Source organism: Paenibacillus sp. URB8-2, from assembly GCF_013393385.1.
GTDB lineage: Bacteria > Bacillota > Bacilli > Paenibacillales > Paenibacillaceae > Paenibacillus_AQ.
Window position 1 is genome coordinate 3112068 of record NZ_AP023239.1, and the last position, 57671, is coordinate 3169738.

61 protein-coding genes, 1 pseudogene and 2 riboswitches (1 of these 64 only partly in view) are annotated in these 57671 nt (G+C 49.8%); of the genes and pseudogenes, 16 read left to right on the forward strand and 46 right to left on the reverse strand.

Annotated elements, in window-relative coordinates:
• The 3 genes from PUR_RS14220 to PUR_RS14230 all read right to left on the reverse strand — a co-directional run.
• A protein-coding gene (locus PUR_RS14220; RefSeq protein ID WP_179035812.1) for a M15 family metallopeptidase crosses the window boundary here: on the reverse strand, window positions 1–720 show its 5' portion. The gene continues 15 nt to the left of window position 1, outside the view; 720 of the gene's 735 nt are visible here — the first part of the coding sequence; the start codon lies at window positions 718–720; the stop codon falls past the left edge of the window.
• Entirely contained in the window at window positions 713–1693 is a 981-nt protein-coding gene (locus PUR_RS14225) for a hypothetical protein (RefSeq protein WP_179035813.1), read from the reverse strand. Before PUR_RS14225 ends, PUR_RS14220 begins: the two co-directional genes overlap by 8 nt.
• 170 nt (window positions 1694–1863) lie before the next feature.
• A complete protein-coding gene (locus PUR_RS14230) occupies window positions 1864–3276 on the reverse strand; it encodes a DHA2 family efflux MFS transporter permease subunit (protein WP_179035814.1) in 1413 nt (470 codons plus the stop codon).
• Window positions 3277–3483: 207 nt separating this feature from the next.
• Between PUR_RS14230 and PUR_RS14235 the strand changes: the two genes are divergently transcribed.
• Entirely contained in the window at window positions 3484–3918 is a 435-nt protein-coding gene (locus tag PUR_RS14235) for a DUF4395 domain-containing protein (RefSeq protein WP_179035815.1), read from the forward strand.
• 69 nt (window positions 3919–3987) lie between these two features.
• Here PUR_RS14235 and PUR_RS14240 read toward each other — a convergent pair whose 3' ends face one another.
• From PUR_RS14240 to PUR_RS14270, 7 genes are all read right to left on the reverse strand, one after another.
• Entirely contained in the window at window positions 3988–4518 is a 531-nt protein-coding gene (locus PUR_RS14240; protein ID WP_179035816.1) for a hypothetical protein, read from the reverse strand.
• Between the two features lie 99 nt (window positions 4519–4617).
• Window positions 4618–5976, reverse strand: coding sequence for an FtsW/RodA/SpoVE family cell cycle protein (locus PUR_RS14245; RefSeq protein ID WP_179035817.1), 1359 nt, complete (start codon window positions 5974–5976; stop codon window positions 4618–4620).
• Window positions 5977–6309 carry a PadR family transcriptional regulator gene (locus PUR_RS14250; protein WP_179035818.1) on the reverse strand — a complete coding sequence of 111 codons (333 nt, stop codon included), beginning with the start codon at window positions 6307–6309 and terminating at the stop codon, window positions 5977–5979. It lies immediately after the preceding gene.
• Between the two features lie 255 nt (window positions 6310–6564).
• Window positions 6565–7350: an ABC transporter permease gene (locus tag PUR_RS14255; RefSeq protein ID WP_179035819.1), complete on the reverse strand. Its 786-nt coding sequence runs from the start codon at window positions 7348–7350 to the stop codon at window positions 6565–6567.
• Between the two features lie 7 nt (window positions 7351–7357).
• Window positions 7358–8152, reverse strand: coding sequence for an ABC transporter permease (locus tag PUR_RS14260; protein WP_179037919.1), 795 nt, complete (start codon window positions 8150–8152; stop codon window positions 7358–7360).
• An 88-nt stretch (window positions 8153–8240) separates the two neighbouring features.
• Window positions 8241–9293, reverse strand: a complete 1053-nt coding sequence (locus PUR_RS14265; RefSeq protein ID WP_179035820.1) for an ABC transporter ATP-binding protein — start codon at window positions 9291–9293, stop codon at window positions 8241–8243.
• Between the two features lie 87 nt (window positions 9294–9380).
• Window positions 9381–10160, reverse strand: a complete 780-nt coding sequence (locus PUR_RS14270; protein WP_179035821.1) for a GTP cyclohydrolase II — start codon at window positions 10158–10160, stop codon at window positions 9381–9383.
• 191 nt (window positions 10161–10351) lie between these two features.
• Between PUR_RS14270 and PUR_RS14275 the strand changes: the two genes are divergently transcribed.
• Together PUR_RS14275 and PUR_RS14280 are read left to right on the forward strand one after the other, a co-directional pair.
• On the forward strand, window positions 10352–10684 hold the full coding sequence (locus tag PUR_RS14275; RefSeq protein ID WP_179035822.1) for a winged helix-turn-helix transcriptional regulator: 333 nt from the start codon (window positions 10352–10354) through the stop codon (window positions 10682–10684).
• 227 nt (window positions 10685–10911) lie between these two features.
• Entirely contained in the window at window positions 10912–11127 is a 216-nt protein-coding gene (locus tag PUR_RS14280; protein ID WP_179035823.1) for a hypothetical protein, read from the forward strand.
• A gap of 80 nt (window positions 11128–11207) precedes the next feature.
• Here the strand turns inward: PUR_RS14280 and PUR_RS14285 are convergent, their stop codons facing one another.
• From PUR_RS14285 to queF, 12 genes are all read right to left on the reverse strand, one after another.
• Window positions 11208–11528 carry a hypothetical protein gene (locus PUR_RS14285; RefSeq protein ID WP_179035824.1) on the reverse strand — a complete coding sequence of 107 codons (321 nt, stop codon included), beginning with the start codon at window positions 11526–11528 and terminating at the stop codon, window positions 11208–11210.
• A gap of 127 nt (window positions 11529–11655) precedes the next feature.
• Window positions 11656–12684 (reverse strand): sensor histidine kinase, encoded by a 1029-nt coding sequence (locus PUR_RS14290; protein WP_197970090.1) that lies wholly within the window; start codon window positions 12682–12684, stop codon window positions 11656–11658.
• A gap of 20 nt (window positions 12685–12704) precedes the next feature.
• The gene (locus PUR_RS14295; protein WP_179035826.1) at window positions 12705–13391 is read right to left on the reverse strand and encodes a response regulator transcription factor; all 687 of its coding nucleotides are present in this window, start codon (window positions 13389–13391) and stop codon (window positions 12705–12707) included.
• Between the two features lie 78 nt (window positions 13392–13469).
• On the reverse strand, window positions 13470–15944 hold the full coding sequence (locus PUR_RS14300) for an ABC transporter permease (RefSeq protein WP_179035827.1): 2475 nt from the start codon (window positions 15942–15944) through the stop codon (window positions 13470–13472).
• Window positions 15925–16620 carry an ABC transporter ATP-binding protein gene (locus PUR_RS14305; RefSeq protein WP_179035828.1) on the reverse strand — a complete coding sequence of 232 codons (696 nt, stop codon included), beginning with the start codon at window positions 16618–16620 and terminating at the stop codon, window positions 15925–15927. The genes PUR_RS14300 and PUR_RS14305 overlap by 20 nt, the downstream gene beginning before the upstream one ends.
• A gap of 213 nt (window positions 16621–16833) precedes the next feature.
• Window positions 16834–17907: an ABC transporter substrate-binding protein gene (locus tag PUR_RS14310; protein WP_179035829.1), complete on the reverse strand. Its 1074-nt coding sequence runs from the start codon at window positions 17905–17907 to the stop codon at window positions 16834–16836.
• Between the two features lie 42 nt (window positions 17908–17949).
• The gene (locus PUR_RS14315) at window positions 17950–18726 is read right to left on the reverse strand and encodes an ABC transporter permease (protein WP_179035830.1); all 777 of its coding nucleotides are present in this window, start codon (window positions 18724–18726) and stop codon (window positions 17950–17952) included.
• 38 nt (window positions 18727–18764) lie between these two features.
• Window positions 18765–19550, reverse strand: a complete 786-nt coding sequence (locus PUR_RS14320) for an ABC transporter permease (protein WP_179035831.1) — start codon at window positions 19548–19550, stop codon at window positions 18765–18767.
• A gap of 466 nt (window positions 19551–20016) precedes the next feature.
• On the reverse strand, window positions 20017–20742 hold the full coding sequence (queE, locus tag PUR_RS14325; RefSeq protein WP_179035832.1) for a 7-carboxy-7-deazaguanine synthase QueE: 726 nt from the start codon (window positions 20740–20742) through the stop codon (window positions 20017–20019).
• A complete protein-coding gene (gene queD / locus PUR_RS14330; RefSeq protein WP_179035833.1) occupies window positions 20739–21218 on the reverse strand; it encodes a 6-carboxytetrahydropterin synthase QueD in 480 nt (159 codons plus the stop codon). Before queD ends, queE begins: the two co-directional genes overlap by 4 nt.
• Window positions 21218–21880, reverse strand: coding sequence for a 7-cyano-7-deazaguanine synthase QueC (queC, locus tag PUR_RS14335; RefSeq protein ID WP_179035834.1), 663 nt, complete (start codon window positions 21878–21880; stop codon window positions 21218–21220). Before queC ends, queD begins: the two co-directional genes overlap by 1 nt.
• A 13-nt stretch (window positions 21881–21893) precedes the next feature.
• Window positions 21894–22394: a preQ(1) synthase gene (queF, locus tag PUR_RS14340; protein WP_179035835.1), complete on the reverse strand. Its 501-nt coding sequence runs from the start codon at window positions 22392–22394 to the stop codon at window positions 21894–21896.
• Window positions 22395–22526: 132 nt separating this feature from the next.
• A riboswitch (PreQ1 riboswitch) is annotated at window positions 22527–22565 on the reverse strand.
• 201 nt (window positions 22566–22766) lie between these two features.
• Here queF and PUR_RS14345 point away from each other — a divergent pair.
• The 3 genes from PUR_RS14345 to PUR_RS14355 all read left to right on the forward strand — a co-directional run bounded on the left by PUR_RS14345 (window position 22767) and on the right by PUR_RS14355 (window position 24685).
• Window positions 22767–23060, forward strand: coding sequence for an ArsR/SmtB family transcription factor (locus PUR_RS14345; RefSeq protein WP_179035836.1), 294 nt, complete (start codon window positions 22767–22769; stop codon window positions 23058–23060).
• 61 nt (window positions 23061–23121) lie between these two features.
• Window positions 23122–24276, forward strand: coding sequence for an MFS transporter (locus PUR_RS14350; RefSeq protein WP_232101507.1), 1155 nt, complete (start codon window positions 23122–23124; stop codon window positions 24274–24276).
• A gap of 73 nt (window positions 24277–24349) precedes the next feature.
• A complete protein-coding gene (locus PUR_RS14355) occupies window positions 24350–24685 on the forward strand; it encodes a protein YmzB (RefSeq protein WP_179035837.1) in 336 nt (111 codons plus the stop codon).
• Window positions 24686–24789: 104 nt separating this feature from the next.
• Here the strand turns inward: PUR_RS14355 and murB are convergent, their stop codons facing one another.
• From murB to PUR_RS14420, 13 genes and pseudogenes are all read right to left on the reverse strand, one after another.
• On the reverse strand, window positions 24790–25704 hold the full coding sequence (murB, locus tag PUR_RS14360) for a UDP-N-acetylmuramate dehydrogenase (protein ID WP_179035838.1): 915 nt from the start codon (window positions 25702–25704) through the stop codon (window positions 24790–24792).
• A gap of 126 nt (window positions 25705–25830) precedes the next feature.
• Entirely contained in the window at window positions 25831–26628 is a 798-nt protein-coding gene (locus PUR_RS14365) for an ABC transporter ATP-binding protein (RefSeq protein ID WP_179037921.1), read from the reverse strand.
• 306 nt (window positions 26629–26934) lie between these two features.
• Complete coding sequence (locus PUR_RS14370) at window positions 26935–28752, reverse strand: APC family permease (protein ID WP_179035839.1); 1818 nt, start codon at window positions 28750–28752, stop codon at window positions 26935–26937.
• Window positions 28753–28875: 123 nt separating this feature from the next.
• A riboswitch (cyclic di-AMP (ydaO/yuaA leader) is annotated at window positions 28876–29034 on the reverse strand.
• A 182-nt stretch (window positions 29035–29216) separates the two neighbouring features.
• Window positions 29217–29681, reverse strand: a complete 465-nt coding sequence (locus PUR_RS14375; RefSeq protein ID WP_179035840.1) for a disulfide oxidoreductase — start codon at window positions 29679–29681, stop codon at window positions 29217–29219.
• On the reverse strand, window positions 29678–30430 hold the full coding sequence (locus PUR_RS14380; RefSeq protein ID WP_179035841.1) for a DsbA family protein: 753 nt from the start codon (window positions 30428–30430) through the stop codon (window positions 29678–29680). The genes PUR_RS14375 and PUR_RS14380 overlap by 4 nt, the downstream gene beginning before the upstream one ends.
• Before the next feature lie 288 nt (window positions 30431–30718).
• Window positions 30719–32035 carry a hemolysin family protein gene (locus tag PUR_RS14385; protein ID WP_179035842.1) on the reverse strand — a complete coding sequence of 439 codons (1317 nt, stop codon included), beginning with the start codon at window positions 32033–32035 and terminating at the stop codon, window positions 30719–30721.
• A gap of 294 nt (window positions 32036–32329) precedes the next feature.
• A complete protein-coding gene (gerQ, locus tag PUR_RS14390) occupies window positions 32330–32725 on the reverse strand; it encodes a spore coat protein GerQ (RefSeq protein WP_232101877.1) in 396 nt (131 codons plus the stop codon).
• Window positions 32726–32802: 77 nt separating this feature from the next.
• Window positions 32803–33225, reverse strand: a complete 423-nt coding sequence (locus tag PUR_RS14395) for a cell wall hydrolase (RefSeq protein WP_232101508.1) — start codon at window positions 33223–33225, stop codon at window positions 32803–32805.
• Window positions 33226–33344: 119 nt separating this feature from the next.
• Window positions 33345–34100 carry an SDR family NAD(P)-dependent oxidoreductase gene (locus PUR_RS14400; protein WP_179035844.1) on the reverse strand — a complete coding sequence of 252 codons (756 nt, stop codon included), beginning with the start codon at window positions 34098–34100 and terminating at the stop codon, window positions 33345–33347.
• Window positions 34101–34314: 214 nt separating this feature from the next.
• Window positions 34315–34710, reverse strand: a complete 396-nt coding sequence (locus PUR_RS14405; RefSeq protein ID WP_179037923.1) for a DUF2500 domain-containing protein — start codon at window positions 34708–34710, stop codon at window positions 34315–34317.
• A gap of 223 nt (window positions 34711–34933) precedes the next feature.
• Window positions 34934–35110, reverse strand: a complete 177-nt coding sequence (locus tag PUR_RS14410) for a hypothetical protein (RefSeq protein WP_179035845.1) — start codon at window positions 35108–35110, stop codon at window positions 34934–34936.
• Between the two features lie 247 nt (window positions 35111–35357).
• Window positions 35358–36641, reverse strand: coding sequence for a VPS10 domain-containing protein (locus PUR_RS14415; RefSeq protein WP_179035846.1), 1284 nt, complete (start codon window positions 36639–36641; stop codon window positions 35358–35360).
• A 121-nt stretch (window positions 36642–36762) separates the two neighbouring features.
• Window positions 36763–37316 (reverse strand): annotated as a pseudogene (locus PUR_RS14420) (amino acid permease); the annotation flags it as partial.
• 267 nt (window positions 37317–37583) lie between these two features.
• Here PUR_RS14420 and PUR_RS14425 point away from each other — a divergent pair.
• Window positions 37584–38513 (forward strand): L-lactate dehydrogenase, encoded by a 930-nt coding sequence (locus PUR_RS14425; RefSeq protein ID WP_179035847.1) that lies wholly within the window; start codon window positions 37584–37586, stop codon window positions 38511–38513.
• Between the two features lie 96 nt (window positions 38514–38609).
• Here PUR_RS14425 and PUR_RS14430 read toward each other — a convergent pair whose 3' ends face one another.
• The 3 genes from PUR_RS14430 to PUR_RS14440 form a co-directional block, all read right to left on the reverse strand.
• The gene (locus PUR_RS14430) at window positions 38610–39707 is read right to left on the reverse strand and encodes a DUF3900 domain-containing protein (protein ID WP_179035848.1); all 1098 of its coding nucleotides are present in this window, start codon (window positions 39705–39707) and stop codon (window positions 38610–38612) included.
• Window positions 39708–39792: 85 nt separating this feature from the next.
• Window positions 39793–40701, reverse strand: a complete 909-nt coding sequence (locus PUR_RS14435; protein ID WP_179035849.1) for a tyrosine-type recombinase/integrase — start codon at window positions 40699–40701, stop codon at window positions 39793–39795.
• Window positions 40702–40751: 50 nt separating this feature from the next.
• Complete coding sequence (locus PUR_RS14440) at window positions 40752–41663, reverse strand: LysR family transcriptional regulator (protein ID WP_179035850.1); 912 nt, start codon at window positions 41661–41663, stop codon at window positions 40752–40754.
• A 125-nt stretch (window positions 41664–41788) separates the two neighbouring features.
• On the opposite strand from PUR_RS14440, the gene PUR_RS14445 reads away from it, so the two are divergent.
• Entirely contained in the window at window positions 41789–43102 is a 1314-nt protein-coding gene (locus PUR_RS14445; protein ID WP_179035851.1) for an APC family permease, read from the forward strand.
• A 93-nt stretch (window positions 43103–43195) separates the two neighbouring features.
• On the opposite strand, the gene PUR_RS14450 is transcribed toward PUR_RS14445, so the two are convergent.
• Window positions 43196–43555, reverse strand: a complete 360-nt coding sequence (locus PUR_RS14450; protein ID WP_179035852.1) for a hypothetical protein — start codon at window positions 43553–43555, stop codon at window positions 43196–43198.
• 233 nt (window positions 43556–43788) lie between these two features.
• Between PUR_RS14450 and PUR_RS14455 the strand changes: the two genes are divergently transcribed.
• Both PUR_RS14455 and PUR_RS14460 read left to right on the forward strand, forming a co-directional pair.
• A complete protein-coding gene (locus tag PUR_RS14455; protein ID WP_179035853.1) occupies window positions 43789–45108 on the forward strand; it encodes an outer membrane protein assembly factor BamB family protein in 1320 nt (439 codons plus the stop codon).
• Between the two features lie 275 nt (window positions 45109–45383).
• Window positions 45384–46091, forward strand: coding sequence for a gamma-glutamyl-gamma-aminobutyrate hydrolase family protein (locus PUR_RS14460; RefSeq protein WP_179035854.1), 708 nt, complete (start codon window positions 45384–45386; stop codon window positions 46089–46091).
• 118 nt (window positions 46092–46209) lie between these two features.
• On the opposite strand, the gene PUR_RS14465 is transcribed toward PUR_RS14460, so the two are convergent.
• Window positions 46210–47226 (reverse strand): ketoacyl-ACP synthase III, encoded by a 1017-nt coding sequence (locus PUR_RS14465; protein WP_179035855.1) that lies wholly within the window; start codon window positions 47224–47226, stop codon window positions 46210–46212.
• Window positions 47227–47407: 181 nt separating this feature from the next.
• On the opposite strand from PUR_RS14465, the gene PUR_RS14470 reads away from it, so the two are divergent.
• Entirely contained in the window at window positions 47408–47575 is a 168-nt protein-coding gene (locus PUR_RS14470) for a hypothetical protein (protein WP_165093326.1), read from the forward strand.
• Between the two features lie 129 nt (window positions 47576–47704).
• Here the strand turns inward: PUR_RS14470 and PUR_RS14475 are convergent, their stop codons facing one another.
• A complete protein-coding gene (locus tag PUR_RS14475; RefSeq protein WP_179035856.1) occupies window positions 47705–48043 on the reverse strand; it encodes a winged helix-turn-helix transcriptional regulator in 339 nt (112 codons plus the stop codon).
• 162 nt (window positions 48044–48205) lie between these two features.
• Between PUR_RS14475 and PUR_RS14480 the strand changes: the two genes are divergently transcribed.
• Window positions 48206–48757, forward strand: a complete 552-nt coding sequence (locus PUR_RS14480) for an NAD(P)H-dependent oxidoreductase (RefSeq protein ID WP_179035857.1) — start codon at window positions 48206–48208, stop codon at window positions 48755–48757.
• A 58-nt stretch (window positions 48758–48815) separates the two neighbouring features.
• Window positions 48816–49529 (forward strand): SDR family oxidoreductase, encoded by a 714-nt coding sequence (locus tag PUR_RS14485; RefSeq protein ID WP_179035858.1) that lies wholly within the window; start codon window positions 48816–48818, stop codon window positions 49527–49529.
• 70 nt (window positions 49530–49599) lie between these two features.
• On the opposite strand, the gene PUR_RS14490 is transcribed toward PUR_RS14485, so the two are convergent.
• Entirely contained in the window at window positions 49600–50559 is a 960-nt protein-coding gene (locus tag PUR_RS14490; RefSeq protein WP_179035859.1) for a helix-turn-helix transcriptional regulator, read from the reverse strand.
• A 116-nt stretch (window positions 50560–50675) separates the two neighbouring features.
• Here PUR_RS14490 and PUR_RS14495 point away from each other — a divergent pair, with 116 nt between their 5' ends.
• Window positions 50676–51614, forward strand: coding sequence for a Gfo/Idh/MocA family protein (locus PUR_RS14495; protein WP_179035860.1), 939 nt, complete (start codon window positions 50676–50678; stop codon window positions 51612–51614).
• Between the two features lie 239 nt (window positions 51615–51853).
• Window positions 51854–53596 carry a phosphomethylpyrimidine synthase ThiC gene (gene thiC, locus PUR_RS14500; protein ID WP_179035861.1) on the forward strand — a complete coding sequence of 581 codons (1743 nt, stop codon included), beginning with the start codon at window positions 51854–51856 and terminating at the stop codon, window positions 53594–53596.
• Between the two features lie 459 nt (window positions 53597–54055).
• Here thiC and PUR_RS14505 read toward each other — a convergent pair whose 3' ends face one another.
• The 3 genes from PUR_RS14505 to PUR_RS14515 all read right to left on the reverse strand — a co-directional run bounded on the left by PUR_RS14505 (window position 54056) and on the right by PUR_RS14515 (window position 56292).
• Entirely contained in the window at window positions 54056–54772 is a 717-nt protein-coding gene (locus PUR_RS14505) for a class I SAM-dependent methyltransferase (RefSeq protein ID WP_179035862.1), read from the reverse strand.
• 250 nt (window positions 54773–55022) lie between these two features.
• Window positions 55023–55460, reverse strand: a complete 438-nt coding sequence (locus PUR_RS14510) for an NUDIX hydrolase (RefSeq protein ID WP_179035863.1) — start codon at window positions 55458–55460, stop codon at window positions 55023–55025.
• Window positions 55461–55608: 148 nt separating this feature from the next.
• Window positions 55609–56292, reverse strand: a complete 684-nt coding sequence (locus PUR_RS14515) for an HAD family hydrolase (RefSeq protein WP_179035864.1) — start codon at window positions 56290–56292, stop codon at window positions 55609–55611.
• 317 nt (window positions 56293–56609) lie between these two features.
• Between PUR_RS14515 and PUR_RS26310 the strand changes: the two genes are divergently transcribed.
• Window positions 56610–56693, forward strand: coding sequence for a putative holin-like toxin (locus PUR_RS26310; protein ID WP_220687457.1), 84 nt, complete (start codon window positions 56610–56612; stop codon window positions 56691–56693).
• Between the two features lie 634 nt (window positions 56694–57327).
• On the opposite strand, the gene PUR_RS14520 is transcribed toward PUR_RS26310, so the two are convergent.
• Complete coding sequence (locus tag PUR_RS14520; RefSeq protein WP_232101509.1) at window positions 57328–57636, reverse strand: hypothetical protein; 309 nt, start codon at window positions 57634–57636, stop codon at window positions 57328–57330.
• Between the last annotated feature and the right edge of the window lie 35 nt (window positions 57637–57671).

Consider the following 57671-nt stretch of genomic DNA (forward strand, 5'->3'; position numbering starts at 1 on the left):
ATCGAAATACCGGTCAGGAAAAGGCTCTTTAATTAGCGTAAAGTGCCACCATTCCTTGCTGTATCCTTTGAATCCATGCTTGTTCATGACTTCCTTCAGAAGCCTCCGGTTGGCCTGCTGCGCCTTGGTGATCTGCGGTGAATAATAATACGAAAGACTGCCGAAGAAATCATGCGGCCCTCCCATATCGACGAGCTTGCCGGTATTAATGCTTACAAGCGTCAAATCGACGGTGCTTCCGCGGCTGTGCCCGGATTTGGTCGCGAGAAAACCGAGCTTGAAGAGGTTCTCTTTATCCAACCGGGGGTAGTATTGCTGCTTCATCTTCTTATCTCCGGCATCTTTAGACCATTTGATAAAATCGTTGACCGCCTTCTGCGGACGGTAGGCATCATAAATTTTGATCGCATAGCCTTTGGGTTCCAGTTCATCGCTAACCGCTTTTAATGCTCTGGCCGCTTGCTTCGTCAAAATCGCATAAGGCGCTTTGTACCCGGCAATCCGCCGTCCCGCAAAATTGCTCTCGCCGTAATAGCGGATGTCGAACCGGGCTTTCGGTATCACCTCGTCCACATACACGAAACCTGCGGGAAAAGGATATTGCTTTATGGCTGCACTCCCCGACGCATTTACCGGAGAAGCCGTATTCTCGCCACCCGGCAGCGGCACATCCGCAAATATCAGAACCATCGCCAGCGCCAGAATCAACCGCTTAATCATTTTGTATGAAATCCCTCAAAAATTTCTCGATGTTTCCGTTCCATTTATCGCCGCTCGCATCCAGCATTCCCAGCACACTCTGGATCGTCTTCAAAACTCTGCTGTCCCCCGCCCCGCTCTGCAACGCTTTTTCATATGCTTGTTTCAGTTCGGGATCAATCGTTGTCAGCTCGCCTTTGGCTAAGTATTCATAGGCGGGAGTATTGTTCGAGCCATAAAACACGAACGTTTCCATCAGCTTCAGCTTATCCTTCACCGCCCCAGTACGATTTGATTTCGGATACTCCTTTACATAGGATTCCAGGGCAAGCGTCCGGTTAATCAGTTCATCCCATGAAATGACGATGGCGGCGTCGTTCAGGGCAGGCTTGTTGGTATCGGCGGCCATCAAGTCAATATAGGCGGCAATGTCTTTTCCGATATAAGGCTTGAAGAATTTGAAGCCCTCGTAATGCATGACAGGGTAATACATGCCTTCACTGGTCTCCAGCTTATAGCCGTAACCGTAGGACTCGGTCAATAAGGCGCGGACGCTGTCATCCGTAATGTACTTCAGCAAGCTGCTGTAAGTGAGTCCTGTCTGCTGCCCGCCTTTACGGTAAGCGGCGTCAATCGCTTTCTGAACCTTCTCCGGGAAGAGCTTTTCGGAAAAAACGTTCAGTCTCGCCTTCTGCGCATTTTCAAGCTGGAGCACCATGACGGTGGCCCGCCAGGAATCGGCTCGTTTGATATGGTTGAGCAGATAATTACGCGCCTGGATCAGGCTGTACGGCGTCTTCGCGGAATTTTTCAAGTATTTCTGGAATTGATTATACACGCCTAATGATTGTTCGGAGGTTACAACGGCCGCTGCCGGAGCGGCCGAAGCCGACTGTGCGATTGCCGCTGTCCCGGCGCCCGCTCCCACAACGATTGCCAGACCGAGCAGGGCATTTCTTTTTATTTTTATAGATAATTTAGGTGGATTTTTCATAAATACCCTTCTTTCCAAGCTGATTTAGTAAAGTCTATATACCCTTTCGACGGGCGTATGCCGCAATATGTTGCAAAAGACCTGAAAAGGCTGCGCCTTTCTTCCAGAATAGCGCCACTCCTGACGAAAAAGCCCCCCGGCATTGGCCGAAGGGCTTCAAAACGTTCTGATTAGTGCATAGCGCCTTCATGCGGATGGCGGACGGCAACACGCTTCAGGAAGAAGGCAAGGATCAAGCCGGCGATGGTCAGCGACATGGCGAAAATAAACGCGTGCTGGACCCCCTGCGTAAAGGCAGCCAGCTGCACGGCCGGGTCTTGCGGATTCTCCACGCTCTTCAGATAGCTGTTCGTTCCGGCCGTCATGATGCTGATCGCGAGCGCGGTGCCTATGGCACCGGCCACCTGCTGGAGTGTGTTCATAATGGCTGTGCCGTGCGGATACAGCTCAAGCGGAAGCTGGTTGATTCCATTCGTCTGGGCCGGCATAAACACCATCGATATCCCGATCATCAGCGCGCTGTGCAGCACGATAGTGAACGCCACGGTAGAAGCCGCATTAATGTCCGAGAACAGCCACAGCGTGGCGGCGACAATGGCTAATCCCGGAATGACCAGCCATTTTGGGCCGAATTTGTCGAACAGCCTGCCCATAAGCGGCGAAAACAAGCCGTTAATAAGTCCGCCCGGCAGGAGTAATAGCCCGGCCTTGAACGCGCTGTATCCCTGTCCGTTAATCAAATATAGCGGCAGAATCAGCATTGCGGCCAAAATGACGATCATACAGATAAAGATCAACAGCAGGCCTACGACGAACATCGGATACTTGAACACCTTAAGATCCATCAGCGGCTGCTTCATCGTAAGCTGGCGCCATACGAACAGAATCAGCGAGATCGCCCCGACCGCAATGGCAATCCATACTTTAAGGCTGTTCCAGCCGTCCTCTTCTCCGGCGCTGCTGAAGCCGTACACGACGCCCCCGAAGCCAACGGAAGACAGCAGAATCGACAGCCAGTCGATGGCGGGCTTGGTCACTTTCGTTATATTTTGCATGAAGACCATCCCAAAGATCAGCGCAATCACGAGAAACGGCAGCGACATCCAGAAAATCCAGTGCCAGCTCAGTCTCTCGATAAGGAGACCAGCGATCGTCGGACCGGTGGCCGGGGCTACCATGATGACCAGCCCAATCATCCCCATTGCCGCTCCTCTTTCTTCAGGCGGAATCAGCACCAGAATCGTATTGAACATGAGCGGCAGCAGGAGCGCCGTTCCCATAGCCTGCACGACCCGGGCGATCAGCAAAAATTCAAAATTCGGTGAAGAGGCGGCCAGAGCCGTTCCGATAATCGAAAAAGCCAGGGACGCGATAAATAATTGCCTCGTCGTGAACCGCTGAATCAACAACCCCGAGAGGGGGACCAGAATCCCCAGCGTCAATAAATATGCGGTAGTCAGCCACTGCGCCGTAGTCGGCGTAATATTCAGTGCTTTCATCAAGTCGCTAAGCGCGACATTAAGCGCCGTTTCACTGAACATGCCGATAAAGCCGCTGAGCAGCAGCGAAACCAGGATCGGCATCTTCCTTATCCTCTCCTTGTTAATATCTGTTGATTGTATCGTATCTCCCACTCCGATTCCTCCTATATTTCTGTCTCTTCAACTATATTATAACAATCGGTCTCCATAACAAAACCATAAATTTAAACTAAAAGTCAAATACTTTTACTATCAAAATAGGCTGGCTGAGATTATAATTTAATTATTCCAATAAGTGAGGTGGGTTTAATGCCCGATACGTCAAGGGGGATTCCCAGACCGCTGGTCCGGGCCAACCAATCGGTTATCGTTCTGTCCGTGTTGTTAACCTGGTTTACCGGTTTTTACTGGTTTCTGGCTATACCGCTGGCAGCAGGGCTGCTCGGTCTATTGTTTCGGTACAATCCGGTTATCAGCCTCTCTGCCCGGTTTCTGCGGAAAGACCGCTCCGCGTATGTTCTCGAAGACCCGGAGCAGCAGCAGTTCAATCAAAGCATAGCCGTCATCTGTCTCGCTGCCGGACTTGTCAGTCATCTTGCCGGTTGGTTAACCGCGGCGTATATCTTCACCGCTATTGTAGGTACCGCCGCCTTAGTAGCCATACTCGGCTTCTGCATCGGCTGCTTCATCCACTACCAATGGAAAATGTACTTGTACAAACGCCGGCAGGGCAGTTCGCATTAATATTATTAGCCGTGCATGAAAAAACAGCCCGCACAAACGCCAGAACCGGCGAATGAACGGGCTGTTTTTTTACACTTCTTCGGCTACAACCGACCAGCGGTGGCTGTATTTTTCCAGACGGGGATGTAGGATTCCCGGTTTCTCCGGCAACAGCAAACGCAGATTCTTGATCCATTCTTCGAAAGAGGAGAACGAAGCGAACAGATTGGCCGTCTCCGGCGTGACATACAGAAAATGCGGCCCCGGATAACGCTCGGTCAAATGGCGCAGCGCGGAGTCGATGGGCGTATATTTTTTCCGCTTGCCCTCCCAATTCTCCACCGTTATGGACGAAGTGCCCTGCTCTCTTTTCCACTCATGCAGGCGGTCTTCACGCTTATAGTAAGAGCTTACGGGTTCCTTGGACATTCTGCGCACCGTTTCCTCATGCAGCGGATAGAGCACCAGCTTGCCGAAGTTTTTGTCCAGTGCGGCCTGCGCCGCGGCCCTCAGTTCTTCATCGGTTGTATGCTCGAAGGAATCGTAATAGATTAACGTCCCTCTGCGCTTCTCCGCTGGCGGCTCGTAGCCGTAGGGCACATGCTGTACTTCCCTCTTCATCTCTTGCCTCCCAAATTAATATAATCAACATCCCTTGTATTAGTATCTTACCGTTAGCGGATAAAAAAACAAAATCGACCTGTAATTCCCGCTGCAAGGTCATTTGGGTTGATTAGCATATTCCCTTCCGATTGATGAATAATCCTCACCGCGAGGCAATGTATCTTTCCTGCGGTAAATACTTAGCAGTAAACCGAGTGCCCCAAACTCAGCCAGCAGATGACTGCCTCCGTAGCTTAAAAAGGGCAACGGCAAACCGAGGATAAGAACATGACCGGTCAACAAAAGCAAACCGTATACAAAAGGAAGGATCAGAAGCAGCGACATGCCCGTAAAAAGTATCTTGCCGAAAGGATCGCGGACAGTCCTCCAGGCCAGCACCGCTTGCGCAATGAACCATACTATTACTCCTGCAAGTGCAAGACCCGCCAAGTAACCGAATGTGTAAATCAAATAGGGGAAAAACATGTCGGAATACACGTATGGAAGTTGTTCCCTGAGTGCGCCAAACCCGTGTCCCCACCACCCTGCCGAAGCCATTGTTTCCCGAAGATTGATAATCATGTAGCTGGCACGCTTAGGAACACTGCGCGGATCAAAAGCAGCCATCATACCGAGCCTGTAAGCAGGTTCTTGCCACGCATATAATAATACAGCGGTCACCAGCCCTGAGATAGTAATAATTGAACGGCGCCATCCGCCATTTGACCTGGCATAAACCATCAACGAAACTGCCGTGAATATGACTAATTCCGTCAATGCGTCTCCGACAGCGTAGATCAAACAAGGAAATAGAATCATTAAAGGTCCATAGCGTTTTTTTAAGCGATAAGCCCAGGGAGACGAACTCCGGTCAGAAGTCCACATTCCGGCCAGAGCGACCAGAAGAGTATATGGACTCCAGCCAAAAACATCGATGGCAAAGCCCGAGACTTTGATCCAGCCCTTGGCACCGTTCATAGATACATCAGAAAAAAACACGGCCATCATACCGATTAAAGTCACGACGTACAAAGCCCAGGAATAACGCCGGAGCTTGCGATAGTCGAAGAAAGCCAGCCCAAGCATTAATACGGTACCCATAACCAGATAATGAATGTGATTAGAGGCCAGCCTTCCATAAAACTCGTCGGTTACGGAGTTCACTTGAGTGGCGGCAAGGGATAGCATGCCCGACAATCCGATTGCCGCAAACATTAGAACCACGGCAAGTAATCTCCAATTCATTCGCGGCTTATGTACTCGGTGCAAATTCCTTCCAACAGTTTCTGGGTCACCCATCTGCTCCAGCGCCCACTTGGCAGCGTCTTCTTTCTCGAAACCCATAACTTCCCGTTCCCCCGCCAGTTCTTCCAGATGGTTTGCCAACTCCATTCGCAGCTCACCGTGAAGCTCACGAGCACCGACCTGTGCGCAGACTCTATCCAGATATACCTCAAATGCATCCGATCTACTCACTCAAATCCCTCCATTCCCCAATACGGAATCGACGGCATTGCGGAATAACGCCCATTCGCGTTTCTTTTCTTCCAAAATCCGCTTGCCTTTGTCCGTGATTTGGTAGTATTTCCGTTTACGCCCTTCGACGGTTTCCCAATAAGCCTTAACCCAATCCTCACCTTCCATGGCATGCAAGATGGGGTAAAGTGTTCCTTCCTTCAGCGCGAATGTCCCTTCCGATTTTCTTTCCAGTTCTTTAATCAGCTCATAGCCATACAGCGGTCTGCCGTTTAGCAGCATGAGCAACATCGTAGCGGTGCTGCCTTTCATAAGTTCCCTGTTCATTGCCATGCTCCTCCTATTCCAATCATGGACCGTTCAACTCGTAACGGTCATAATTATACATAGTCATTCTATGCATTGCAATCCTATGTATTGCAGATAACAGGAGAAATAAGATTTTTTCTCGGTAGAATTATTCCAGTACGCAAAAAAACCGCTCCCCTATTGGAAAGCGGCTCTGGTAAAATCAAATGATTAATATCATTAAAGATAATCATTAATGTGCTGAATTATCGTTGCTTGGAAGTCCGATTTGCATTTTCATCAGGACCCCGCGCCCTTATATTTCCGCACTCCCCGGCTCCAGACAAACAAGCCGATACTGACAAAGATTGCGCCCATGACCGGAGTCAGCAGCGCCATCCGCGTCATCTCTTCCCGCTGAAGGAACAGCCCCGCCGGATAGACGCCCACAAAGGCGAACGGCAGAATCCAGGTGAGCAGCACCTGAATCGCCCGGTTGTAAATCGTCACCGGATAGCGGCCGTAAGACTGGATGTTGTACATCAGCGGAATGATGCCGGTGGGAGCGTCCGAGAAGAAAGACAGCGCCGTCAGAGTTGTATAGATTCCCATATAAATGGCCGAAGCGCTGATCGTCAGCAGAATTAACGCCGGAATGGTCCACCACTCGAACGGCAGTCCTAAATTCAAGCCGCTGACCGCCATAATAAACAGTCCGACCAACGAGCCGATTAGCGAGGGCGGGTCCACATTTTCCAGAAATATCTGAAACAGATTGTGTGCGGGACGCGTTAAAATACGATCCATTTCCCCTTTGACGATATAGCGCTCGCTGAAATTCCACATATTCACGAAACAGGCGAACACCCCCCAAGGCAACATGAAAAAGCCGTAAACGAAGACCACCTCGTTCTGGCTCCACCCTGCAAGGCTGTTCGTATGCATAAAAATGACAAAGATAAAAATCAGATTCGTCGCCTGAAATAATAGATCCGAAAGCACCTCAACCCAAAAATCCGCACGGTAGGTCAGCCGGGTCTTCATGTAATTTTTCAAATATTCCGACAGCAGTCCTAAGTGGTACATCTCTTCCTCAACCTCCCTGCACGAACAGGCGCTGCCGCGCCGCGCGGTATAACCAGAACAGCGGAATCAGCAGAACCGCAAACCAGATGATCTGAATGCCGAATACGTTCCAAATCCCCACACCCTGCACCCGCCCGGTAAAGACAGAGCCCGGCAGATAGGTAATCGCCTGGAACGGCAGCAGTTTGAGTATGGAAGACAGCCAGCCCGGGAACAGACTGATCGGAATGATCAGACCGGAGAACAGATCGACAACGACGCGTTTCATGCGCATCAGCCCTTCGTTATTCTCCACGAAAAAAGCCAGCAGCCCGGTAATAATGTTAATCTGCGAATTGATCAAAAAGCTGAAAAACAGCATGACCAAGAAGCCTGCCCACGCCGCCGGGTCATGCGGAAGACGCACCGGAAACAGCAGCATGGCAAGCGCCATGCCCGGGATCATAAACAGCATAAAGCGGAACATTCCCTCTCCGAGACCCTGCATCATTTTGGCAAGAACATAATTGTAGGGCCTGATAAACTGGATGGCAATGCTTCCGTCGCGTATGTCCGTTGAAATTTCTCTGTCGAGATTATTGAAATAGAACGCTCTCGCCATCCACGATACGGCAACATAAGTTGTCATCTGCGCCGCGGTGAAGCCGCCCAGTGACTCTCCCTGTCCGTAAATGGCTTTCCAGGTGAAATAATTGACGCCGATGTTGAGGGAATAGATCAGGATTCCTGTGTAATAATTCAGCCGGTAGGCCAGCATGGTCAGAAAGCGGATGCGGATAAAATCGAAGTACGCCTCAAGCAGCAATCTTCGCTCGGACCTCTTGCCGCCCCCCTGGCCTTCCTCGCCAGTATCCCTGCTCCCTCGGGGTGAACCTGCTTCGGAAAGTGCATTAAACATGCCCGGCTCCTTCCCGAGGCAGCGCCGGAGTCGCCTCTTCCGCCTTATTCGCAGACCCGGACTGGTAAATACTGCGGACGATATCGTCCGTATTCGTTTCAATAATCTTGATATCCGTGATATCGGCTTGTCCGACAACCCGGCCGAGAACGTCAGACACGTTCATTTCCAGCGGAATCCATACCGTAGCGCCCAGATTGTTCTCGGCTGTCCATTTTACAGGCATACCTTCGGTCAGCAGTTCCAGACGGTTAAGCTTTGTGGCGGTTCCAAACTGAAATACCACTTCGCGGCCCGTTCCCCAGCGCTGCTTCAGCTCATCGAGCCCGCCGTCGTAAATAATGCTCCCGTCATCGAGCATAATCACCCGCGAACAGAGCGCCTCAATGTCCTGCAAGTCATGGGTTGTAAGCAGAATAGTCGTGCCATGCTCGCGGTTCATATCCTTCAGGAACGAACGGATTTCAGACTTGACCACTATATCCAGGCCAATCGTCGGTTCGTCGAGAAATACGATGGACGGATTATGCAGCAGGGCCGCAACCAGCTCGCAGCGCATCCGCTGACCGAGACTGAGCTTGCGTACAGGGCGGTTCAGCAGCTCCTGCAGCTCAAGCCTCTCTACCAGCTCGTCCAGACGCTTTTTGTAATCGGTTTCTTCCACGCGGTACACCTTGCGCAGAAGCTCGAATGATTCGATTACGCCGATATCCCACCAGAGCTGGCTTCGCTGGCCGAATACAACGCCGATGTTGCGGACGAATTTCTCGCGCTCTTCATAAGGCACATAGCCGCCTACAGTCAAACGCCCGGAAGTCGGGACCAGAATACCGGTCAGCATTTTAATCGTCGTCGACTTTCCGGCACCATTCTCGCCGATATATCCGCAGATTTCACCCTCCGGAATTTGAAACGAGATATCCTTGACCGCAGTTACTTCGTTGTATTCCCGCTTAAACAAATCAACGAAGGCCCCTTTGAGACCTCCGCGGTTTTTTTGCACTTTAAAGGTTTTTCGCAAATCATGTACATCAATCGCCGCCATAGTATACCTCGCTAAACAATTAAATTCATTCAAAGGCCATTATAAAGGAACGGGCTTAAAAGCACCACCCTTTTAGTGTTTTGCCTTTTACCGTGCTATCATTCCCGGCAGCGATTCCCCGTCCTGCGCTTCAAGATGGCCGGAACGGATTACTTTCGTGCGCAAATATTTCTCGTTAAAAACGGACACATCTCCCCATAGCGCCACACGCTTCACAGCGTTCATTCCTGCTGCCTTCAGCGCTTTCAGCTTCTTGGGATTATTGGTGATAAGCGTAACTGGCTTGCTGCGCAGGTGCTGAAGCACGCTGATGGCGTCCGTATAGCTTCTGGAATCGTCCTCAAAGCCCAGCTCCAGGTTCGCTTCCACCGTGTCATAGCCTTCTTCCTGCAGAAGGTAAGCCATCGCCTTGCTGAACAACCCAATGCCTCTTCCCTCATGATTAGCCAGATAAAATAGAGCGCCGGAGCCGTTCTCCACGATCATCTTCATCGACTGGTGAAGCTGGTAGCCGCAGTCGCAGCGCTTGCTGCCGAAAATATCGCCCGTATGGCAGATGCTGTGCATCCGAATAAGCGCGGTGTCGGCATTCTCGAAATCCCCGTACACCAAAACACTGGATTGCTGGCTGTCGGCAAGCTTCATCCCGGCCAGGCGGCCGATCAGCTTCTCCGTCATTTCCTCTCCCGCAAGTTCCAGGCGTTCTTCATCCGTCACGTGGAGCCAGCTGTACCACTTGAATGTAACGGTCTCTCCGTTCAGGTTCACCGGAAGCGTAATCGGCCCGACAAGGATGTTGGCGGAGTCGTTCAGATCGATGGTATGGATTTTATTTTTAAGTATGGAGACAATCTCAGGTTTAATCATGAGCGCACCTTCCTTAATTATATTTCATTTCAATCGGCCGCTCGCAGCAGAGTCGATTTATTTTAAATTAAAGTAACTATTTGTAAGTAAGTTTATCATTGTAATATAAATTCGTCAAGTTATAATATATACTTAAATAATTATAATTACTTATTGTAAGTTTATGTTATAATGAATGTTGAGGTGATGGTATGAAAAATTTTGAAATGTGTCCCCGCTTTGAAAAAGCAGTCGATCTGCTAAGCAAGCGTTGGGTCGCGCTGATCGTATTTGTATTGATTCCCGGCCCATGCCGGTTTGGCGAAATTGAAAGCTGTTTGTCCAACCTAAGCGGCAAAGTACTGTCCGACCGTTTGAAGGAATTGGAAAATGAAGGCATTGTTCAGAGAACAGTCTATCCCGATATTCCGGTAAGAATCGAGTATTCCCTAACTGCTAAGGGAACGGCACTTGCACCTATTTTGAAGGAGATTGGCAACTGGTCCTCGGAATGGGTTGAGCTTGGAGCCGGAAGTCCCTCTTGACCCGCAGACAAAAATGACGCCCTTTTCCTTCCCGATCGGGATTTAAAGGGCGTTATTTAATATAAAGTATTCGGATTAATAGCATGACAATGGTAGGAATATACATATTTATGTCATACTATAGAATAATTTTATGTCGAAATTGTTGCTCAAGCATTGAAACCAACGGGAAAATATAGTAATTTAAAGAAGTCAAGTAAACTAATTAATAGAGAGGCGGAATAATAATGGAAAGTATGTGTATGGAAATGATGATGACGATGTGTATGGAAGACATGATGGCTAAGATGAAATGCATGAAAATGTGCATGGAAAAGATGTCGAAGATGGACGGCATGGAATCCATGGACATGGACATGATGATGAAGAAAATGCAAGACTGCGATGAAATGATGACAATGTGTATGACTATGATGCGCGAATGCATGCCTATGTCAAAATAATTGTTTCAACTAAATCCGGTCTTGGCAGAGCAGACAACTGCATGCCTTTTTTTTATGCCCTTTTTTGGGCTTTGTCTATTTTAATGATGCGCATGAATATATTTATCCTGAAGTTTTTTAGCCAAAGAGATTCTCTCCAGTTTAAGTTCCCAGACCCGCTCTTTCCAAGCCCTCGCCTGAATATCGCTGCCGCCGCCGTTTCGCAGCTTCTCGAACAGTTCCAGTAAGATCGCATTGATATCGTCAAAACGGTTCCACATCTCTTTAATCTTCTGTTCACGAATTTCCGCTTCCGTCATGCTCTTCAGTTCTTTCAAGGTTTGGATGAGTTCGGCCTGCCACTGGGCATCGCCAATTTGTTTAGCATAATTATAAAGGTCCAGATAATCATCGACAGACATCTCTACATCTCCTCGTTTTTCTTTATACCAAGTATTATACTCGGTATTATAGTTATTGCAATACCCTTTTAAAAAAAAGGAAACCGCCCTCACCAGGAGAGCGGCTTAATCGATATTTTTTATGCTATTAGTCCTGGCTTGAATTCACCCGGAGCCCGTCCAGCGGAAGGAACAGCGAGAAGGTGCTGCCGCTGCCCGGTTCGGATGCGGTTTTAATGTATCCGCCCTGTCCGGTGATTATTTTGCGGGTCAAATATAATCCGAGTCCGACGCCTTCCGCCTCCCTAGCGTTTGTCCCGCGATGGAAACGTTTGAATATGTCGTTTAGCTCTTCGGGGGAAATCCCCTGCCCGTTATCCGCTATGTCGATCCTAGCAAACAGATCATAGCCTGTGAGCGTAATAATAATATTACCGCCTGAATCGGTGTATTTTATCGCGTTATCGATCACGTTATAGATGGCTTCAGTCGTCCATTTAGCGTCATGGGGAAGCACAAGTCCCTGTCCGCCCCTCCATTCGATCGTTAAGTTCTTATTCTCAGCCGCAGGAAACGCCTGCTTAATGGCGGCAAGCACCGTATTGCCGAGGTCTTTTGCTTCCGTCTCGATAGAGATAATTCCGGATTCCAATCGCGATAATTTAATCAGGCTGTTCAGCAGCCACGCCAGCTTGTCGGTTTGGCTCTTCAAGCGCCGGGTAAACTCCGAACGTTTATCTGGAGATATTTCGGGGTCGTCGAGCAGGCTGCTGTACATGGCGAGATTGGCGAGAGGCGTCTTGAGCTGGTGGGAGATGTCCGAGATCAGCGATTTGATCTCCCTGTTTTCTTTTAGATACCGTTCTTTCTGAACGGATAAAATCCCCGTCAGTTGAATGACTTGGCTTTGCAGCTTGGACAGCAGCGTGTCTTCGGTGACGGAAAGTATCTCTTTATCCCGCCGGTAGATGAGGCCCTGGATCATTTCTGAAAGCTGTTCAAGGACGGTTTCCATTTCCCGGCGGACGGAGAGTATGAATCCCGCGAATATCGCGCCGGTGCATGCTATATATGCGAAGCTGCCAATCAGGACCGGAGTTTCCGGGCGGAAGGAGAGCAGCAGCGTGACAAGCAGGCCGGATACCAATGCAAATACAGCCGCCCATCGAAAAATCAACCTCCGGAATGGATTCTTCTTCATCCGTCACCCCACGTATAACCGATGCCAAATACCGTTTTGATGTACCGGCAGTTTTTGGGGTCATCTTCAAGCTTGTCCCGCAGCCTTTTGATATTAACGCTGAGCGTGTTCTCATCGACGAAATTCCCGGACTGGTCCCACAGCCGGTTAAGCAGCATCTCGCGGGTCATGACCTGCCCGCTGTTCTGAGCGAGCGCTTCAATCAACCGGAACTCGGTCGTTGTCAGCTTCAGCTCTTCTCCATTTTTAAATACCATCATTTTATTAAAGTTGATCTTCAAGTCCTTATACATAAAGGAACGCTCCAGCCCGGCTTCATCGTCTCCGGCTCTTCTCAGGACGGCCTTTAAGCGCCGCAGAAGCACCTCCATGCTGAATGGCTTGGCTATATAATCATCCGCCCCAAGGTCAAATCCCGCAACGATTTCCGGCTCCGTATCATTGGCTGTGAGGAAGATAACGGGAATGACCGAGCTTCGGCGGATCTCTCTGCACAATTCGGCGCCGCTGCCATCGGGCAATCGGATATCCAGAATAGCGAGATGAATGTTGTGTGATTGTAGATAATCGGCGCCCTCTTTGTAAGAGCCGGCTGCAAGCACCTCGTATTGTTCTTTTTCCAGTGTATAGGACAACCCCTCAAGCAGCAGCCGGTCATCTTCTACGATCAAAATGGTGGTCATCTATTTCACTCCCCTGCCTTCAGTTTATCAAGGCAGCAGGAGACCTGCTGCGACATGCCGCTCATTGCCCTGCGAGAATTAGGCGGCTTCGCGCAGACGCTCGGCAAGCGGAGAACGGCAGACTTTCCGGTACGCGAGGACCGGAGCAGTCAGACATACCACGGCTACTAGTAAGATTACCGCCGCAAGTGGAACTGCCGGGAACGTATAAACCGCATACGTCGCTTCCTGGCTGAACAGGCGAAACGCGCCGTAGCCCAGCGCATTCCCAAACGCGGTGACAAGCAAGATGGAGATAAGGGCATACCAGGCTCCCTCAAGCAGCAGCAGCTTTTTAATCTGCCGCGACGTCATCCCGATGCTCTCCAGTACCGCCAGCTCAGCCTTTCTCGCCAGAACGCCCGTAACCGTAATGTTGACAAAATTAAGCAGGCCGATCAGAGCGAGAATCATCGAAAGTCCCCCGCCGAGGATATAGAAGGCCAGCTTGGCCGATCGGACTAGCTTCATCATGTCCATTCTGGATTCCAGTTTCAGATCACTGTTTCCGGTAATTGCCGCTTTGACCTGTTCAGCGATTGCGCTCCAGTCTTTCCGATCCGCATCAAAGGACACCTTATAGATGATCGGATCCTTTAATATTTGCTTCATGGCGGTTTGGCTGATGTATACGGTGGGGGCCATGCCACGAACCAGTCCAGCGAAACTAGCAATGCCGCCAATTTCCAGCTCCGTTTCTTTTGCAGCGCCGTTAACCTTCATGGTAAAGCGGTCTCCGGTCTTGAAAGCGGGTATATCGCCATCCAGTAGGGCCACCTCGCCGCGCTCAAAACGCTCCGCGTTGACGGGAGACGGCAGCTTCTCATTCGCCTCACGAAAGTCGGCCGGGTCAAGCCCTATCACATACCCCGGTAACATATCGGGACTTTTCTCAATATCGGCTTCCCCCGAGCTGCCTCCCATATATCGCGCCTTGAATTGATCCATGTATTCTCCGAACACCTTCGGATCATAATTCACCACGGTATTCCCGAGATAAGTGGTTCTAATGTCTTTTGCCCCGGGAATCGACTTGATCTTCGTCAATAGCTCGGGTGAAACAGCTTGCCTATCCCCGGTATTCCATCCGGACCCATTGCTCAGTTCAAAATCATTAGACATATAATCGGCGACAAAATGTTCCGGATTCATGCTAAGCACCAGCGTATTGATAATCAGAAAGGTAGTCAAGCCGAGAAATAGAGATAAAAACACAACGAACGCCAGTTTTTTGATCCTGAAAATGTTGCGCAGCGCCATCCGATGCAGCTTCGAAGCGCCGCTGCCGCTCCGCGCTTTTGAAGAGGGGGTGATTCCGGTGTATTTGGCCGCTTCAATGGGCGAGATTTTTCCGGCAACCCTGGCCGGCTTGACACAGCTGACCATCGTCGTGATCAAGGCAAACAAAGCCGCTCCCACAAAAATAACCGGATGAAACGATAAGCTTCCACCAGTGGGCAAATCGAGCGTCTTCAAGGCCATCGGCACAATTCCGAAGGAAGTTGCCGCTCCGGCGATTAAGCCCGTTGGAATGCCGATCAGCGCCATCCTCAGCGCCTGCTTTCGGATCATGGTCCGGATTTGCCGGCGCGTGACGCCGATTGTTTTAAGCAGACCATAAAACCGGGCATCGCCCGCTACCGATATGTACAGCACATTATAAATCAGCAGATAGCCGCTAAGCATAATAAACAGAACCAGTCCCCCATAACCGATAAGCGTCGCCATGCTGCCGCTATCCAGACTTTTTTTATTGGATACAGCGTTCAGTTTCTGGCCTTGGTGAAGCCCCAGATCCTGTTGCAGCTTCTCTATAAGTTGTTCCGTATCCTTACTTGTAAATAAAATGGAAGCTGTACCGGAGGTTTGAATCGCTGCCCCGCTGTCTTTCATAAACGGCTCGGATACAAGCAGACTGCCTCCGTCTCCGGGGCGAAGCTGCGAATAATCTTTGAACCATCCGGTAAGTTTAAACGTCTCATTATGCCGGACCGGCTTTCCATCGGCAGTGACATTATATTGTAGCGGAACACTCATCCCGATTTCGGGCTTGTCGATACCCATTTGCCGAAGCAAATCCAGCGGAACGGCGATCTCATTCCGGGCAGCGGGATAGGTTCCCTTCCATTCAGAAATGGCAGGCATTCGCATATCGTTCCATTCGGCGGTATCATACCAGACCATTTGGACCGCCTCCTCCGGGTTTCCGGAAGTTCCGTCCGCAGCGCCAATCCCCGCCTGAAGTCCGACCGCCTTGACATAATCGAGTTTCTTAGTCTTTCGAAGCTGTTCTTCTGTCGGCGCGGTCAGCACGGCCTGGGCCTTCGTACCGGCCAATTTAATCTCCTGTTCATCGAATGATTTGACTACGCTCATCCCGATGCTGAAGAAAGAGGTAATCAGCCATGTTGTCAAAAAAATAGCCAGCACTACAACCCCGTTTCTCGCGCGGCTCATTCTCATGCTACCGGCTGCCAGCCTGTTTACGGCTGTCTTAGTGTTGTTGCGAAACATGATGAACCCGTCCTTCCGCAATCTGCCCGTCTTCGATCCGAATCACCCTGTCGGCCATCAAGGCGATTTCCTCATTATGGGTAATCATAACCATCGTCTGGTTAAATTGCCGGCTGGTCACCTTCAATAACCCGATCACTTCCTGGCCCGTGACGCTGTCCAGATTGCCGGTCGGCTCGTCCGCCAGGATAAAAGAAGGCTTGGCCGCAAGCGCCCTGGCTATCGCGACCCGCTGCTGCTGGCCACCTGAAAGCTGGCCCGGGAGGCGGTGGAGCAGCGCCGCCAATCCAAGCGTTTCAGCGATATGAGCAATAAACTCCCCATCGGGACGGTTGCCGTCCAGTTCAATGGGCAGAACGATGTTGTCGTATACATTCAGAACCGGCACCAGATTGTACTGCTGGAAGATGAACCCGATATTCCGTCTGCGGAAGACGGTCAGCTCGTCGTCGTTTAGCGCATAAATATCCTTGCCGCCGATCAAGACTTTCCCTTCGGTCGGCCGGTCCAATCCCCCGAGCAGATGCAGCAAAGTTGACTTCCCGCTTCCGGACGTTCCGACAACAGCCGCAAATTCTCCATTCTGTATTTCCAGATCCACTCCTCGAAGCGCCCGAACTACATTGGGCGCCTTGCCGTAATTTTTGATCAGGCCACTTGCCTGTAAAATGGACATTTCCCCATCTCCTTTTCCCTATGTATTGGGTACACGTCCCATTATATTGGATAGTTCTTACATTCCCGTGACAAAATCGTTCCATTCAGGATCATCCAATGATGAAGAAACGGCTTCACCTTCCTATTACAGGAGGGCGAAGCCGTTTCGCTATGAGAGTATTTTATTTCGGGTTCCGCAACGCGGATAGATCGCGCACGGCTTGAATAAGGTTTAGCTGCTGAACTGCGTAGTGACGATATCGTCAGTCTTGACCTCATCCTTCTTCAGCGTGCCGGACTGAACCAGATCGTCAATCCACGGCTGGAAGAGCTCGGTTGGCAGTCCCTTGTCGGTAAAGTAATAATGGGTTGCGTTTACCGGTTGTCCGATATATTCGGCGGTCAGCTTGACGGACTCGTCCGTATTCGCATTGATCCAATTTTGAGCTTTCTTGATGGCATTGACGAAGCGTTGTACGGCTTCCGGGTTCTCCTCAATAAATTTGTCGGTAAAGTAATAAACGGAAGCGCCTGAAGCCGCACCTAGCCCCGTATCCTGAGAGTCGGCAAGCACGGTAAGTTTGGAATCATTAGCCAGCTTGTAGAAAGGCGGGTGAATGCCAGCGATATCGAGATTGCCTTGTTGAACAGCCTGAATGGCAGCCGTATCCGATTCAAAAGCGACATATTGAATTTGGCTTGGGTCCAGTCCTTCTTTTCTGAAAACCTCATTGAAAATAAAGGTGCTGCAGTTTGGCGCAGTCCCGCTGACCGTAATTTTAGCTCCTTTTTTCGATTCGACATACTCTTTCAATGATTTGCCGGCAAATGACTCACTCGTTACATACCGCATATGACGGAATTTGGGATCTACACTATCCGGCGGGTCCACTTCGCCCAGCGTAACGGCCTTGACCTTGGCTCCGCCAGCCACATATGTAGCCAATGTATTGGGCAATGTCGCTCCGATATCATTGGTTCCGTTGAGAATGGCCGGAAGCTTCTGTTCTGTTTTCAACTCGCCCGTGTATTTGACTTCGAGACCTTCCTCTGCGAAAAATCCTTTTTTCTCGGCGATAACCCAAGGCGTTGAGGAGCAGTTCAATTTGGTATCGGTTTTAAGTGTGATTACCTTTTTGCCAGAGGAGGTCGCATTATAATTTGAATCCTTGAGATTTTTTAAGCCAGCCGCACCTTGGATTGTGTCAGATGTTCTTCCATAATAAGTTCCGATCCCTATGCCTGCCGCAACAACTACGGCCAAAGAACCGATAATAATCAAATTTGTCTTCTTCTTGTTTGCCATTTCCTAATAACCTCCTGAATTTTTTAATTTAATTTGAACCGCCTAATGAATTTGAACCGCTTCTTTCCATACCAGAAAGTGCTTCTTCAACCTGCCAAATAAAAGATTGATAAGGATGGACAACACCGTAATATAGAGAATGATGCCGTACATTAGCGGCAATTGATACTTTGTTGTGGCGCTGATATAATACCAGCCCAGTCCTGTGCTGGCCCCGATGACTTCCGAGGCGATAATCATGAAGAAGGATAATTGGGCCGCAATTTCAACGCCGGTGAAGATGTTGGGCAGCGCATACGGCAGGATTACCTTGATAAAAAGCTCTCGTCTCGTCGCGCCCATCGACCTTGCTGCGCGTATTAGCGAATAGTCGACGGCTCTCGCTCCGGCCATAGTATTGAACAGCAGCGGCCATAGGGTAGCCCAGAATACAACCGCCACTTTCTCGGCTGTGCCAATCCCGAAAAAGATCATAAATATAGGAATGATCGCAAATGGATTCAATTTCTCGCACATCCGAAAAAAGGGCAGCAGCAGCTTCTCGGCAGATTGGAAAAATGTTCCCAATATAAAACCTAACGGAAGGGCAACGAGAATGGAAAGAGCGAAGCCCATGCCAACTCTTCCTAGGCTAATCGCCGTTTGTTCAAACAGCAGATCGGAGGTTGCCGCTGTCCAAAGGCTTATAATAACCTCTGACGGCGGGGCAATTACCCCTTTTGGCACCAGTCCGGCTCCGATTTCCCAGAAGATAAAGAACAGAATAATCGGAATGCTTCCAAAACCAATTTTTCTTATATTTGACCAGAACGAGCTCATGTGTTTTGTTACCTCACTGTCTATTAAGTCTTCTGATGCTAGACGGTTTGTTCCTCCGCTACCTCTTTCCAGTCAACGATATTCTCTTCCAGAAAATCCAGAATGAAATTCAGCAGCGCTCCGACTGCAGCCACGATCACGGCCCCGAGATAAATCCGTTCGATGAATCCCATGCTCTGCGCATTGTGAATGAGCCAGCCCAGCCCTTTATCAGCACCCATGCTCTCCGCGCCAATCAGCATGAAGAAGCTCATCGTGAGACCTGTGCGCATGCCGGTCATAATCGCCGGAAAAGCTGCCGGAAGCACCACCTTGAAAAAAATCTCAATACGGCTGGCATTCATGGCTTTGGCTGCACGAACGAGAAGCGGATCAACTTGGCTTATTCCGGCAATGGAAGTGAACAGAATGGGCCAAAAGGACGACCAGAAGATCACTGTATAGATCCCCCCTTCCCCAATGCCGATAATAATGACGAATACGGGAAAGAGAATATAAGGCGGAATCTGGGAAAGAAACAGGGTGAACGGTTTAATGAACCGGGCCAGCCACGGCAGCGCGCCAGCCAGTATAAATCCGAGAGGCAGGGCCAGGAACGTGGACAGTAAGAAGCCTACAAACACCCTTTTCAGACTTATAGCAATATACAGCAGAATATTTACTAGGCCCAAATCCGCTCCAACCTTAATAACTCTGGAAAAAGGAGGGACGAAAACGGCACTGACCCAACCAAGTCTGGGAGCAAGCTCCCAAATAACGATAACCAAAAATAACAGATAGTAGCTTGTCAGCGCATTATGAATCGACTTCAATGCCTTAATCATGTGAGTATCAGTCCATTCTGATGGGTAGAATTGATAATCAGGTCTCTAGAAATAACATTTTCTCGTTGTTAGATGAATTCAGTATTGAATACAGCATCAATCTGCAATCCCGTTTCTATGAACTCCCCTTTCTCTATAAAAAATCTAATCATGATGCCTTCTTACCTTCCTTCGGTTAAGCCCGCTTCCAAAGAAAGCAAGAAGGCCGGCCCCACAACCTTTACAGGTCAGGAGTCGGCCTCTGGAATACCAGTCAGCTTAATAAAACCTTACTTTGTTTATCGGAATTATATTATTTATCCTAACGGTCGTCTGCTTAACTGTCAATCGTTCATCTCACACTGTCAACAAGCTGTAATACTTTACATTCATTTTCGGAAAAAGAAACTTTTTTCACAGACAATCGTCATAATGTCAATTCCCGCTATTGCCGCCCGGCAGACGGGAATAGGCTTAATTCGGCTCATTATTTTCCTCGTTTGTTATGCCAGATCAGCGCATGAAGCTGCGGGAGAACGCGTGCGGCGTTCATATCGGGATCGGCAATCACCTTGTTGAACAGCCATTCCAGCTTGTTCAGCAGACGCGACGAAATGTCGCCTTCCTCCGTAACGTTCTCGTTTCCGGGTTGAAGAAAGAACGGAACGTCGGGATAACGATGATGAACCCGGGCTGCATAGTTGTAGTCCTCGTCATCAAAGACAACCACCTTCAAGCTGTGATTGCCCGTCCCGCTTGTATGAACCCGCTCCATAATGCCGTCCAGCGCTTCCCAATCGGTTGACATCCCCGAGCTTGGCGGCTTCGGACTAATCGTAAGAGCGTCCACCTTCAGGAACCAATCCTGCCACCGGCTGCCCTGGGTTTCAATCGCCGCCTTGATGCCGCGTTCATGGAGCAGGTCGATCAGCTCGGACAGCCCTTCGCCGATCAACGCCGGATTTCCGCCGGAAATCGTAACGCAGTCGAAGCGGTTGCCTCCAAGCTCGGTCAGACCGGACATGATTTCTTCCGCATCCATCATGACCCGTTTGTCTTTACTGCTGCCATCCCATGTAAAAGCGGAGTCGCACCAGGAGCAGCGGTAATCGCAGCCGTACGTGCGGACGAACATCGTCTTGACGCCGATGACCGCGCCTTCTCCCTGGATGGTCGGCCCAAACATTTCAATTACCGGAATTTTGGTGCTCATAGGTCGCAGCCTCCATACAGCCGGTACGACGGACCCTCTTCGGGGACATCCTCGGCCAAGACTTCGGCCCAGGCCGTCGGCGTCTCCCACAGCTTGACGGAATACACCGGCAGGCCGCTCGTCTTCAGCGTATAAGCGATGTAGCTGGCCAGATTCTCGGCCGTCGTGCGGAAAGACAGCACCGCCGTCTTCGAGCCGCTCGCCTTAAGGCTCTCCAGAACAGGCTCGTCGCCTTTGGCAAGAAAAGCGTGATCCAGCCGGTTGACGACCTTCTCCTTCACCAACGCTTTAATGTCGCCGAAATCGACGACAAAACCTTCGTCGGAACGTCCCTCTTCCGCGACCGGTCTGCCTTTTAGCATGACCTCCAGCTTATAGGTGTGCCCGTGAACGTTGGCGCATTTTCCTTTATGGCCGACCAGTTGATGCGCCGCGTCGAACGAAAAGATTTTGCATACCGTAACTTCGCCTCGCATCAGCGGCCCACCGTCTTTCTAACCTCTTCATATTGCTTAAGCCCGCGGTTCCGCAGCTGACAGGCCGGACATTCGCCGCAGCCGCTCCCTTTGATTCCGTTATAGCAAGTCAGCGTATGCTCGCGGATATAATCGAACTGGCCAAGCTCGTCGGCCATCTGCCATGTTTCTTTTTTATCCAGCCACATCAGTGGGGTATGAATCACGAATTCGTAATCCATCGAGAGGTTTAGGGTGACATTCAATGACTTTACAAATACATCCCGGCAGTCTGGGTAACCGCTGAAATCCGTCTGGCATACTCCGGTAACAATATGATGGTATGAGAACTGTTTCGCAAGAATCGCCGCAAACGACAGGAACAGCAGATTCCGCCCGTCGACAAATGTACTTGGCAGCTCTCCGTCCTCTCCCGCCGAAATCTCGATATCCCCGCGTGTCAGGGCGTTCGGGGCCAGTTGGTTCAGCAAGCCTAGATCCAGAATATGCTGTTTTACATTGAAATGAGCGGCAATTTCCTTGGCGACTTCAATTTCGGCCGCATGCCGCTGGTTATAGTTAAAGGTCACGACCTGTACTTCTTCAAACTGCTGCAAGGCCCATGCCAGGCATGTTGTGCTATCCTGCCCGCCGCTGAAGACGACCAACGCTTTTTTGTTCATTCCGAATCTCTCCTCATCGGTTGTCGATTTTCTCCGGGTATAAATCATGATTGATGAGCCGGTGCTCGGCCATGGCCTCATATTTGGTTCCCGGACGGCCGTAGTTGCAGTAAGGATCAATGGAAATGCCGCCGCGCGGGGTGAACTTGCCCCATACCTCGATGTAGCGGGGGTCCATCAGCTTGATCAGATCGTTCATGATAATGTTGACGCAGTCTTCGTGAAAATCGCCGTGATTACGGAAGCTGAACAGGTACAGCTTAAGCGATTTGGATTCGACCATCTTTTGCTCTGGAATGTACGAAATATACAGGGTGGCAAAATCGGGCTGTCCCGTAACGGGACACAGGCTCGTAAATTCCGGACAATTGAACTTCACAAAATAATCCCTTCCCGGATGCTTGTTGTCGAACATCTCCAGCACCTCGGGGTCATAACCGAAATTATACTTGGTTCCCTGGTTGCCCAGCAGCGTAACATCCGGCATTTCTTCCTTCAATCTTCCTTCTGACATAACAAAAAATCCCTCTCTTTTCCATCGGCATCCTCCGCCGGTATTCGGAAAGAAGAACAAGACTTCATCAAACCTGATCCATGTAGACTAAGAATGTGAAAAATGGACATACCCGTCCCGGGCATATCGGATCTTAGTTTTTTATAGAGGGAGTTTGCGAACCTCTCCTGCGAAATGCCACAGATATCTTCTTCAATTATTATTTATGCGTCTAGAACTATACCATAGGAAGCTCAAGCAAGGCAAGATATTGAGTGTATCCAGCATGCCTGAAGACGGAAGCCGCCCGCAGACGTAACAATAGATAATTATTTAGTCACCGGTATTAATATGCCGTATTGACAGAACACTTCCTGAATATATAATAGTTCTATGACTATTGAACAACTTGATGCTTCTGACGAATATCGTGTGCGCATCTTCAAGGCACTGGCCGACCATACCCGTCTGCAAATCATTCGTACCCTGAAGGGCAGCCGTACCGAACTGAACTGCGGCGAGGTGGGTGAACGCTGTGAAGCCTCCAAATCGAACGCCTCTTATCATTTTCGCACCCTGAGGGAGGCAGGGCTTATTCTTGTAAGAAAGGAAGCTCAGACGAAATACATACAGCTTCATCAAGCGACGTTCGACACTTATTTGCCCGGATTCCTGGATTCCTTGTAATCCGGTTTTTTATAACCATGTTGTTCAATAGTTGTTCAACTAATGAATTAGGAGGTTAATAATGCAAAAATCCAGCTTGACTCTCTTTTTTCTCATTATGTTCGCCATCGGCACAGATACGTTTCTGATCAGCCCTCTGCTTCCCGTCCTTCGTCAAGAGTTCCATGTATCGACCGCAAGCTCCGGCTGGATGGTCAGTGCCTATGCGTTCGGCTACGCCTTGTTCGCTCTGGTGGCAGGCCCGGTGTCCGACCGGCTGAACCGAAAGCATGTCATAATATGCGGGTTGGCCGCCTTCTCCCTCTCTACGGGTTTATGCGCCGCCGCTGTCGGTTTCTGGAGCATGGTTCTGTTCCGTTTTCTGGCCGGGGTCAGCGCTGCCGTCGTATCCCCGCAAATCTGGGCTTCCATTCCGGTCCTGCTCCCCAGGGAAAAGATTTTGCAGGGAATGGGCATCGCCACCGCCGGTCTCTCCATCGCCCAGATGCTGGGCCTCCCCATCGGCAGTTTTTTCGCCGCTCATTCCTGGAATCTTCCGTTTATCGTGATCGGGTTGTTTTCCCTCCTCCTGACCTTTCTGATTCCTTTCCTCCTGCCCTCCATTCCGCCCCACAATCAATCGGCAGACCGCCTTTCTCTCTTAAAGCCATACGCCGGGCTGCTCTCTTCCCGTATTGCGGTTACCGCCTTTGCCGCCTATTTTATTTTTCAGATCGGCAATTTTGCCGCCTTTTCCTTCCTCGGCTCCTGGCTTTCCGGCGATTTCGGCTTAAATGTGGCCCAAATCGGCCAAGTTATGCTGTTCCTAGGTCTCGGCAACATGCTTGGCAGCCTGTTCGGCAGCCGTCTAAGCCAGAAGCTTGGACGCTCCGGAACACTGATTTTGGGCATTCTGGTCAACAGCGTAATGTTTCCGCTGCTCTCACTGACGGGAAATATTACCGGCATTAAGGCAGAGCTGATTGTCATCTTCGGAATCGGCGGGATTCTGTTCCCCATCATGATGAGCTCCCTCCAGTCTTTGTCGGAAACCGCCCGCGGAACGGTCTCGGCTCTGGCGAACACCCTGATGTATTTTGGAACCACGATAGGCGCCGCGGCCGCCGGAGGGATTTATCAGGCCTCGGGTATATTTCTCGGCGTGACCCTGCTGACTTTACTCTGCTTTGTCCTCTCCGCCTTCCTCTTTCGAAAAAGTGGAGTCGCGGCAACTTAGATGGATTCAATTTGCCATAGCAGGGTAAATTACTGATTAAGACTGACAATGTGGCAAAGGATGGGATCGTACGATGGAAGAACATGTACAATTGCTTGCCGATTGGCTGAACGGGCATACAGGCGGAACGATTGTAATCGAAAAACAGGAGTTGGAGGATCGCGACAAGATCTATTTTAAATTGGAACGTGTTGATTACCGGGATGCCGTCGATGTCATTGACGATTATCTGGACAGCGCGCTCATCCTGCACGGTACGGGCAGAACAATGAACGCGGACGGCGAACTGGTCAGCCTTCCGCTTCAGAGCTACGAGATCGCAGTCAGCGGCCTTGCTTTCACTTCCGCGGATGAGACAAGAGTGCAAGCGCAAACGGATCGGGCCAAATATACGCTAGCGCTTGAGTAAGAGCAAGCAAAAAGCTGCTGGGAATGGAGGTTAGCCCCCCCTCATTCCCAGCAGCTTTTTTTGAAGATTAGAAATGTAGAACAAAGCCGGGAGCCGTCATCACTTTACAGCTCTTCGCCGATAATCTCGACTTCCGTCTCCAGCTCGACGCCGAAACGCCCCTTTACAGTCTCTCTCACATGCTGAATCAGTCCGATATAATCGCTTGCCGTAGCGTTATCCGCATTAATGATGAACCCCGCATGCTTTTTCGATACTTCAGCTCCGCCGATTCTTGTCCCTTGAAGTCCGCTTTCCTGAATCAACTGGCCTGCAAACCGTCCCGGAGGCCGCTTGAAGACACTGCCGCAGGATGGATATTCGAGCGGCTGCTTGGACTCCCGCATCTCGGTCAGCTTATCCATCGCCGCCTTAATTTCCTCGTGGGTTCCCGGCTTCAGGGCAAAACGGGCTTCCAGAATGAGATAATCGCCGCTGGAGAAGACGCTTTTCCGGTAGCCCCACTTCAGGTCATCTCCTTCCAGCTTTACGATGGCGCCGGTCTTGTCGATGGCAAGCGCGCTTTGCAGCACATCGGCCACCTCGCCGCCGTAGGCTCCGGCGTTCATGTACAGCGCACCTCCGACCGTGCCGGGAATGCCGCAGGCAAATTCAAGACCCGTCAATTTCCGCTCAAGTGCGAAACGGGAAGTATCAATAATTTGGGCTCCGCACTGGGCGATGACCACATCGTCCTTAAAGCTGATGCCGGTTAATCCGGACGTTTGCAGAACGATGCCGCGCACGCCTCCGTCCCGGATAATTACGTTTGAACCGTTCCCTAATATAGTAAGCTTAATGCCGTTTTCGGCAGCGTATGTAAAGACCGCTTGAATTTCCTCGTAAGTGGAAGGCTCAGCCAGAATGTCCGCCCGGCCGCCCATTTTGGTGAAGACATGATCTTTGAGCGATTCATGGCTCTTAATCGTTCCGGACGGAACAAGCCTTTGCAGATCCTCTTGAATTTTGCCGATATCCATGGGTTTGCTCCTTTAGTTGTTATACATATCTTTAGGCAATCCTCACTTTAACAACGAACAGGCTCCCTTGTCAATGACAGGAGCCCGTTAATCGGCTTTAAGTTTTCAGCTATGGATTCGGTTCAATTAGACAGCCTTGCTCTTAGCAAGGCTGTAGGGCAGACACAGCGGCAATCCCGTCCGCGGATCATCGACAATATCCGCCTCGATCCCGAACACTTCGCGCAGCACGTCCGGAGTCATAACATCTACCGGAGCGCCTTCGCTGACTACGGTGCCCGATTTGATCGCAACCATATGTTGGCCGAAGCGTGAAGCGTGGTTCAAATCGTGTACGACCATAATAATCGTCCGGCCCTCCCGCTCGTTCAGCATCTGCAGAAGCTGAAGCACTTCAAGCTGATGCGCCATATCCAGAAAGGTCGTCGGTTCGTCCAGGAACAAGATATCCGTCTGCTGGGCCAGCGCCATGGCAATCCATGCGCGCTGCCGCTGTCCTCCGGACAGGCGTTCGATCGGCCGGTCGCTGAAATCGCCCATCCCGGTAACTTCAATAGCCGAGGAAATGATCTTCCGGTCTTCCACAGTGAGAGAGCCGAAGCCCTTCTGATGGGGATAACGCCCGTAGCTCACCAGTTCGGAAACGGTCAATCCGTCCGGAGCGGTCGGATTTTGCGGCAGAATCGCGAGCTGGCGCGCAACTTCCTTCGTCGATTGGGTATGAATCGACTTGCCGTCGAGCAGCACACTGCCGCTGGCCGGCTTCATCAGCCGGGCCATCGTTTTGAGGATCGTCGATTTCCCCGAACCGTTGGCTCCCACGAGAGCCGTAATCTTCCCGGTCGGAATCGACAAGTTTAGATCCTTTACAATAATCGACTCCGCATAGCCGATACTTAATTGATTCACATTCAAACGTTCCATCATAAACAGTTCACTTCTTTCCTGTTATCTCCATATCACCACGGATATTATTTTTAGCCTTGTCTTCTCAAATGATATTGATTATCATTATCCGTGTCAACATAAAAGATCATAACTTCCCCGCTTCTGCTTAGTCATGTAAGAAGAAACGGCTTCGCCGTCCTCTGGAAGAGGAAGGCATCCGTTTCTCGTAATAATATCAGGTTAAGGATAAGCGCGAAGCTTATACTTTCTGATATTGCCAAAAAAGCTGCCGCCGGAGACATTCTCCAGCAACAGCTTTCTGCCAACGGGCTGTCTGCCCGATTATTTATTCAAATGATACGGAACCGTCGCAACGACGATATCCTTGTGATTCATGAGATAAGTCCGGATAAATACGCTCGTCTGATTATGCAGGACGGCCTGCCACCAATGCTTGGTAATAAACTGCGGAATCAGAATCGTAATATGATCCGTCGAAGCATTCTTCCACTCCACCGTATCGATAAATTTAACCAGCGGACGCATGATGCTGCGGTACCGGGAACGAAGGACGATCAAGCGCACTCCGGGATTCCATTCCTCCCACTTCAGCTCCATTTTGCGGATTTCTTCTTCGTCGAAGCCGACATAGACGGCAACCACATTATCAGTTAACGATTTGGCATAGCTGATCGAATGAAGCACCGCACGCGTTACGGCGGATACCGGGATAACAATCGTGCTTCCTTTAATACATGGCTTATCTTTATCCAACTGAATCCGGAGCTGGTCTGCCGTATTCATATAGTGACGATGAATGCGGAAGAAAATAAGCATAACAATCGGCAGGAAGATGAAAGCCACCCATACGTTCGAGAATTTGGTAATAATGAAGATAAGCGTAATGGTAAGGGTTGTCAGCATTCCGACCGTATTCACGGCAAATTTGGTCCGCCAGCCAGCCGGCTTCAGCTTATACCAGCGAATCATCATGCCAAGCTGGGAAAGAGTGAACGGAATAAATACGCCGACGGCATAGAGCGGAATCAGATTTCCGGTTTCGCCGTGAAATGCAGCAACGAGCAGACAAGAAGCCACTCCCAGGAAAATAATGCCGTTGGAGAAGCCGAGACGGTCGCCACGGACCATAAAAGCATGCGGCATATACTTGTCTTTAGCCAGCATGAACGACAGCAGCGGAAAGGCCGAGTAGGCCGTATTGGCCGCCAGGAACAAGATGACCGCCGTTATCGCCTGAATGCAGTAGTACAGGACGCCCCGTCCGAAGGTCGATTCGGCAATTTGCGAAACCACCGTTTCATTGGCGTTCGGGGTAATGCCGTACCAGTAAGCCAGCAGTGTTATACCGGTAAACATGAATCCCAGAATCAAACCCATCATCATGAGGGTTTTGGCGGCATTTTTTTCCGCTGGGGCCTTAAAGTTCGGAATGGCATTCGATACCGCTTCGACACCGGTCAGCGCCGAACAGCCGGAGCTGAAGGCCTTAAGCAGCAGGAACAGACTGACATTGGATACCGCACTGCCGATTTCGGGAACAGCGGCATGACCGCCGCCAGCCGCATATTTGACCAAACCGGAGACGATCAGAACCACGATAGACAAGACGAACAAGTATACCGGGACGGCAATGAAAGAAGCCGACTCGGTCACGCCGCGAAGATTGATAATAGTCAAAATGATGATTACCGTGACCGCAATCGCCACAGTATGGTCGTGCAAATTCGGAAACGCCGAAGTGATCGCATCCGTACCAGCCGAGGCGCTAACTGCAACCGTCAGGATGTAATCCACAAGCAGGGAACCGCCTGCGAGCAGTCCCGTGGAAACCCCGAGATTATCCTTGGCTACGATATAGGCTCCCCCGCCTTGAGGATAAGAGAAAATCGTCTGCCGGTAGGATAAAATCAGAATTGCCAGTAATCCCAGTACCGCGAGGGCAATCGGCAAAGAATACCAGATAGCCGTAAAACCTGCTGCTATCAGCACGATCAAAATCTGTTCCGTTCCGTATGCGACGGACGAAAGTGCGTCCGATGACAGAACGGCAAGTGCCTTCACTTTGGTTAACTTTTCCTGGTCGAGTTCGGTTGATTTTCTGGGACGACCGATCAATAGTCGTTTTACTCTGCTTACCATTTGGATACAGTTCCTCTCTTTGTTGAGTTGAAACGGTAATACCGCGCGCCGTTTTCAGTGGTGGATTTTCATAAATAAGGGCACAAAAATAAGCATACGGAAATGACCGCATGCTTATGCATGATCATATCCCACTGTAGCTTACGAGGTTAGCTGGCGGATTCGGACTGTGGAAGCCCTACGGACCGGATAACATCCCGGCACCGATTCACCCCGTTGACCGCTGGGCGGTCAAGTTGGTTCCCCCGTTTTTCCATTTGGAAAATTCAGCGCATATTCAACTTCTCACAAGGTCTAATATTAGTCTATATTGCCATAGCCGTAAACAGTGAAAATGATGAAAAAGAAATGAAAAACGGACTAATTCACGCAAATTCCCATCAAGAGATAATCATGTCGTTCATTATCTTGTATTATCCCTGCAGCACGGGTTTTTATGTCCATTACGGAAGAAAACTTCCCCGTTAAGAGTTGATTCCGTCCTCCGCCTCTTCCGTTTCCTCCTCCTCGCGCGCTCTGGCGTTCCACAGCATCAGGGCTATAAGGATAAAAGCCGTCAGCGCCAGCAGCGGGATCGTAATGAAACCGAAAAAATTCAGATAATCTTTCGTGCATGGCACACCGATGGTGCAAGGAAGTACTTTGCCGAGAGCCGGTATTTTCTGCTCCGCGTAATGATACAGCGATATGCTGCCCCCTATAACGCTAAGCGGAAGCACGTAAGGAACAATACGCTTATCATTCCGATAGGTCGCTATACCAAGAAGAAGCACCTGCGGGTACATGAAAATCCGCTGGAACCAGCAGAGCTTGCAGGGTTCGTATTTCAACACCTCACTTAGGTAGAGGCTGCCGGCTGTGGCAACCAAGGATACAAACCAGGCCAGGTAGAGACCATACCGACTCAGGAAGCCGGAGAATGATTTCATTCCGTCTCAACCGCCTTTGCCGCCGTCTCAATCTCCTTGGCGATCGCTTCGAGATTGAAAGGCTCATTGGCCTTTATACCATTTATAAACAGCGACGGTGTACTTGTAACACGGCTGTCCTTTGCTGTCGCGTTATCTCTTGCCAGTTCATCCTCATAAGTACGCTCTTGAATGTCCTTGCGCAGCAGATCGTAATCGACATCAAGCTGTTCTTTTTGCGCAAGCTCAACCAGGAAATCCTCGGTCGCCCACTCGGTCTTCTCGTCCCCCTGATTGGCATACAACGCATCGTAATATTTCCAGAACGCTTCGCTATTCTGATGGTAAACCGACAACGCCGCTAAGGAAGCGGTCTCGGAATCGGGACCGATGAAGGACATATTGACGAAATACAGGGCAGCCTTGCCTTTTTCGATGTAATCCTTCACAAGCTGCGGCTTGACAACGCCGGAGAATTGGGCGCAGGCCGGGCATTTATAATCTCCGAACTCAACCAGCTTAACGGGCGCATCCGCCGCTCCAAGTCTTGGAAGCTCATCATACTTAAAAGACACCGGACTCGCGGAACTTCCCGGGCTGCCCGTATTTTTGGAAGCCAATACAAACATCGCAGCAAAAAGAACGACCACGAGCAGGATCGCTCCTAGTAAAAGGATATGTGTTTTCTTCTTCTGCCGTTCCTGTTCGGCCCGCAGCTTTTCTTGGGCCAGGGCTGGGGAGACTGTTCTGCTTTTTTTCGGTTTGCTCAATGTTATAATTCCTTTCTGTCCTGTCGGACCGGAGTAATGGCATGAAGACATAGTGCAGAAAAATTATATAATCATTGAACTCGCTTTGGCAAACAGGACGGCTTCCTGCTCTGGTACTCATTAAAATTCCGCAGCAATGAAAAGGGTGCCCCTAGAGCCGTTGGCTTTAGGGGCACCCTTGGGCAAATAATATAAGTGCTGCGCGCTTATCCATTTGACTGATGAAACTGCGAGAAACGAATGCCGCCATTAAGAAACAGCTCATTTTGGCAGAATTCAGTCATTCTTTCAGGCTCCCGCTTCTTCCGCCAGCGGCTGAATTTTCAGGAGCTTGATACGTGAGATTCGTTTGTTATCCGTCTCCTCAATGATGAACAGATGATTCTCGTACTCAACAAACTGCCCTTTGTTAGGGGGATTCACTTCAAGTCTGGAATACACCCAGCCGCCAATCGTGTCGTAATCCTCCGTTTCCAGGTGCATATCGAACCGGCTGTTCACTTCTTCAATAAGCAGCAGGCCGTCCAGAGAGTACTCCTCTTCGCCGAGCTTCTCGACACCCGCGCGCTCCTGGTCGAATTCGTCCTGGATTTCGCCGACGATCTCTTCCATGATATCCTCAAGCGTGACCAGTCCTGAAGTTCCTCCGTACTCATCGATCAAAATTGCAATTTGCGTCTTCGCTTTTTGCATCGTTTTCAGCAGAGCGCTGATTTGAATCGACTCGGGTACCGTAAGAATGGGACGGATCAGCTCGTGAAGGTTCATCGTATTCTCCCGGATCAAATCCTTCATGTGAATAAATCCGATAATATGATCCTTATCGCCCTCGCATACCGGATACCGCGTCCGCATGCCTTCAAAAGCGATTTGCAAATTTTCCTGGACGGATGAATGGTTACTAAGGCAGATCATTTCCGTCCGTGGAATCATGATTTCCCTGGCCGTGGTGTCCGCAAATCCGAAAATATTGTCCACCAGTGCCATTTCGGTATTATCGATCAGTCCGCTCTTATTGCTCTCCTGCATAATAATCCGGATCTCTTCTTCCGTATGCGCGGTCCCCATCTCGGAAACAGGCGCCAGCTTGAACATTCGCAAAAGTCCCTGCGCCAGCCCGTTAACCCCCCATATAAAGGGGTACATCAGCTTGTAAAAGGCACCCATAAGTCCCGCAGTCATCAGCAGCACCATTTCGGCCTTGTTAACCGCGATGGACTTCGGAGCCAATTCACCAAGCACAATATGAAGAACGGTGATAAATAAAAAGGCAAGGATTACGGAACATACATGCACCGCCGCACCGCCAAGCCCGAATCCGGACATCAGCGGTGACAACAGCGCCGCGATGACAGGCTCTCCAAGCCAGCCCAGAGCCAGCGAAGCCAGTGTAATGCCAAGCTGGCAGGCCGAGAGGTACGCGTCCATATTGCGGATGATTCCCTGCGCCGACAGCGCTCTTTTGCTGCCTTCCTCGGCCAGTGAATCGATCCGCCCTCCGCGCGCTTTGACCATCGCGTACTCCACAGAGACGAAAAATCCGTTTAACAGCACCAAAAGAATAATCAGACCAACTCTCAATAATCCGGGTAAAGGGTCGCTCAAATTTTACTCCTACCCGTCGTATTCTTAGGCCGGCGGGTAGGCCCACCTCCTTCGTTTTATCCAAATATAGACGTCCGACTTGGCAGCCATACCTTTCTCTACATATTTCCCAATAGACTCAGCTCCTTGATTATTCCGGGTATAAAGATATTCATTATTATATAAATATATCCGCCATTCCCGCAAGCATGCGCGTTTGTTTCAGAAAAAACGGCTTAAATCCATTCCGGCCTCCCGCTCGGAATACATAAAAAGGTCCCGAGCCGTTAGCCCGGGACCAACTTATATTTAGCATTAATTACGGGTAACCGGAGGAGCGCCGATGACGCCCGGGTACTGGTAAGTAAGGGGCTGGTCAAAGGTCGCATAGTCCAGATTGACCATCAGCAGCATAATGCGCTGGCCCGTCGACGGATCGCTGATGATGATATGATCCCGTCCCGCGGCTTCCAGCACGCCTTTAAAGATTTTGGCGTTCCATTGGCTGTTGTTTTCATAGGTCATATAAAACGTGCCGACTTTGCCCAGATTGAGCCGGAGAATATTTTCGATATAGGATTGCTCGAAGACGGGCTGCGGGGTTGGAACGACGGCTCCGGACGGCGTCATCGGGCTTCCGCTCGTTACTTGGGGTGGAGCGCTTCCGCCAACCGGCATTCCACTTCCCCCAACCGGCATTCCGGATGACATGCTTCCGTACGAATAAGTAACGGGACGGTAAGGCTGCATAATCATGAATCAAAACCTCCTGAATATAATGGAATCGCTTAGTAAACGGTAGGACAATCCGCTGCGCTGGGTCTAAAAAAGCAGTGCGCTTTAAAACGTCCGGTGTTCGTCTGGTTATACCAGGTACCTGGGCAGTTGCCGACGGGTCGGAAAAACCAGAGAGCGTTGGAGGCGGGATGCGTTCTTTCGCCGGCGATGGCGCGTTTGGCGAGGCGGATATCCCTTTCTCTGGCGCGCTGATAGAAATACCCTTTCGTGATTGCTTCAAATCCGCCCGGACTCTGAAATACCATGTCATCGATAGACCGGATGTTTCTAAAATCCAGACAGTTGCCCAGTATGCGGTTGACGCCGACATTGCCCACCATAAGCATGCCGAGATCTCCGTCTTCCTCCGCTTCCGCCCGCATTAGCCGGGCCAGAACTTTTTCCCCTTCCGAATTCACCTTGATGACGGCCACGCGCTTTCCTCCTTCAACTTGCCAATGAGAGGCAGTCGTTCTTTATTGCACGTTGTATTGTATGTGCGAACGCCCAAGTGGTGACTTTTACCGGTTATTTTTTATCATGCTGGATGGGTTCAAGGTTCATATATCATCTTGCGGGTCATACCTCCGTCGATGACGAGCTGAGCGCCGGTAACAAACCGGTTGTCCGGAGAAGTCAAATACAGACAGGCCTTGGCGATGTCCCCAGGAACGCCGACCCTTCCCGCAGGATGCTGGTTATGATCCATTTCCCTGAGCTCGCTGTAATCGCCTGTTTCGATCCATCCCGGCAGGATGCAGTTAACCGTAATACCGTCTTTGCCGAGGGTAACCGCCATCGCATGGGTCAGTGAAGATATGGCCCCTTTAGAGGCGGCGTATGCTTCGGTGTCCGGCTCGGACATCAGTGCGCGGGTAGAGGAAATATTCACGATAGCTCCTCCGTCCGGATTATTTCGCATCACTTTGGCCGCTTCGCGCGCCATTAGAAAGCAGCCGCGGGCGTTCGTATTCATCACTTTATCCCAATCCTCTACGGTCAGCTCGTAAAATTTCGCGGTATGCGCGCTTGCGATCCCTGCGTTATTAATCAGGATATCGACGCTTCCGAAGGCTTGTACCGTTTGCCGGACGACTGCCGCAATATACGCCTCCCTGCTGACATCGCACGATATAAAGAGCGCCTTTCCTCCCTTCCGCCGGATGTCTTCCGCGGTTTTTTCACCTATTTCCTTTTTAAGCTCCGCAATGACCACTTGCGCGCCCTCAGCCGCATAAGCCATGGCGACCGCCCTGCCGATTCCCCGGCCCGCTCCGGTTACGATAACCGTTTTATTTTTATAATTCATAGACTTTCACTCCATTTCTATAATTTGGTCCGCAAATAAGAAGAAACGGCTTCGCCGTCCTCTGGAAGAGGAAGGCATCCGTTTCTCGTAAAAATATAAACCCATTATAAGCGTGAAACTAATAATTTCTTATATTTTCTAATATATCCCCTGAACCCGCTTGACGGAAACAGAGGATACACTTAAATTTTTACAATTTGGAAAAAGATTTGGCCTAGCGTTCTTCCACCGCGGAATAATGGGGCTCTCGCTTGAACCCGTGGTACCGGGTACCCTGGTAGGTCAGCCGTCCCTTGTCGCGTTCAGCACTGATCCCGTATTCGCTTCCGTTCACTTTGAACTCCACCCGTTCTCCGTCATCGAATTCAAAGGTCAAATAATAGATCATCGTCGTACGGGCAATGTTTCCCTCTTCCGGGGGTCTCTGCCTGATCTCGCTGCGCTTGGATACAATGCGGGCTGGGACGGTTAGAACGGGCATCCGGTTGTTCCTGCTCCACACAAGCAGCCCCCTGCCGGCCGAAAGGGCGACAATGCCTATTATCACGACAAAAAAGATCGGTAATACCGTTCCGGCAAAATCAAACATCCATGATAGGTCCGGCCCCAAACTCATAACTGATTCCCCCTCGCCTCCCGTATTCCACCCGCCGGACAACCGGCCAACTCGGGCTTCCTTACATTATATGCCCATACTTTTACAGCATACTTGCCGTTTCAGGCCTAAACACCTCCCGAAAGAGGCATTCGCTTTGAATCCGCAACAAAAAGACCGCCAAATTCTCCGGATTCCGGAAAACTAGCGGCCTTTATCTTTGCTGAAGGTGGTTATGTTATGCATGCACCAGGTCCAGGAAGCGTTTCGTTTCATCTTCTTGCTCCGGAATCATTCCGTTCTCTGCCCAGCAAGCTTTGCATTGTTCTTCCGTCTCGCACAGGTAAGCATCCTCACAGTTATAGCACAATTGCAGAAGGTTTTTGGTTACAAAATCCGTTTCAAATGTTTTCATATTAATCTCTCCTGTTCGATATTCAAGTTTGTGAAATTTTGAACGTTCTTTCTATGTGTTAAATATATCACAGGATATATTGTGGTTAATGTGATTTTTTTCACATTCAATAAGAAAATTTTAAATAAGTTTTTCATTGTTTATTTTCTTTGCAAATGGCGGCGGCATTCTACACCAGACAGTGCTGCTTCTAGTAAAAAAAGCGTGCGGCTTCTCATCCCTGTGGATTCGAAAACGCAAGCTTTTATCACATGACGCGCCAATTGATGCCGCCATTGGTCGTCTGCAGCAAGATCGAACGCTTGTCCTTGCTTTTTTCGATCAGCAGCCATCCGACCTCTTTCGAAACAAACTGCAGCTTGACGATCTCCGGAAATTCAGTCAACTTCGATATCAGAACGCTGCTGAACGGCAGTGCTTTCCAGCTCTTCCCCTGATTGGTCGTTCGGTATACTAAGCTTCCGTTAATGATCCAGCCGTCATTGATATTCAGAAAGGTCGGAGGCACATTCTCATTCTCGCCGGTTCGGATTCCGAGATTAAACTCCACTAATTTCCAATTGCTGCCGCCATTGGCGGTGAAGTAACCATTATAGACGGTCCCCTCGGCGTCCTTCTTAGTGCCTGCTACCGGAATCCAGCCGGTTTCGGCGCCGAAGAATTCCGGCTTCCCCAAAATAACGTTATCGTAGTTCTTGAAAACGCCGGTATCCGGCAAGGCTTGATCCTCTCTCCAACTGGCCCCGCCGTCAACGGTACGGTACAGTCTAGGACTCTTCGACCGGTTCAGCGTAATCAAGCCGATGTCGCTGTCCTGGAATACCAAGCCTCCAGCTACGCCGACAACCGGGAGCGCCGGATGGGGAGAGTTCGGCGAATACTGGTCATTTTGCATAACGGTCTTCCAGGTCGCGCCTCCGTCCTCCGTCATGAACAGCGCCTTGCTCTCGCGGCTCTCCTCGGTGTCCCAGGTCGCCATAAGCCACCCTTTCATCGGCGACGCAAAATAAGCCGAAGAAATACTGCTGCCCTGGCTGAGCGATGAGATCTTCCAGCTCTTCCCCCCATCTCTGGTGCGCAGCACAATGGTCTCCATCATTCCGAATGCCTGGCGTATAATCCAACCGTTATCGGGGTCTGTGAAAAAGATATCCTGGCCATAAACTGGATTCGATGAGAACTGGACGGCGGAAGCTGGGGAAATATTGGTCCACGTCTTCCCGTTATCCCGGGTCAAGTAAAGGCGCAATGCATTTTTGGTCACGCCCCAGGCCAGTCCTTCCGATTCACTGAGCAGCTGAAAGTCGGTCAAACGTGTCTGAATCTGATATTTTGGCGACTTTGCTGAGTCGATGTTGGCGGCATCGGGTGTGATCAGGGTAATCGTCTGCCCTTCTTCCGGCTCCTCCGTTGGGAGCGGCTGCGGCGAGGGCTCCGGCGGGGGAGATGAACAGGATGCCAGGATCAGCGCAGCCGGAAGAACGATGGATAACTTTCTCAGATGCTTCAAGCATACAGCCAGAAAAGGCAAAGCTCTCTCTCCTTTCGGTATTTTAGTTATAGGAACCTATTATTTGAAACGGCTATCGTCTCCGTTCAGCAGACTGCTGCGGTATCCGTACAGAGCGTAAATCATCAATCCGACGACAAGCCAGCGAGGAAATGATCCCGATAGGCAAATCCCGCTGCGGCCGCTTCACCTCTTCGGCGGCGGTGGACAGCGCATCAAATCCGATATAGGCGAAGAACACGGTCGCCGCCCCGTTCATGATCCCGTGAACACCGAAAAGCATAAACGGCGTCCAGTTCTCGGGCTTCACATAAAAAATACCGGTGAAAATAAACAGCAGCACGACGGCGATCTTGACGACGACCATCACTTCATTGAAGCGGGCTGTCTCTTTGACTCCCCGGGATAGCAAATAGGAGATCAGCAGAATGATGACCACTGCCGGCAGATTGATAAAGGTGCCCTCGTCTGCATTATACGCCCCCGATAAAGCGGTCGGCAAATGTACGCCGAAGCCTTCCAGCAGCCCCTGGAAATAACCCGACCAACCGCTGCATACCGCGGCGGCAGCCACTCCGTATTCCAGCACCAGATCCCAGCCCAGAATCCAGGCCAGCAGCTCGCCGAACGCAACATAGGTGTATGCGAAGCAAATTCGGAGTAGCAGAGCGCCGACAGAACACAGGCCAAGACACTTGGGGGGCGGCGAGCGGTTTTTTGCGAAGTAAATTCATGCTGTAATTCTCTAGACACATATCCATAATCGTAATTTACAAACCGCGGCAAAAAATCCAGAAAAAAGTTATCCGCTTCGGGATTCAGCACATTCCCAGATTTTCGTTGTTGGTCCTTGTTATTAATGGGTAATGGATTAAATAACGAGTTCTTGAAAAGACTATCGAATGAGGCTATGATGGTTAAGATTGGACAAGAAAAATTCACAATTTCGAAGGAGATGGAACTATGGCCCCCCCTTTCAAACCTAACCGGGTCGTCGTTATCGGCACCGGTGCCGTTGGTACGACCACCGCTTACACCCTGCTGCTGCGCCGCCGCATGCCCGAACTCGTATTAATTGACGTCAACCACCAAAAGGCGCTTGGTGAAGCGCTCGACATGAACCACGGGATGCCTTTTGTAGGCGGAGTAAAGCTGTGGGCCGGAACCTACGAAGACTGCCGCGACGCGGACATTATCATTGTAACCGCGGGGGCTTCCCAAAAGCCCGGCGAGACGCGCATCGACCTCCTGCGCAAAAACATTTCGATTTTCCGGGATATTATCCAAAAGATTACGAAATATAATTCGCACGCCATTTTGCTGATTGCAACCAATCCAGTCGATATTCTTTCTTATGCCACTTTGAAAATCAGCGGCTTCGACCGCAGACGCGTCATCGGGTCCGGCACCGTGCTGGACAGCGCCCGCTTCCGTTACCTGATCGGGAAGCACAAAGAGATCGACCCGCGGAGCATTCACGGTTCCATCATCGGTGAGCATGGCGACTCCGAGGTTCCCGTATGGAGTCTGGCCAACATCAGCGGCGGCATCGATCTCGGCTTTAACGACCAAACCCGCGAGGAGATTTACGAAAACACGAAGAACGCCGCCTATGAAATCATTAATGCCAAAGGAGCGACCTCCTATGCCATCGGGCTTGCGCTGGACCGGATCGTGGAGGCCATCCTCAGCAATGAAGGCGCCGTCCTGAACGTTTCAACACTGCTTAACAACTATAACGGCGTATCCGAAGTCTTCCTCGGCGCACCGTGCGTTGTCGACCGTTCCGGTGTTCGCGAAGTGCTGCAGCTGCCGCTGAGCGACGAAGAACGGAATTTATTCCAGCAGTCTGCCGAGAAGCTTAAGTCCGAAATCGCGAAACTGGAGCTGTAAGTCAAGCTCAATTGAAGCAGGAAGCGCACAGAGAAGAAGCCACCAAGCGTTAAACAGCCGGCGGCTTCTTTTGCGTTGGACTTCCCGGATGATTCTCTAATCTTCGCGGGGTTCCCCGTCGTCCTCCGTCCATTTCTTCTCCATCAGGCGGTTTGCCAACCGGTCAAACGGCTCCGGCTGAAGCAGCTCCACAGGCGAAAATCCTTTATCAAAAGTAAAAGAAGACCCTTCGATCACAAGCGCATAACGGTCGCCAAGCGTGGCGATATGGATCTTGTCCCCGTAATCCGCCAAAAATCCTTTGACATAGGTGTCGCCGATTTTGAATTTCAGCTCGATTTCCGGCTTGATGTCGATAATCCGCGCCGCCGCCTCGATGACTTCCTCAGGCTCCCACTTATGCTGGATATCTCGCTTCTCGCTTGCCGCCCAAAGCTCCAAATCCCGCTCGGTCTGCTGGCGTTCCTCATGGGATTCGTCCGGCCACTTCGTCTCCACATAGCTCTGCACGTACTCCATGACCTGATCGTTCACAATCTCGGGAATCGACTGCTCGTAGGTGACGAACTTCAGAAAATCCTCGAAATAACGGGCATGCGAAGACTGGTGGATCTTGAGCTCCCACTCCTCCACCATGCCTTCCTCCAGCATATAAGGATACTGGATCGACTTCATATTGCGGGCGCTGATTGCCATTTCCACTTCGCTGATCAGACTGCGCTCATCGGAAATACGGGCGATTTTGGACTCGAAATCGCATTTCATGATGAACACGAACGGGTCGTCGCCATGGGTGCGCAGGACAGCCTGGGAAACGATAAGCGCTCCCCCGCGAACGGCGCTCGTGTCGAGATAGCTTCGGACCAGATCATCGCCGAAATTGTGAAAGGATTCCACGTCTTCCGCCGCGCGCAGCCGCGTCAGCTGATTAAAGTTGGGATTGCTGTCAAGGTCGTACCCCGGCTCCACAAGAAAGCGCCCGATCTTGGTCGGCGCCTGCTCCGATTGCGGATTTTTCTCCACCTTGCGCTTGGCTGTCCGCGTAAACTCCCCGTCCAGAAACTTCTTGATCTCGCTGTGCTCATACTCTTCTTCATCCAGCGTTTGGTAATGCTTGTATGATTTTGCGCCTTGTCCTTCATTTCCTTCTACCTGAATCACATAAAAGGACAGAAATTGGACATTAAATTTCATGTCTGCAACCTCATTTCATGTTAACCGATTATCGGCGTTCTTGTAACCAATATCTTTCACAGTGGCGTTAACTCAATGTTATGTTTTAGAGGTGGAGCTGCAGGCGGGACATGGCTTCTTCTTTTTCCTTGTCTGTAATATGGGTGTACACCGTCGTTGTCTGAATAGAGGAATGTCCTAGCAATTCCTGGACGGTCCGCAAATCCGCACCCTTGCGCAGCAGCATCGTGGCAAAGGAGTGCCGAAGCTTATGGCTGGAAAAAGAACGCCGGTAGGCAGCCGGAGTTCCGCTCTGGAAGCGCTGAAAGGTCTCGGCGGCAATGCCCTGAATGGCGCGGATCGAGAGGCGGCGGCCTTTCTGCGAGATGAACATCGCTTCTTCCCTGCTTCCGCGCCAAGGCGTCAGCCGTTCCTCCAGCGCATGGTCCAGATAAGGGGCGACATCCCCCGGCACGGGAACATTACGCCATTTGCGCCCTTTACCGAATATGCGCAGCGTGCGCCGTTCCGGATGATAATCTCCCAAATTGAGCGTATGTACCTCCCCAACGCGCAGCCCCATATAAGCCATCAGCAGAAAAATGGCTAAATTGCGTTCTCTGTACTTGCCGTCCACATTAGCCAGAAAGAGCCGTATATCGTCCTCGTCCAAATAGACCGGCTCCCGGTTTTTCTCGGTCTTGGACTTTTTGATGCCCGCCGCGGGATTGCCGGTCAACAGTTCAAGTTCGATCAGCGATTTGAAGAAGCAGCTGACCGAGGCGTGCTTGCGGTTCCTAGTGGCGTCGCTTACTCCGCTTTCGCGCATCGAGGTAAGGAAGGAGATGACATGCAGCTTTTTGACGTTATCCAGCTTCTTGCCGTTCAGACTGATTAAGAACTGCCGGACATCGACCAGATACGATTTTCGGGTATACGGCGTGTAGCCCGCGTCCTTCATCCAGACGATAAAGGCTTCGAGTTCTTCTTCATATTCCAGCAGGGCTTCGTCCACGCAGATTCTCTCCTCCCTTTTTCCGACCACTTATTATAGCAGATATTAACTTAGCCGTGAACGCCTTGGCGCTGCCACCCCGACGCATGCTTCCGCACCGTTTCCATAAATGCTTCGAGCGCCGGCGACTTCCATTTTTTGCGGTGATATGCAACCTGTGTCGCCACCCGCTGGGATTCATCATCCCAGTTCAGCCGCGCCAGCGTTCCTTCCGCGAGTTCTTTTTGCACCGTAACCAGCGGCAAAAAGGAAATGCCCAGACCGGCCATAACGCACTGCTTGATCGCTTCGATGCTCCAAAATTCCAGCTTCGGGTCCGGGTACACACCGTGCGCATTCAAATGCTGCTCGAACAGCATCCGGTACGAACAGCCCGTCTCGGTATGCAGAATCGTCTCCTCTTTCAGATCGGACGGCTCGACTGCGGCAAGGTGAACCAGCCTGTGATTCACCGGCGCAACCAGCGCCATTTCCTCCTGCACCAGCGTCTCGATATGCAGATCCTTGTCGTCCTGTTCGGGCTGCAGCAGAAAAGCCAAATCCACCTCGCCCGACCGGATCATTTCCCGCAAATCCCAGCAGAAACCGGGTTTGAGAATCATCTCAACCTGGGGATACCTTTCTCTGTATTCGCGAATGATGCCGGGGAGCCGAAAGGCCGCGAGAGATTCGGGCCCGCCGATCTTAAGCGATCCGCCGATGCCGCTTTGCGAGCGCAGCGCATTCTCGGCCATGGCATGCATTTTGGATATCTCCTGGGCATATGGCAGAAGACGGCGTCCGGCGTCGGTCAGGGTGATTCTTTTGCCGATCCGGTTAAACAGCGGTTGACCCAGTTCGCTTTCCAAAGCTTGAATTTGCGCCGTAATGCTGGACTGGGCGTAATCGAGCTTCTGGGCGGCCCGTGTGAAGCTCCCTGCTTCCACCACGACTAAAAAAGTAAAAAGATGACGGGATTCCATCGACATGCACCCTTCCATCGGAATTTTGAATGGATGTCATCTAAACATTCCGTTTTTCCAATAGGACTATTATCTGATACTCTTTAACAAAAGACAAGAAAGACAAGAAAGGCTGGATGATTTAAATGAAGGAATCCAATTCGCTGCAAAACCATATCGGGATGCCGCAGGCGATCGCTCTATATATCGGTGCGGTGCTCGGATCGGGGGTGCTTATCGTGCCTGGACTGGCCGCGGAAATGGCGGGGCCCGCTTCGCTGCTCTCTTGGGGATTCATGACGCTGCTGATTCTGCCGATGGCGCTCTCGATGGGCCTGCTCTCTGCCAAATTCCCGAACGCCGGCGGTGTGTCTCATTTCGTCTCGCTTGCTTTCGGGGAACGCGCCGGCACGCTGGTCGGCTGGTTCTTCCTCATGTCCGTGCCGATCGGCGCTCCCGTAGCTGCCCTGACCGGAGCGGGCTATATGTCCGCCGCCATGGGCTGGGGCGAACCGGCGCGAATCGCGCTGGCCGCCGCGATCCTGGTTACCGGGCTCGGCATGAACTGGGTCGGCATGCAGCTCGCCGGGAAAGTGCAAATCGCCGTCGTGCTCGCCATCGTTGCCGTGCTCGTCTTCGCTTTTTCCGCCGCGCTGCCGCGGATGGATAGCACCGCCTTTACCCCATTTGTCCCGCATGGCTGGATGAACGTCGGCAAGGCAACGGCGATTCTGTTCTGGTGCTTTATCGGCTGGGAAGCGGTCTCCCATCTGTCCGAGGAGTTCAAGGACCCACAGCGCGCAGCGGTCAAGGGGGTTACCATCTCTGCCATTGTTGTCGGCGCGCTATATTTCTTGACGGCGCTGGCTGTGGTAGGCACCGAAAGCTACCTTAAAGGAAGCTCCTCCTCGCTGGTCTGGATGATCAGCCGGCCGCTTGGGCAATGGGGCGGGCTAATCGCCGGACTCACGGGTCTGTTCATCTGCACCGCCACAATTATAGCTTATGCCGGCGCCGCTTCAAGGGTAGCCTACTCGATGGCGCGCCAGGGCCACGCCCCAAGGTGGATGGGCAGGATGTCCAGCCGGTTCCATACGCCGATCGGCGCGCTGGCTTTCCTCCTGCTGTGCTTTACAACAGTGATGACGTTGTACGGCAGCGGCCTTGTTTCACTGACGACCCTGATTACGTTTCCGAACGCCACCTTCATCCTGACCTATATCGGGGGGTGCGCGGCTGGAATCCGGCTACTCAAAGGCAACCGGTTCGGAGTTGCCATCAGCTGGATTTCCTTTGCCGCGACTGCGGCCGTGTTTCCTTTTACGGGCATGGCGATTGCCTATCCTTGCATCATCATTGCCTTTTATTTCGCCTTCACCTTCTACAAGAAGCGGAAGACTGCCTTTAAGGCTCAATCCGCTCCGGTTAAATGTCCCGAACAGCGGACCGAAGTATCCTGAAATAGCTCATTGCAAAAACCTGCAAAAACCGCCGGCAGAGCATCGAATGACAGCTCTGCCGGCGGTTTTATTATTGAAAAATCGGTTTCTTGCCTATTTCCCGTCGGACTGGCGGGATTGATAATACTCCACCGCTTTTTGCAGCAGCTGCTGCATTGAGCCGAAAGAGGTGGTTTCCTTCACCTGATTGTCCAGCTTGTCCTGCGGCACCTCGGTTATCTTTTGCGCAGAATCGCCAGCGGAGCCGAGTCCGGCTTTCTCCAGCAGTTCTCCGATCGACTGGAACGGCGTATACTTCTGCATGAATTCCGGAGTCAGCAGATTGTCGAGAGGCAGCTTTTGCAGCAGTTGGTCTAAAGGAAGACTTTTTGCGATTTCCATCAGCCCTCCCGGAGACTTCGCTTTCTCGATCAATCCCTTCAAGTCGCCAAAACCGCCCAAATTGAGTCCCATAGGTGATCCTCCTTTTATCCAGCTGTGAATAAAATTTGATGTTCTCCTCTTTCTTACCCGGTTTGGTCCAATCTGATTCGATATCGCGCAAATCAGTGTTCTCATTCATTATAGTTTACATAATATATTTTATGTTAACTTATTTTGCCACATGTATTTATTTTCCATATATAGCAACTCACTCCCCGCTTCAGGAGTCAAATACATAGATGAATAACAAGGAGATGAAATTGTTGAGAAAAACGGATTTTATTCTGAACGCACTGCTCGCCGCAGCCCTGCTTACCACCAGTGACGGACTTTACGGACACATCGCCGCCGCGGATACCGTACAAGGAAATATCTCATCCGTTTCCGTAGCGGCCAACTCCGCAACCCCTGTTCTCAAGCCGATCTGGCAGGCAAAAACAAACGGAACGAGACTTTATGATAAACAGGCCCCCATGTCGAACGGCCTTGTGTATTATGCTGCAAGCGGCAAACTCATCGCGGCGGACCTCAAGACAGGCCAGTTGAAATGGTCCATCCCGGGAGGACACTCCCCCGAAGTTATAACTAACAATTCCGTCTTTTACACCACAAACGGTGGCGATCTGGTGCGGGCTAATGCCCGAAACGGAAAGGTAATTTGGAAAGTGAAAGGGGTCAATGCCTTTTCTGAGGCTGGAGCGCATGCCGGACTTGTAAGCGGGACCTTGGTTTATTTTAACGAAAACGGCGGACTCGCCGCCTACAGTCCTTCGAACGGCAAGAAAAAATGGGAGAACAAAGCGTTGCCCATGTACGCAAGCTCCCTGATCGGCCAATATGACGGCGTACTCGTAGTCTCCAGTACCGTGGATAATTACCGGACGCAATTTTTCGGTCTTGATCCCGCTACCGGCAAACAAAAGTGGAGAACTGAGGGCGTCTACTCCTTCCTCGCCTACCGGAACGGGCAGCTTATAATGCGCCGGCAGCCGGACCTTTCAACGGTTACCGGCGGAGTGCCAACTCCCGGTTATTTGGTCACATGGGTTCAGCTGAATCCCCGAACCGGAAAGGTGACCAGAACAGAGAACTACACCCCTCTTGATGATGTAAGCCGACTGGGCAACAGCTATACCTCCATTGCGGGCCCCTATCTCTATACCGCCGACGGCAATCTCGATAAGAACGGGGCCTTCCTTCGCCGCTACACTTTGGGTCAAGACAGCAACACAGAACCTGTCAGCTATGAAAGGTTTGGGAAATGGCTCGCCGGTCCGATCAACGGCATGGCCTTCTTTGCACAGGGAACCGAACTGATCGGCGTCAAATTAAATGATCTTAGTGCGATTTCCTACGGCAACTCTCCGAGTCCCGTATCCCGGGTTCAAACTTTAGGCAGGGGCGTATTCGCCAGTTTGGACAACGGAGACTTTTACTTGATCGAGGTGGCGACGGGCAAAAGGCTCGGACGTATCTCAACGAAAGCTACCGAGATCGGCAATGCCTATACGGTAGATGGCATGCTGCTCGTTCAGACGAACAAGGGATTATTCGCCGCCGCCCTTCCGAAATCGTTGAAATAGTCAAAAAATGGAGCGAATCCGCCCGTCCACTTCTCCATTCGCCTTGAAAAAAATCGTTTAAATCAAAAACAGCGTATAATATATGTTATACGCTGTTTTTTCGCGGTATAAATGTCCACAAACACATCATCCCCGGCTATATTATGCCAATCTATCAATTTTAAATCTTTTTAGCCATAGGGATCATACCGGGGATTTCAGGACAAATGCGTGTTAAAATGTCTACAGGGATTCAAAGTAAATAAATAGATATATACTTTGGGGAGGAATATGATATGGAGAGACCTATGATAGGGGTTTTACCTTTGTATGATAAGAATAAAGAAAGCTACTGGATGCTGCCAGGTTATATGAAAGGGATTGAAGATGCTGGTGGAATTCCGATCATGTTGCCATTAACCTCGGATATAGAGATAATTACAAAAATAGCAAATAGGTTTGATGGCTTTCTCTTTACAGGTGGACATGACGTTAATCCCAAAATTTACGGTGAGAACGTAGAAGATATTTGCGGGGAAATGTGTAATGAGCGGGATGATATGGAGACAACTCTATTTAAACATGTAGTAGATTTGGATAAACCAGCCTTTGGGATCTGCCGTGGGATACAGTTGTTTAACGCCTTGCTAGGCGGAACTTTATATCAGGATATTCCAACTCAGCTAAGATCTGAAGTTGAACACAATCAAGCACCTCCATTTACTAAACCAGTTCACAATGTATACATAGAAAAAGGAAACCCGCTTTATCATATTATTCAAACAGAATCTTTAAAAGTAAATAGCTACCATCATCAGGGGATTAAGAAGCTATCAGAGCAATTACTTTCAATTGCGGAAGCTGAAGATGGACTAATAGAAGCTGTAATTATGCCGCAAAAAAAGTTTATTTTAGCTGTTCAGTGGCATCCGGAATTTAACTACAAATTGGATGATTATAACTTTAGATTATTTAAGGAATTTGTAACATCATGTGAGAAGTAAGGAGCTAAGCTATAAGCAAAACTTGTTTCCGCTCGTCCCAAAAAAAACAGGTACCGACCTTTTCATAGAAGATATCCGTACCTGTTTGTTTCATCTTTAGCAATTCTTTAGCAATTCTTTAGGAATTCAGAGTTTGTGGCTGTATCATAACTTGTTCATCCAATCTCAGCTCCATAACCTGCCCCGCATGGGTCAAACCGGCGCCAAAGCCGTACAAAAGAAGCCTATCCCCATTTTTAACTTTTCCTTCGCGAATGCCGAGGTCGAGAGATAAAGGAATGGTCGCCGCCGATGTATTCCCGAAATGGACTAAGCTGTACAGTGTCTTGTCCATCGGGTGGCCTATTTTTTCACAGATCGGCTCGATGATCCGCAGGTTGGCGCTATGAGGGATGAACCAGTCCACTTCGTCTATGGTAATGTCCGTTTTGTTCAAAAGCTCTTTGATCCCGCCCGGAATATTCCGGACTGCCCAGCGGTACACCTCACGGCCATTTTGCACAAGGCTTCTTGTATCGACTAATTCAATCTCCTTGACTTTATTCGCTAAATTAGCGCGGTACACATGATGCGCCCCGCTCCCGTCACTTTCGAGGTGATACCCCATGAAGCTTTGAAAATGGTCATCCTGTTCGACCAGCACGGCGCCGGCACCGTCGCCAAATAGCACACAGGTGGTCCGATCGGTGTAGTCCGTGATTTTGGACATGGTGTCCGCGCCGATGACGAGTATTTTCTTGTGAAGCCCGGATGAAATCAAACTGTGCGCAACATGCAGCGCATAGACAAATCCCGAGCATGCCGCGCTTAGATCCATCCCTCCCGTCCGGGCGATCTGTAATCGGTCCTGAACAAGGCTGGCAACCGAGGGGAACGTAAAATCCGGCGTACTGGTCGCTACGATAACCATATCCACGTCTTCTACGTTCTTATTGAACCGCTGAATCAGATTGCTAACCGCAGCCGCACATAAATCACTGGTGAACTCATCCGGACGGCTGATTCTGCGTTCTTGAATTCCGGTTCTTTGAATAATCCAATCGTTATTCGTGTCTACCATCCGCTCCAGATCAGAATTGGTTAATCTTTTGTTGGGCACGTAACTTCCTATTGCGGTTATTCTTGCTCCTGCCATCCGGATCACCTCATACTGGGTTATAACCTGATATTAGTACCTGGTACTAATTATAGTGTAAGTTACTGGAAAACGCAATTATTCTTCAAGAAGACCGGCCAACCCCCTTGCCGAACCGCTTGCCGCCCGCCCGCATAGAATAACAGGGAGATCAAGTATTTGGGCAGAGGTGGAATCGAACATGGCTAAAAACAAGCGCGGCAAAGCGCTGTGGCGGATGCCTTCCCGGGCAAGAGGCACATGCCCTCTGTGCGGCAGCACACGGATCAAACTGTTATACACCGCAGTAGGAGCTCAAGGCGAAAAGCTGACGGTATGCAAAAAGTGTCAGGGCAAAAAAGCCGGGTAAGCAGGCGATTTTATTGTCCCGCTCCTTCCTTTATACCCTGCCTTTGCCGCTATAAACAGGTAAAGACCGCTTCCTCGCGAAGCGGCCTTTTTTGTGCAGGAAGAAGGAACGTCAGCTGCCGCAGAAGGATTACAAATGCAGGCCAAATCTTTTTAACTCGATAAAAATCCCTTCCAATTGTCTCCCCTTCTCAGTAATTGTATATTCTACGCGCGGAGGCACTTCAGGATATACCTTGCGTTCCACTACACCGTTCTCTTCCAGCTCTTTAAGACGGAGCGATAAGGTCTTCGGACTGATGCCGTCCATCGATTTCAGCAGATCGCTGAATCGCATCGTCCCTTCAATCAGCAGGTCCCGGATAATTAAAAACGTCCATTTTGTCCCGATCACATCCAGCGTTTTGGCAATGGGACATGACTCGCCGGGCGCTCCTTTCGTTAGAACGACGGGTTCATTCTCACTCATCGAAACATCCTCCATAAAAATATTTTGGCTTGGTAAACCCAATCATATCACAATAATATATTTTCGGAAACTATATGAATTAAGTGCCACTACTTCCCTAAATGAACTTACTACTTATATAATATCATTGTGCTAGACCTTATAAATAAAGGAGACGGAGAAATGAAAAATATTCTGATCATCAACGGCCATGAAAAATACGGTGCCGCGGAAGGTAAATTGAACCAGACCCTGGTGGACCGGATGGTGAGTATTTTAAGTGAAAAGAACAACGTTCAAACCACTATTATTCAGAACGGGTACAACAACGAAGAAGAGCATCGGAAGTTTTTGTGGGCCGATGTGGTCATCTACCAAACGCCCATCTACTGGTTCAGTATCCCCGGGCTGTTCAAAACGTATATGGATGAAGTGTATGAGTATGGCATCTTTTTCAAGGGCGGGGACCGGTATGGAGAAGGCGGCTTATTAACCGGCAAAAAATATATGTTCTCCACCACCTGGAACGCTCCCGAGCAGGCATTTGGCGATCCGGGACAGTTCTTTAAAGGGGAAACGCTGGATGAGGCTCTGGAACATCTGCATCGTGTTCAGGAATTTCTCGGCATGGAGGCTTTAAAAAGCTTTGCTTGCTACGATGTCATCAAGAATCCGAAGCTGGATCAATATCTGTCCGAACTGGAAGCCCATCTGCAGGAAGTGCTGGGTGCTTAACCTTAAGCGGACAACGCTTTTGAACGACACTGAGAACGACATTAAGGGAGGATATATTATGCTGCACAATCAAAAAGTGGTCATTATCGGAGGAAGCTCCGGAATCGGTTTGGAGGCGGCCAAACAAGTCATTGCGCTTGGAGGGGAAGTCATTATTGCCAGCCGCTCGGAAGAAAAACTGCAGAACGTGAAAGATCAACTGGGAGCCAAAGCAGTGGCTTATACGCTGGATACGACGGATGAGCAGCAGGTGCAATCCTTTTTTGAAAAAATCGGCACGTTCGATCATCTGGTCGTCAGCGCCGCGATAACTTCCGGAGGGTCTTTCCTCCACACGGAAACCGCCCAGGCCCGTCAGTTGTTCGAGAGCAAATTTTGGGGCCAATACTATGCGGCCAAATACGGTGCGCCAAACATATCGCCGAACGGCTCCATTACCCTATTCTCCGGCGTAGTCGCCTACAAAGCGATGATCGGCTCGTCCGTACTCGGGGCGGTTAACGCTGCGATTTCCAATCTGGGCCAGACGCTGGCCTTGGAGCTCGCTCCCATCCGGGTGAATATCTTGTCGCCGGGTATCATCGATACGCCTTCGAGAAGTAAAATGCCGGAAGACGCGCGAAATGATTTCTATGCATCGGTGGCAGGCAAACTGCCGGTACAACGGGTGGGCACAGCGGAAGATACCGCGCAAGGCGTACTGTACCTGATCCAAAATGGCTTTGTGACCGGAACCGTTCTTCACGTCGATGGCGGACACCGAATTATTTAAGGCAATCGGCACACATATTTGGGAACTTGGGAAGCCGTTCTTTCTCCTTCCGGTGAGAGGACGGCTCTTTTCATTCCGCATACCATTCCTGCAACTCCGAAAGAGTTCTCCGCACAAAAGTCCGAAGCTCCTCCGGGGCGATCACCTCGGCATAACCGACAAGTCCCAGCACATCCCGGCAGGCCGCTTCATACCCGTACATATTCACCGTCAGCAGAATCGTATCCTTATCCAAGGCTTCGTGCAAAATATCCAGCTTGTCCCGCAGATTCACGCCCGGCTCTTTCACTTTGAGAACGACCGGGTACTGCTCATCCTCTCGTCTCGACAGCTTAAAAGACTCATTCCGCTCTTTCCAATACGACTCCAGCGAGAAATCGGCGGGAATCTCGTATGCTTCCTCTGCCTGCATGGTTTCCACGATCCGCTCGCATTTGAAGATACGGACTTCCTCCGCCTCCTCACAGTAAGCGGCCAGGTACCATTCCTCCTGCTTCACCACCAGCCCATAGGGATACACATTCCGGACGGACGTTTCACCTCCCGGCTTGCGGTAGTGAATCGTCAGCTTGTGCGATTTCCAAAGCGCAGACCTGATCTTCTCCAGGCAGGGAACTGCCGGGCGCTCGCTCCACCAGGGCGTATCATCGAAATAAAACCGGGATTTGGCCTTATGCAGATCCGGTTTGTAGGCGTCCGGCAGTGTTTTTTCCAGCTTCAGCAGCGCGTTTTGGAGCTTGTGTCCGGACTCGGTTCCCGCGCCGGAGTATATGCCGAGTCCCGTCAGATACAGGTGAACGACTTCATCATTATGCAGACTTTTCAAATTGACCGTATAGCCTTCCATTAGTGAAAGTCCGCCCGAAGGTCCCGAAGCGCTGACAATCGGAATACCGGCTTCGGCCAGTGTATCCACATCGCGATAAATCGAACGGACGGAGGTTTCCAGCGCTTCCGCCAGCTCCTTCGCTTTTAATTTCCCTCTGGATTCCAGCAGCAGCAAAATCGCAACCAGCCGATGCAGCCTCATAGCGTGCCTCCTTTTGCGGTGGACAGAATATTTTTCAGACACTTAAATCATTGCCACTATGCTGTCAACAATTCAAGTATATCATAGAGCGAGAACGATTGAAGGAGTTGGAATTTATGAATATTGGCGTACTCGGCACGGGATTCGGAGCGTATCATGCCAGCCTGCTGAAGAATATGGATCTGTCCTCAAGGGTGGTCGTGTTCGGCAGGAACCTTACCAAGCTGGCTCAATTGGAACAAGAGTTAAAGGTAGAGACTACCCGGGATATGGAGAAGATTTTGCGCGATCCGGACATTGATGTCATTGATTTGTGTCTGCCTTCCTCTCTTCACTGTGAGGTTGCCGTCAAAGCGCTTCAGTATGGAAAGCATGTGTTCTGCGAAACGCCCGTATGCTGCTCTATGGAAGAGGCTGCGGCGATGCTGGATGCGGAAAGACGATACGGTAAAAGAGTGCTAGTTAACCGGTTTATCTATTTTGACCCGGCCTATGCCTATCTGCAGGAGTCCTGCCTGAAGGGTACATACGGCAAGCTGTTATCCCTCACTTTAAAAAGGGAGACGCCCCCGCTTTGGGGCGATCTCGGTTTGAACTCCATCCCCGTTAATCTCATGATTCATGATTTGGATTGTATTAACGGGATTATGGATTCACCGGAGCTTATATACGCCTGGGGAACGGAATATAAGGATGTACGGCAATCGTTGGTTCGGGTAGCCTTCCGGCGGGAAAGCACCTTTGCGGAGATCGTCTCTTCTTCGGGAATGTCTGACGGGTACCCGTTTACTGTCGGTTATGAAGCTTATTTCGAGTCGGGAAAGCTGGTCTTTCATGAAAGCGACTGCGGAGAACGGTCCGATCCGGTTTTGATGGAAATCACCGCCTCCGGTGAGCGGCGCCTTGTTCTGGAGGAAGCCAATCCTTATGCCGCCAGTCTGGAACATGCGCTGCAAAGCTTCCGGCAGGGAACGGATTCATTTCTTTCTTTGGACCGGGCCGTCAAATCACTGGAAGCCGCGATTGACATCCGGCGGAAAATAAAGCAAAAGTAGCTTGTACTTTCCCAGCGATTAGGATATTCTGTTATAGACAACATCATAGACACGGGAGCTCGGAAATAGCCGGGCTGAGAGGATGGCCTTATGCCATTGACCGTAATACCTGATCTGGGTAATGCCAGCGGAGGAATCGTCACAGGCTTTGTATGTTCAAAGACCGCTTCTTTCGATGCGGTCTTTTTTGCGTACCTGGCCTCCTCTGGCGCTTCACACCATTAAGAGGAGGAAATGAAATGACAAGACAAAGTCAGAAAGTGTATGTGGAAGGCTCGCGGGAGGATATTCGGGTGCCTATGCGCGAAATTACTCTGAGCGGAAGCGCCGGAGTTAACGGCGAATTGGAAACCGAAAATCCGCCAGTACGGGTATATGACGCAAGCGGTCCTTATACCGATGCGCACATGTGTACGGACATTCGGGAAGGACTGCCCCCGCTCCGCCGGAACTGGATATTGGAAAGCGGCGATGTCGAGGAATACGAGGGCCGGGTCATTAAACCGGAGGATAACGGATTGCGGCACAAGGAACAGGATCTTTCCACAGAGATTTTTCCGGGATTAAAACGGCGGCCACTACGCGCAAAAAGCGGATCTAATGTTACACAGATGCACTATGCCCGAAAAGGCGTGATCACACCGGAAATGGAATTCATTGCGATCCGCGAGAATGTCGATCCGGCGTTTGTCCGGGATGAAGTTGCTTCCGGACGGGCGATTATTCCCTGCAACATCAATCATCCGGAAAGCGAGCCGATGATCATCGGGCGAAACTTTCTTGTAAAAATTAATGCCAATATAGGGAACTCAGCGGTCTCCTCCTCGATCGACGAAGAAGTGGAGAAGATGCGCTGGGCTACGCACTGGGGCTCGGATACCATTATGGACCTTTCGACAGGCCGCCATATTCATACGACCCGGGAATGGATCATCCGCAACTCCCCGGTGCCTGTCGGCACCGTACCACTATATCAGGCGCTGGAGAAGGTCGGCGGACAAGCGCATGAGCTGAGCTGGGAAATTTATCGCGATACGCTGATTGAACAGGCGGAGCAGGGCGTCGACTATTTCACAATCCATGCGGGCGTGCTGCTGCGGTATGTCCCATTGACCGCCAAAAGGGTTACAGGCATCGTTTCCCGCGGCGGCTCGATCATGGCGGCCTGGTGCCTCGCCCATCATCAGGAGAACTTCCTCTATACTCATTTTGAGGAAATCTGCGAAATCATGAAGGCTTACGACATCGCGTTCTCGCTTGGAGACGGTCTGCGGCCGGGTTCCATCGCCGATGCCAACGACGAAGCTCAGTTCGCCGAGCTGGACACTCTGGGCGAGCTGACCGAGATTGCCTGGAAGCATGATGTGCAGGTTATGATTGAAGGCCCGGGGCATGTCCCGATGCACAAGATTAAGGAAAATGTCGACCGCCAAATGGAAGTGTGCAAAGAAGCGCCCTTTTATACGCTTGGGCCGCTTACGACGGATATCGCTCCGGGATACGATCATATTTCTTCCGCCATCGGCGCGGCGATGATCGGCTGGTTCGGCACCGCCATGCTCTGCTACGTGACGCCCAAAGAGCATTTGGGCCTCCCGAACAAGGACGATGTCCGCGAAGGCGTTATCGCCTACAAGATCGCGGCGCATGCGGCCGATCTGGCCAAAGGACATCCCGGAGCGCAGGAGCGGGACAACGCGCTGTCCAAAGCGCGGTTTGAATTCCGCTGGAAGGACCAGTTCCAGCTGTCGCTCGACCCCGAGCGGGCAACGGAATACCATGACGAGACCTTGCCCGCGGAAGGCGCGAAGACGGCGCATTTCTGCTCCATGTGCGGCCCGAAATTTTGCAGCATGAGAATCACACAGGACATCCGGGAGTATGCCAAGCAGCACAATCTGGAGGACAGCGAAGCGATTGAGCGGGGAATGAAGGAGAAATCGCAGCAGTTTGCGGAGGCAGAGCACGGTTTGTATCTCTAATAAATAAATTATGAGGCGGCAGTCTAAAGAAGTCTTAGGCTGCCGCTGTTTATTGAGAGATCGTTTTCCGTTGGCTGAGTGATTTTAGTTAGTTCAACATTTTATTATTTGCCTTGTTTCCACGGAGTCTAAGGAGTGAAAACATGGATAAGACAAGACCAATAATTAAGAACCATACCCACCCCTTGAAAGAAATCACTTGAAGAAGTTCCCATGTGTTCAATGGTCCAGAATTAGGGCCGTCGCTACATGGATATGCAAAGACAAATGGTAATACCGCAATAGCAAGTGATATTATCCCAATTATAAAAGATATATACAATGTTATTCTTTTTATAAATATCATCCTTCTGTCCTCTGGCGCTCACCACTGACTTCCCACCCCAAAAATACTCGGGATCCCTACCCCATCCCCATTCATTAACTCACTCAAATGCATCTATTTAGAACACATAATTTTTATTTTCTTCTCCATAGGCTAGTCCACATAAAAGGAACTCCAAATTTCTCAGTATTTTCACCGCATTCATTCATACTCCTAAATTCAACATTTTCAAAGCAATCTTCTAGTAGTCCAAATAATTTCTCCTTACTATAGGCTTGTCCGCCCTTCATACTTCTTTCTCTATATACCTCATAATCACTTAATTCAAGAGCTCCACCGATTTCTGTAAATCCAGGGGCAAAACAAGTTAACCCAAAATACCCTCCAGTCTTAATCATACTGCTTATCATCCGAAGATATTCAATTCGTCTATGTGGCCATATATGGTGCAAACATCCAGAATCATATACAAGATCGTAATGCCCAGTTTCTAATTGGAGGTCGAAGGCAGATTTACATTCAAAATTCACACTTACTTTATTCTCTTCAGCTCGCTCTTTTGCCCAGATTATTGCTTCTTCCGATATATCAATTGCATCTACTTTAAAACCCTTAAGCGCTGCATAAATTGCATTCCTTCCTGGGCCACAACCAATCTCCAACATATTACCTTTGGATAATATTCCAGACTCAAAGTATGAGACAAGATTCTCATCAGGGAAATTAATGAAAAAAGGTATTTTCTTTGATCTGTCACTGTAAAACCAATTCCAAAATGGTGCTGGTTCTCTCATGAATGAATCTAACATATTCAAAATATCACTAGTATCTTTAATAGTTTCATTTAACATCAATTAATCCTCCTTATAACAAATCTGTTGCGCTGATTTCTTATAACGTTTCCGCATTCACTAACCCGAGAAGCTTAAGGGAGTGCCAGCGAACGGGTCGCCAGACTTAGCCTCGCAGGGTTGTATGCTGATTCCACTTCCTCGAAATGCCTCTGCAGACCAAGGGACCGCTAGGTCACGCCGCGCGAATACGGTGTTAGCTGATGTACCTACCACCTTCGAATATACTTAACCTAAGTTAATTGTTCGTTTACTCTTGACTTCTTATTGATAATTTTAATAAAGCTTTGTTATATAACTCCGGTTGTATTGTTGGGTATGTTAAATCACTTGGTAATCCTTTCATAAAACTTACTTCTCCAATCTCACTCTCTGCTGGTAATTGGCCAATTTCTTTAACTTCCGAGTAATACAAACCGCCATATGATTCATCACCACTATCGAATTTAACTGAATACACAAACAATGGGAGTAGGCTAAAGGATTGAGTACCTGTTTCTTCATAGAGTTCACGTTTCGCGGTTTCTTCAATGGGTTCGTTCGGTTCTCTTTTACCTCCAGGAATCTCCCACGTTTGTCTTTCCTTATGTTTTACATAAATCCACTCGTTATTGTATCTCGTTAGAATCACTGCATACTTTAGTTTCACATCATCTATAATATCTAAATCATAAAAGATAATTTGCATACAAAATCACCCATTCTCAAATTATGTAAGATATTTGTTTTTTTAGTCTTTCAAATTCATTGCAGGTTTATCTGCCTGATTCAGCTCCCCCGAAAATACCTCAGACAGATCAAGGGTCGGCTTGCCGGCCCGCAGCATGAATGCGTTGTTATATGAAGGGTCCCTGATATACTCCAAAAATGCCCTTACTAAATTCACTCTCTATCAATTCATTGAAATTGCTAATGGTATAATCCGCCATAGATAAATCTTGTTGACCTAGCGGATTTTGATAACCTATGCTTCTCATACCTGCAGCCTTTGCAGCAAAAATTCCGTTAGTAGAATCTTCTATAACAATGCACTCTTCCGGATGAATATTCAGATCCTTAGCAGCTCTTAGAAAGATATCAGGTGATGGTTTCGATCTTTCAACCTCGTATCCACTAACTATTGATCTGAAATATGTACTTAAGTTAAACATGTTTAATACCAATTTAATTTTCCTTCTCGTCGCAGATGATGCAACTGCTAACTGAATTCCATTTGAATACAATTGCTTAATAAGTATATCGACACCCAATATGGGGCGTTCATCTTTCAAAGACTCAATAATAGCTAGGTATCTATCTTGAAACATATCAACTAATTCACTAACATCAATATTTGATGAATATCGCTTTTTAATTCTATGAAACATTTCAATTGAAGTCGTTCCTATATATGATTCATATTCAGACTTTGTAATATTCCAACTAAATTTATCGCAGAATTCGCAAAATACTCTATAATGAATTGGTTGTGTATCTATGATAACCCCATCTTTGTCAAAGATTACTGCTTTAAACCTCAAATGCACACACCTCCATTGTTTTTAATGGTTTAATAATTTTCCTTCGTCCTTTCGTATAACGTTTCCGCATCTACGACACGACCCGGCCTTAGATAGCTCATATCTTAGGCCGGGTCGTGTGTTGTCTGATATACTTCTATGCTATTACACCTGACAACCAACATTTCAATTTCATACTGTTAGTCGTTAATCTCATGTTTTATAGAGTTTTAATAGTAATTTATCATTCTTTATTTAATTTCCCATGTTATAATTTTTGAGTACAGTAATCGGCTATAAGGGCGGTCGGCTAGTCTCCCAGAAGGGAGGTGATGCCCATGGAGGTTAAAGATGCTCTCTCCTTAATGTTCATGTTTGGCATGTTCATTTTGGCATTGCTCACCTACATGAAAAAGAAATAGACCGCCCTGGCTAGGATAACGGTCTATTTCTGACCTGTCTTACGAGGCCGACTGCTCTTTATGCAGTTATTGTACTTTGGAGTCGTGTTCCCGCACGGCTCCTTACTTATTCTTACCTCAGTATAGCTCATTTTATAACGCTTTTATAGGGGGATTTTCTTTAGACATTTATTTTTGTATTTAAAGTGCCTTTATAAAGGCTTTATCAGCAGTAATTTCACTTAACGTTCTTGGTTATTATCCGAACATGTTATTAGAATTTGAGGAACTGCCCCGAATCTTACTCCTTCAACTTTACCTCCAACACAAATAAACTTAAGGATTTTGGTGTATAGTAATTGATCCTTATAATCCATTATGAATGCTCCATTAATCTTTTAATTTTTTTGCTTTATTATGTTTTATACTTTTGTGGATGTTTCAGACCAAGGACCGTCAGGCCCGACGCGTGAATACGGTGTTATCTGATGCCATTGTCTTCATCGAATTGCATTCACGTACCCTCACCAGCTTAAGCTCCGAAGGAAGCGGCTGCGCTTGCGTAGTTAGTCGGTGCAGGGTTGTCCGCAGTTCTAGCTTCCTCGAAATACATCTACGGATCGAGGGCTGAATGGCCCTATGCGTGAATGCTTTGTTATACGACGTCATCTCTTCTTTTGAGAAGCCCTCGATAATGTTGTAGTAATTCTTTAGAGATCTCCCCAATACCCAACCTACTAGCAACTTCTAATGCAGGTGAATAGTTCTCATAATCAAGATGTCTTATTATTAATTTTCTTTTTTGAGCTTTTGAACATTTAGCATAATATATTGCCCACATAATAATTGTATTGTCTTCCTGAACAAAGTTAGGAATTTCCTCATCGATTAAGATTCCAATCACCTCAGAGATCCGATCTCGAAGCTTACCAGACATTAATACATCGCGTGCCCAATCGGTCACCTGTCCATTTCTTATTGGATATCTTAGCAATCTAT

Bases quoted from the DNA above. Each gene is read 5' to 3' on its own strand.
- PUR_RS14400 (WP_179035844.1), bottom strand. From the start codon at position 34,100: ATGAATTATAAAAATAAAACGGTTATCGTAACCGGAGCGGGCCGGGGA.
- PUR_RS14410 (WP_179035845.1), bottom strand. From the start codon at position 35,110: ATGAAAACATTTGAAACGGATTTTGTAACCAAAAACCTTCTGCAATTG.
- PUR_RS14225 (WP_179035813.1), bottom strand. From the start codon at position 1,693: ATGAAAAATCCACCTAAATTATCTATAAAAATAAAAAGAAATGCCCTG.
- PUR_RS14280 (WP_179035823.1), top strand. From the start codon at position 10,912: ATGGAAAGTATGTGTATGGAAATGATGATGACGATGTGTATGGAAGAC.
- PUR_RS14480 (WP_179035857.1), top strand. From the start codon at position 48,206: ATGAAAAATATTCTGATCATCAACGGCCATGAAAAATACGGTGCCGCG.
- PUR_RS14495 (WP_179035860.1), top strand. From the start codon at position 50,676: ATGAATATTGGCGTACTCGGCACGGGATTCGGAGCGTATCATGCCAGC.
- PUR_RS14475 (WP_179035856.1), bottom strand. From the start codon at position 48,043: ATGAGTGAGAATGAACCCGTCGTTCTAACGAAAGGAGCGCCCGGCGAG.
- queC (WP_179035834.1), bottom strand. From the start codon at position 21,880: ATGAACAAAAAAGCGTTGGTCGTCTTCAGCGGCGGGCAGGATAGCACA.
- PUR_RS14430 (WP_179035848.1), bottom strand. From the start codon at position 39,707: ATGAAATTTAATGTCCAATTTCTGTCCTTTTATGTGATTCAGGTAGAA.
- PUR_RS14305 (WP_179035828.1), bottom strand. From the start codon at position 16,620: ATGTCCATTTTACAGGCAAGTGGCCTGATCAAAAATTACGGCAAGGCG.
- gerQ (WP_232101877.1), bottom strand. From the start codon at position 32,725: ATGTCATCCGGAATGCCGGTTGGGGGAAGTGGAATGCCGGTTGGCGGA.
- PUR_RS14250 (WP_179035818.1), bottom strand. From the start codon at position 6,309: ATGGCAATGAACAGGGAACTTATGAAAGGCAGCACCGCTACGATGTTG.
- PUR_RS14320 (WP_179035831.1), bottom strand. From the start codon at position 19,550: ATGATTAAGGCATTGAAGTCGATTCATAATGCGCTGACAAGCTACTAT.
- PUR_RS14505 (WP_179035862.1), bottom strand. From the start codon at position 54,772: ATGTTAAATGAAACTATTAAAGATACTAGTGATATTTTGAATATGTTA.
- PUR_RS14490 (WP_179035859.1), bottom strand. From the start codon at position 50,559: ATGAGGCTGCATCGGCTGGTTGCGATTTTGCTGCTGCTGGAATCCAGA.
- PUR_RS14295 (WP_179035826.1), bottom strand. From the start codon at position 13,391: ATGACCACCATTTTGATCGTAGAAGATGACCGGCTGCTGCTTGAGGGG.
- PUR_RS14345 (WP_179035836.1), top strand. From the start codon at position 22,767: ATGACTATTGAACAACTTGATGCTTCTGACGAATATCGTGTGCGCATC.
- queF (WP_179035835.1), bottom strand. From the start codon at position 22,394: ATGTCAGAAGGAAGATTGAAGGAAGAAATGCCGGATGTTACGCTGCTG.
- murB (WP_179035838.1), bottom strand. From the start codon at position 25,704: ATGGATATCGGCAAAATTCAAGAGGATCTGCAAAGGCTTGTTCCGTCC.
- PUR_RS14275 (WP_179035822.1), top strand. From the start codon at position 10,352: ATGAAAAATTTTGAAATGTGTCCCCGCTTTGAAAAAGCAGTCGATCTG.
- PUR_RS14355 (WP_179035837.1), top strand. From the start codon at position 24,350: ATGGAAGAACATGTACAATTGCTTGCCGATTGGCTGAACGGGCATACA.
- PUR_RS14270 (WP_179035821.1), bottom strand. From the start codon at position 10,160: ATGATTAAACCTGAGATTGTCTCCATACTTAAAAATAAAATCCATACC.
- PUR_RS14365 (WP_179037921.1), bottom strand. From the start codon at position 26,628: ATGGAACGTTTGAATGTGAATCAATTAAGTATCGGCTATGCGGAGTCG.
- PUR_RS14235 (WP_179035815.1), top strand. From the start codon at position 3,484: ATGCCCGATACGTCAAGGGGGATTCCCAGACCGCTGGTCCGGGCCAAC.
- PUR_RS14460 (WP_179035854.1), top strand. From the start codon at position 45,384: ATGGAGAGACCTATGATAGGGGTTTTACCTTTGTATGATAAGAATAAA.
- PUR_RS14285 (WP_179035824.1), bottom strand. From the start codon at position 11,528: ATGTCTGTCGATGATTATCTGGACCTTTATAATTATGCTAAACAAATT.
- PUR_RS14470 (WP_165093326.1), top strand. From the start codon at position 47,408: ATGGCTAAAAACAAGCGCGGCAAAGCGCTGTGGCGGATGCCTTCCCGG.
- queE (WP_179035832.1), bottom strand. From the start codon at position 20,742: ATGAGCACCAAAATTCCGGTAATTGAAATGTTTGGGCCGACCATCCAG.
- PUR_RS14450 (WP_179035852.1), bottom strand. From the start codon at position 43,555: ATGGGACTCAATTTGGGCGGTTTTGGCGACTTGAAGGGATTGATCGAG.
- PUR_RS14230 (WP_179035814.1), bottom strand. From the start codon at position 3,276: ATGCCGATCCTGGTTTCGCTGCTGCTCAGCGGCTTTATCGGCATGTTC.
- PUR_RS14370 (WP_179035839.1), bottom strand. From the start codon at position 28,752: ATGGTAAGCAGAGTAAAACGACTATTGATCGGTCGTCCCAGAAAATCA.
- queD (WP_179035833.1), bottom strand. From the start codon at position 21,218: ATGCGAGGCGAAGTTACGGTATGCAAAATCTTTTCGTTCGACGCGGCG.
- PUR_RS14300 (WP_179035827.1), bottom strand. From the start codon at position 15,944: ATGTTTCGCAACAACACTAAGACAGCCGTAAACAGGCTGGCAGCCGGT.
- PUR_RS14315 (WP_179035830.1), bottom strand. From the start codon at position 18,726: ATGAGCTCGTTCTGGTCAAATATAAGAAAAATTGGTTTTGGAAGCATT.
- PUR_RS14510 (WP_179035863.1), bottom strand. From the start codon at position 55,460: ATGCAAATTATCTTTTATGATTTAGATATTATAGATGATGTGAAACTA.
- PUR_RS14375 (WP_179035840.1), bottom strand. From the start codon at position 29,681: ATGAAATCATTCTCCGGCTTCCTGAGTCGGTATGGTCTCTACCTGGCC.
- PUR_RS14310 (WP_179035829.1), bottom strand. From the start codon at position 17,907: ATGGCAAACAAGAAGAAGACAAATTTGATTATTATCGGTTCTTTGGCC.
- PUR_RS14465 (WP_179035855.1), bottom strand. From the start codon at position 47,226: ATGGCAGGAGCAAGAATAACCGCAATAGGAAGTTACGTGCCCAACAAA.
- PUR_RS26310 (WP_220687457.1), top strand. From the start codon at position 56,610: ATGGAGGTTAAAGATGCTCTCTCCTTAATGTTCATGTTTGGCATGTTC.
- PUR_RS14445 (WP_179035851.1), top strand. From the start codon at position 41,789: ATGAAGGAATCCAATTCGCTGCAAAACCATATCGGGATGCCGCAGGCG.
- thiC (WP_179035861.1), top strand. From the start codon at position 51,854: ATGACAAGACAAAGTCAGAAAGTGTATGTGGAAGGCTCGCGGGAGGAT.
- PUR_RS14425 (WP_179035847.1), top strand. From the start codon at position 37,584: ATGGCCCCCCCTTTCAAACCTAACCGGGTCGTCGTTATCGGCACCGGT.
- PUR_RS14440 (WP_179035850.1), bottom strand. From the start codon at position 41,663: ATGGAATCCCGTCATCTTTTTACTTTTTTAGTCGTGGTGGAAGCAGGG.
- PUR_RS14240 (WP_179035816.1), bottom strand. From the start codon at position 4,518: ATGAAGAGGGAAGTACAGCATGTGCCCTACGGCTACGAGCCGCCAGCG.
- PUR_RS14255 (WP_179035819.1), bottom strand. From the start codon at position 7,350: ATGTACCACTTAGGACTGCTGTCGGAATATTTGAAAAATTACATGAAG.
- PUR_RS14350 (WP_232101507.1), top strand. From the start codon at position 23,122: ATGCAAAAATCCAGCTTGACTCTCTTTTTTCTCATTATGTTCGCCATC.
- PUR_RS14485 (WP_179035858.1), top strand. From the start codon at position 48,816: ATGCTGCACAATCAAAAAGTGGTCATTATCGGAGGAAGCTCCGGAATC.
- PUR_RS14265 (WP_179035820.1), bottom strand. From the start codon at position 9,293: ATGGCGGCGATTGATGTACATGATTTGCGAAAAACCTTTAAAGTGCAA.